The sequence below is a fragment of the Brachybacterium sp. EE-P12 genome (genome assembly GCF_003711805.1).
Classification (GTDB): Bacteria; Actinomycetota; Actinomycetes; order Actinomycetales; family Dermabacteraceae; genus Brachybacterium.
The window spans coordinates 1-57,671 of record NZ_QXCP01000012.1; the positions used below are offsets into that span (position 1 = coordinate 1).

A 57,671-nucleotide genomic window follows, 5' to 3' on the forward strand; every position below is an offset into this window, starting at 1 on the left:
TTCGGTTAGGGCAGGCGGTGCATGTTGCCCCGCGCAGTGACTCCCGACCAGCTTGGCGACGAACGGAATCGCACATTCCCGCCAAGCGGCGGCGCGCTGGCGGCGTCCGCGCCGGGCTCAGCCGGCGGCGATCGCCCGGTCCAGGCGCGAGGAGATGTCGGCAAGGACCTCGTCGACGGGCTGCTCGGCGAGGCTCTTCATGAAGGGCTCGACCTTCACCGGGCCGGTGTGCCCGGCGGCGCGGATCGCACCCATGAAGCCGTCGAGGTCGATCACGCCGGTCGAGTAGGGCAGGCGGCGGTCGAGATCCATCTGCTCGTCGCGCTCGCGGTCGGCGCGAGCGTCGTTGACGTCGACGGAGACGATGTCCTCGGCGGTCAGCCCCGCGAGGTCGGCGGGGGTCTCCCCGGCGGTGTACCAGTGGTAGCTGTCGAGGATCAGGCCGATGTTGCGCGCACCGGTCTCGGCGATCAGGGAGCGCGCCTCCTCGAGCGTGTGCACGAAGGGGTGCTCCTCAGTGGACCAGAAGGTCTTCGGCGCGATGTACTCCAGGCCCAGGCGCAGGCGATGGTCGGCGAGGACCTCGGCGACGAGCGAGAGGCGGTCCACGTGCAGACGTCGGTTCGCGGCGGCATCGAGGGTCGCGTGCATGGGTCGGATCCAGGTGCCCACAGCGGTGACGCCGGCGGCGGTGAGCAGCTCGAGGGCGTCGGGCAGGGCGCCGAGAGCGTCGCGGAACTCCTCGGCCGGGGAGTCGACGCCGATCGGGAGGCCGGCCATCCCCCACTGCAGGCCCTTCTCCTTCACCGAGTCGCCGTGCGCGGTCACGGCGTCGAGCCCGCCGTCGTCCATGAGTGCGCGGAAGTATCCGGGGTCGGGGTCCACTCCCCCGAAGCCGTGCGCGACGGCGAGGTCGATGGCTGCGGTGTGGTCCAGGCGGAGCCCCAGCGCTCCGGGTGACAGGCAGGAGAACATCCTCGAAGCCTACGGGCGATCCGGCCGACGGGAGTGATCCGGGCCACGTCGTCCACGGGGTGGGACGATGGCGGGATGCATCGCTCCCCGCTCCACGCCACGGCCACCGACGGCTCGGGCCCCGCCCGTGGCTCGAGTCCCGCCGGTGGCTCGCACGTGGGCCGCGTCGCGGACTGGCGCGCGGACCGCGTCGGCAGCGCTCTGACAGACCAGAACCCGACGGTGCTCGCCCGCCTGCCGTCCGCATTCGCGGTGATCGGGGACGTGCAGTTCCTGCCCGGCTACTGCGTGCTCCTGACCGACCATCCCGGGGCAGAGCGCCTGTCGGACCTTCCGCGCGCCGAGCGTCGTGCCTTCCTGGGGAGCATGGACCTGCTGGGCGAGGCGGTCGAGACGGTCTGCGGCGCGCGCGACCCGCAGTTCCGTCGCGTGAACCTCGAGATCCTCGGCAACACGGACGCCTTCCTCCACGCGCATGTGTGGCCGCGCTACGAGTGGGAGCCGCCGGAGCTCGTGACCCGGCCCGTCTGGCTGCATCCCGCCGAGCGCTGGTCCGATCCCGCGACGCGCCTCGGCCCGGAGCATGACGGCCTTCGCGCCGAGCTCACGGATTCCTTGGCGATGTTGTCGCACGGCTGACGCTCGAGACCGTTCGACGCCTCGCTCAGCTCTCCCGTCAGTGCCGCCGGTCGGCGGCGCGCAGGGCGAAGACGCTGTCGGCCGGCCACACGTACTCGTCGTCGCAGCGATAGCCGCGCAGCCAGGTGACGCCGTCGACGACCCGCAGGTAGAAGCCCTTGGGGTGCTCGTCATCCGTGCTGAGCGGCTCGGTGAGCACGTGGAGGGCGCCCGACGGGGCCCGCCCGGCGGAGAGCACCGAGTCCGGGGCCTGCTCCTGGTCCTCGAGCGCGAGGCGCAGGTACGGAGCTGCGTCAGGAGGCAGCGGGGCGAGATCGCTGCGCCGCACCGCAGAGAGGATCTCCGGGAGCGTCCCGCCTTCCGACAGCCCGAGCCCCGCGAGGCTGCAGCGCAGGACCTCCAGGCTCTCCGGTGCCCGGAGCTCGAAGCACGGGTGCGCCAGCAGCGTCCGCGCGCTCTCGTTCAGCTGGATCCCGCGCTCCTCCAGCCGTGCGAGCAGCTTCGCGCGGTTCATCCCGCCGACCACGCAGCACCTGCAATCGGTCTCCGTCACCTCGTCGGCTCCTGTCTGCTCGTCGGCCGGCCCTCGCCGCTCCGTGCTCGTGACGTTACCGGTGGGGGCACCACCGCGAGCCGCGCCGCGCGCGAGGCGAAGGAGCAGGGCCCCGTCGGAGGTCCGAGACCCCGCGAGGCGCAGATGCAGACGCCCCGACGTCGGCCCGAGGCGGCGAGAATCCGGGTGACTGCCCGGTATCCAGTGTCAGCTGTCGGAATGAGCGGCGATTCCGGCAGCTCACACTGGATACCGAGGGGTCACCGGGATCGAGAGACGGGCGGCGCTCCCCCTGTGGGGAGCGCCGCCCGCGACGATCGATGCGACCCGGCACGAGGGCCGGGCCCGCCCGTTCAGGAGTCGATGACCACGGCCATCACCGCGGGCTCGCGGCGGTAGGTGCGGCGCAGGTGGCCCGAGACCGTGTCGACGACGATCTGCTCGATCTCGGCGATGTCGTCGATCTTGTCGGTCTTCGACTGGGCGAGCGCCTTCTCCACCTGAGCGGAGGCGCCCTCGAAGGTCTTCTTGTCGTGGACGAAACCCTTGGTGAGGAATTCGACCGGCTCGACGGGCTTGTGGGTCTTGGGGTCGATCAGCGCGACCACCGTGACCACGCCGCCGCCGGAGAGCATGCGGCGCTCGGCGAGGGTGTCCTCGGTGGCGGTGCCGATGGTCTGGCCGTCGACGTAGACCAGGCCCGCATCGACCTTGCCGGCGACCCTCGCCTTGCCGTCGACGAGGTCCACGACCACGCCGTCGAAGCCGATCACCACGCGGTCCTCGGGCACGCCGGTCCTCCGGGCGAGCTCGGCGTTGGCGTGCAGGTGCTTGGACTCGCCGTGCACCGGCATGACGTTCTTCGGCCCCACGATGTTGTAGCAGTACACGAGCTCGCCGGCGCTGGCGTGGCCGGAGACGTGCACCTTCGCGTTGCCCTTGTGGACGATGTTCGCGCCGAGGTCGGTGAGCTTGTTGATGATCCCGTAGATCGCGTTCTCGTTGCCGGGGATCAGCGAGGAGGCCATCAGCACGGTGTCGCCCTCGCCCACCTGGATCTGGTGGTCGCCGTTGGCCATGCGCGCCAGCGCCGCCATAGGCTCGCCCTGGGAGCCGGTGCAGATCAGGGTGATCTTGTGGTCGGGCATCGACTGGATCTTGCGGAAGTCGACGACGAGCCCCTTGGGGATGTCGAGATAGCCGAGCTCGCGCGCGATCTTCATGTTGCGCACCATCGAGCGGCCGACGAAGGCGACCTTGCGGCCATTGGCGTGCGCGGCGTCCAGCACCTGCTGGATGCGGTGGACATGGCTGGCGAAGCTCGAGACGATCACGCGCCGCGGCGAGGTCATGAAGACCTGGTCGATCGCGGGAGTGAGGTCCCGCTCGCTCATGGTGAAGCCGGGGACCTCGGCGTTGGTCGAGTCGGTGAGGAACAGGTCCACGCCCTCCTCGCCCAGGCGGGCGAAGGCGCGCAGATCGGTGATCCGGCCGTCGAGCGGGAACTGGTCCATCTTGAAGTCGCCGGTGTGCAGCACGGAGCCGGCAGAGGTGCGGAGGAAGACCGCCAGCGAGTCCGGGATGGAGTGGTTCACGGCCACGAACTCGAGGTCGAAGGGCCCGGCCTTCTGCCGATCACCGGCCTTGACCTGCATGGTCTTCGGGGTGATCCGGTGCTCCTTGAGCTTCGCGGTGATGAAGGCCAGCGTCAGCTCCGAGCCGTACAGCGGGATGTCGGCCCGCTCCTTGAGGAGGTAGGGGACGCCGCCGATGTGGTCCTCGTGGCCGTGGGTGAGCACGATGCCGACCACGTCGTCGAGACGGTCGCGGATCGAGGTGAAGTCCGGCAGGATCACGTCGATGCCGGGCTGGTGGTCCTCGGGGAAGAGCACGCCGCAGTCGACGATGAGGAGCTTGCCGTGGTGCTCGAACACGGTCATGTTGCGGCCGACCTCGCCGAGGCCGCCGAGCGGGGTGATGCGCAGGGCGTTCTTGGCCAGGCGAGGAGGGTTGGACAGCTTGTTGCGGGCAGCTACCTGCATAAGGGGATTCACAATCGTCGGAGGGACAGGGACTGAGGTCTGCGGTGCCGCGCGCGTCCCCTCGCGGGGTGCAGCCGCCAACACACGGTTCACCGTACGACAGGAGGGGACGTTCCCCCCACCCTTGGGCGCGAACCCGCGATCTTGTCACTCGGACGACGCAGCGTCTCCGACCAGATGCTCGCGCAGCGCCTCGAGGGAGCGCTCGGCCCGGAAGGCGTGACCGCCGGGGGTGACCACGAGCTCCGGCGGGTGCGCGGCCAGCGCCTCCCACACCGGGCCCAGCTGCGCGAACGCCTCCCGGGTCGCGGCGATCGGGAAGATGTGGTCGCGCTCCCCCGCCTCGATGATCAGCGGGCGCGGGGCGATCAGCGCGGCGATGTCCGCCATCTCGAGCCCCGGCAGCGCCCCCGGGACGATGTTGCAGGGGCAGTGCCGGATCGAGAAGAAGCTCGCGTCGAAGGTGCAGAAGTAGGCCGCGACCAGGGCTGCGGAGATCGTGGGATCGGAGGCCGCGAGCAGCAGGGACACGGCTCCGCCGCCGGAGCCGCCCGCGATCCCGACCCGCTGCGGGTCCACGCCGGGCAGGCTCCGCAGCGCCTGCACGGCGGCGCGGGCGTCGGCGACACGGCGGCCCATGACCGGTCGGCCGTGCATCAGGTGACGGGCCGCATCGATCTCGCAGGTCTTCTCCCCCGGCGCCAAGGGGGCGACGCCGGGCGCGGGCGGGACCCGGCGGCGGCCGAAGCTGATCATCTCCGGGCACAGCACTGTCAGTCCGGCGCGGGCGAGCTTGTGGGCGAGGCCGTCGTGGAACTCATCGGCCGGATCGGTGGCGACCAGGGCGTCGATGCCACGGCCGTGCCCGGCCACGAGCACCACGCCGGCGCCGGTGTCCACGGCCGGATCGGGACGCAGCAGGAAGGCGGGGATCACGTCGCGGGCGAGGCCCGGCTCCGCCCCGGGTTCCCCGCTCGGGGCGAGCAGCTGCACCTCGACCGGGCCGCCGCCCGGCGGGTCCAGAGGTGCGGCGGCGAGGCGGCCCTCCTGCGCGGCGAGGTCGAGGTCGAGCAGGGTGCGGAGCCGGCTGCGCTCCTTCTCCGCCTCGAAGGGCAGGGGGCGGGGAGTGTGCGCGGTCGGACGCTGGGGAGTCATCGAACATCCTTGATCTGTGAAGGGTGAGCACCGTGCAGGAGAGGGCCCGGGGCCGGCCGTTCCGCCGGACGGGAGGAACGGCCGGCCCCGGGAGCGACGGAGATCAGGTCCGAGGATCCGAGATCTCGTGACCACCGCCCCGGAACTGCACATTCTCGAGGAGGATGGTGTCGTCCGCGGAGCGCAGCGCATGAGCGGGACGATCCGCCCCGTCGGCGTCCTCGTAGAGATTCTCGAGGGTCAGGTCGGCGAGGGTGACGCCCGGTGCGAGAACCGTGAGCGTCGCCCAGTCGGAGGCGGGCTTGTCGTAGGTGATGATGACGTCCTCCGGGTCCCCGGTCGCTCCTCGGAGGACCAGGTCTCGGGCTCCAGGCCAGATCGAGACCGTCTCGCGATATGTGCCTGGATGGACGATCACCTCCACCGGGTGCGGCGATCGGGCGGCGGCGCCCACCGCCGCGTGCACGGAGAGCATATCGCCGCTCCCGTCCTGTGCGACGTGAAGGCGTCGGGGAGCCTTCTCACCCACGCCTTGCGGGCCCGCATACCGTCGCAGCAGGGTGCGCACCTCGTCGACGGGATCGAGCGCGTAGCGGTAATGCTCCGCAGGGTCGTCGTCGATGCCCGTGTCCTCCCAGCTGCCCCAGGAGCCGTCCCGGAGGTTCCCGTTCTGTGCGACGCGGGACAGCGGATCGCTCGCACCGATCGGATTGCGCACGGCATCGAACACACTGTGCTCGATGAGGACCTGCGATGCCCCGCGGGACGCCATGCCGTAGGAGCTCGATCCTCCGAGCCAGCAGTTGTACACATGGCACAGGGCGACGTTGTCGATGCTGCCATTGCGCTGATGGGTGTTGGAGAAGCGGACGTGATGGATCGTCAGCGTGGTGAGGACGTTGTCCGTCCAGCCGACGCCGAGGGTCTTGTTGTGGTCCCGGAGGTGGCACCAGGAGACCGTCACGTGCGTGGAGTCCTTGCGGATGTCGATCTGTCCGTCGCCTAGCCGCGCGAACTCGCAGTGGTCGATCCAGACGTGGTCCGAGGCGTCGACGCGGATGCCGTCGTTGTCGTTGTCGTCGTTCTTCCCATCCCAGTCCCCGGCGACGTAGGAGTCGCGGAAGGTGAGGTTGCGGATCACGACGTCGGCGACCTGGTCGAGATGGAAACCGCCTCCCACGATCTCGGCCCCCGTCCCGACCCCGAGCACGCTGGTGCGGGAGGGGATGTCGGTCATCGACCCGAAGGGCAGGGTGATCGTGCCCTTGACGAGGATGATCCGTGGGGCCTCGGCGGCGAGCGCCATGGTGAGCTCCTCGGCCGTGCGGACGACATGCACCGTCCCGCCGAGTCCTCCGCGGGCGCCGTGTGGCTGCGACGGTGTGGGGACCGAGGCGAATCCGGTCGGCTCCGCGGACCAGACGGCTCCCCCGGCGACCGCCGGCCCCCGCGGGACACGCATCCGGCGGAGGAGGCCGACCGGGTCATCGATCCGCGACGTCGTGGAGCCTCTCGGGGCGGCGACGGCGGCTGGCGCAGTGGCGAGGGCGGTTCCCGCCGCAGTCCCGATCGCTACACCGAGGGCTGGTAGGCGGCGCCTGCTGATGGTTCTGTGCGAAGCATCCCTGTGCTGTCTCATCATGTCTCCTCTCAAGTCCACGGGGCCCAGTCGTCGGTGCCGCGCAGATACGTGTCGCGGGTGTGCAGAGCCGCCTCCCGTGCGGTCAGTTGCGGGCGACCAGCGGAGTCGCTGCCCGCCGGGAGCGCGCCGGGCCCGGTGTTGCCGTGCTCGCGGAGGAAGTCCTCCTGCCAGGGCCAGCCACCCATGTCGGACCATGCGGGGGTTCGGATGTGCACCCCCAGGTGCGAGTCCCGGACGACCACCGAGGGCTCGACGTCGGGGTCGCTGCTGGGGTGCCAGGGGCGCCCCAGGTACACCGATGATTCAGCCGCGCTCGAGGTGAAGGTGCATCCGGTGAACAAGAACCCGTAGGTGCCGGCGGCGGTGCTCGGAGCGCAGACATAGCCGTTGTTGTCGGGCTGCCCGCGGTCGTACGAACGGATCTCGCAGTTCTCGAGCACGGCGGTGGCACGTCCGTAGAGGAAGTCGACGTCTCCTTCGACGAAGGAGTCGTGCAGGTACACCCGGGCGGTCTGCCCCTTGGCCGGGGTCTCGGCCAGGAAGGTGTCCTGATTGCCAAGCAGCCGCACCCCGCTCAGCTCGAGCCTGTCCCCGGTGGTGCGCAGCGCCTGCGCCTGGCTACCTCCCTGAGCGGCCTCGTCATAGCCGTTCTCGACGGTGATGTCTCGGATCGTCACATCGTCCGCCAGGATCGCGAGGGTGGCGGCGCCGGTGCCGCCGAACTCCCCGCCGTAGAACTTCTCGGTGCCTGCGGCGAGGTCATAGGTGAGCAGCACGTCCGTGGCCTCTCCCGATTCGCCGCGGATCAGGAGGCCGGCCGGCATTCCGGGCCAGATCCGCACGATCTCCCGATAGGTCCCGGGGGCGACGGAGATCTCCAACGGGTGCGGTGAGCGCCATGCGGCGCCGACCGCAGCACCGATCGAGGCGAAGTCACCCGTTCCGTCCAGGGCGACCCGCACCCGCCTGCCGACGTGCTCCTTCCGGGCGTGCGGTCCGGCATGCCGCTCGAGCACCGTCGCGAGCCTGTCGAGCGGCTCGACGGCGTAGTCGTAGTGATCCGACGGCTCGAACGTGGGGCCCGTGTGGTCCTTCCGCCCGCGGATGTCCGTAAAGCGGTTCCCGCGGGAGTCGACACGGGATGCCTCGTCCTTGACCACGATCGCGTCCTCGCCGTGCTCGTAGATACACGACTCGATCACCAGCTGCGACGCACCGCGCGACATCGTGCCGTAATGGGCCTGCCCCTGGAACAGGCAGCTGTAGACGTGGCCTGCAGCGACGTTGTCGATGCTCGCGTTGCGCTGGTAGGTGTTCGAGGACCAGTTGTGATGCAGGGTGATCGTGGTGACGACGTTGTCCGTCCAGCCCACGCCGACCGTCTTGTTGTGATCGCGGAACACGCACCAGGAGACGGTGACTGCGGTGGAGTCCTTCCTCACGTCGACCAGGCCGTCGCCGAGCCGCGCGAACTCGCAGTGGTCGATCCAGACGTGGTCCGAGGTGTCGACGCGGATGCCGTCGTTGTCGTTGTCGTCGTTCTTCCCATCCCAGTCCCCGGCGACGTAGGAGTCGCGGAAGGTGAGGTTGCGGATCACGACGTCGGCGACCTGGTCGAGATGGAAACCGCCTCCGACGATCTCTGCGCCGCGCCCCACCCCGAGGATGCTGGTGTGGGAGGACACCGCGAGGTTCGCCCCGAAGGGCTCCACGACGAGAGTGCCCTCGACGAGCACCGTCGCAGGGCCCTCGATCTGGATCGCACGGGCGAGCTGCTCGGAATCGCGCACCACATGCACGGAGCCTCCGTACCCGCCGACGGTCCCGTGAGGCAGCTCAGGAGTGGGGAGCCCTGCGAAGCCCGTGGCGGTGGCTGACCAGATCGGCCCATCGGCCGTTCGCAGGCCGCGAGGCACCCGCATGCTTCTCAGCGGGTCGAGTTCACCCCCTCCGGGCTCGGCGGCGGCGGGGAGCGTGGTGGCCGACGCCGCGAGAGCGGCGACCGAGATTCCTCCGAAGGCGGCGGTGAACTGTCGGCGGGAGATGGTCGGCATGATCTTCCTCGATCTCTGCTTCGGTGAGCACTGCAGGTTCGGACTGAATGGTGCGGGACAGCAGGCGGCGCAAGCAGTCCGTGGACTCACGTCGCCGGTCTCAGGGGGCAGGGAATGGAAGGAGGGAGGCTCCCCGTCTCGAGAGTCCCTGTGCGCAGGGAGGACTCAGGCCGGATCACCCTGGATGTACAGGGGTTTCAGGCAGGGCGGAGACAGCACGGCCAGCGTCATCCCTTGACGGAGCCGATCATGGCGCCCTTGACGAAGTAGCGCTGCACGAAGGGATACACCGCGAGCATCGGCAGCGTGGCCACGGCGATCACCGCCATCTTCACGGACTGCGCCGGGGGCACCACGTCGACGACGGTCGCATCGGCATTCATGCCGCTGGAGACGATCACGATTTGGCGCAGCAGCACCTGGATCGGCCACAGCGAGGAATCGTTGATGTAGAGCACGGCGTGCATGTAGGTGTTCCAGTAGGTCACCGCGTAGAAGAGTCCGATGGTCGCGATCGACGCCATCGACAGCGGCAGCACCACTCGCAGGAACACGCCGATCTCGGAGCATCCGTCGATGCGTGCAGCCTCCTCGAGGGAGTCGGGGATGCCCTGGAAGAAGTTCCGCATGATCACCAGGTTGAAGGCGTTAACCGTCACCGGCAGGATCAGCGACCACAGCGAGTCCAGCAGCCCCAGCTTCGAGACCACGATGAAGGTGGGGATCATCCCGCCGCTGAACAGCATGGTGAAGATGACCAGGAAGTTGATCGTGCGGCGACCCAGCAGGTACGGCTTCGCCAGCGCGTAGGCCATCATCGCCGTCACCACGAGGCTGAGGAACGTGCCCGCCACGGTCACGAAGACCGATACGCCCATCGCCCGGAAGATCGTGGGGGTGGAGAGGATGTACTGCCACGCAGCGACCGTCCACTCCTTCGGGATGAGCACGAAGTTGCTGGTCGCGAGCTCACCGGGGGTCGCGAAGGAGCTGCCGATCACGTGCACGAAGGGGATCAGGCACATGAGCGCGAATCCGGTCAGCACCACGATGTTGACCACGTTGAAGATCTTCTCGCCGGGGGTGCGGCGGCGCAGCCTCGGCTTTCGAACCACGAGCTTCGCCTGTTCGACCTGGTCCGGCGTCGCGGACGGGCTCGGGATGGGGGTGGGGGTGACGGTCATCGGGGGCTCCCCTCGGGCAGGGGCCGCAGCACGAACAGCGCTGCGGCGGCGAAGAACAGGAAGGCGACGGGGTAGAGGATCAGCTGGCTGCCCAGCAGGCACACGGCACCGGCGGCGAGGAACCAGCAGCCGGGGGCGCGGCGGGAGGGGCGAGCGCGGGTGTGGGCGATGCCGGCCACGGCCAGCAGCAGCAGGACCACGAGGGACATCCCCAGCCAGGCGGCCAGGGTGTCGCCGAGCAGCCGCGCCTCGGTGCCGCTGAGCCCCGAGTCCTCGCCCACGAGGAACGGCATCACGACCTCCTCGAAGGTGGGCTGGTCGAGGCCGTTCATGACCAGGGTGAACCCGCCCTGGGTGATGAGGGCGGTGATCATGCCGAGGCCCACCAGGGTCAGCTCGACCGGGCGGCGCATGCGCGGCGCCGGTCCGGCAGACGGTTCCGGCTTCGTCCCGGCCGACGGGGACCGCCGGGCGCCGCAGCGTCGGTTCTCGATCATCGTCATCGCTCCGTCACCTCGCCCACGACGCCCTCGCAGTCCTCGAGGCGGAGCAGCGGCCCGTCGGCCCCGCGCACCCGCACCCGGGAGAGCAGGGCGCCGCGCACCCCACCCAAGCGCAGGCCCTCGCGGGTGACGGGCACGAGCCCGTCCGCCATCTCCGGCACGCCGGGGCGGGGATCCTCGGCGAAGGAGACCGAGAGGTCCTCGATCGAGAGGTCCTCGAGCGGCGACTCCGGCAGCCCGAAGAGGTGGCCTGCGCTGGCGTGCACCCGGGTGGCGGTCAGGTGCGCGAGGTGCAGTCCCCGGATCACAGGGGTGTCGGGGCCGACGGGTCGGGCCGAGCGGTCGCCGACCAGCTCCGTCTTCCCCTCGGGGCCGCAGTGGTAGAAGGAGTTGACGGTGATCGGGCTGATCACGTCGTCCATGACGATGCCGGTCACGCGCAGGTTCTCGATCAGCCCTCCCCGACCGCGCCGGGTCTTCACCCGGATCCCGCGGTCGGTGCCCTGGAACACGCAGGCGGAGATGACGACGTTGCGCACTCCTCCCGCCATCTCGCTGCCGATCACCACGCCGCCGTGACCGTGCACCATGGTGCAGCCGGTGACCGTGATGTTCTCGCAGGGCACTCGGGCGGCGGTCGCCTCGGTGCCGGCCTTGATCGCGATGCAGTCATCGCCCACGTCGATGTGGCAGCCGCTGATGTGCACGTCGCGGCAGGATTCGGGGTTGATGCCGTCGGTGTTCGGGGAGTCGGCGGGGTTAAGGATCCGCAGCCCCGAGATGGTGACCTGCTCGCAGAGGGCGGGGTGCACTGTCCATGCCGGGGAGTTGCGCAGGGTCACGTCGCGGAGGGTCACCCGGCGGCATTCGTGCAGGCCGATCAGGGTGGGGCGGGGATGCTCGAGGGTGCCCTCGCGCTGGCGGTCCCACCAGGGCCCGCCCTCGCCCTCGATCGTGCCCAGGCCCGTGATCGCCACGTCCTCCTCGCCGTGCGCGTACAGGCACGGGGAGTGGACGGGGCCGGTCGCCCCCTCCCAGCGGGCCTGGACCACCGGGTACAGCGCGGGATCGGGCACGAAGCGGAGCACGGCACCGGCCTCGAGGTGCAGCTCGACCCGGGAGCGCAGGCGCAGCGCCCCGGTGCGGTGGACTCCGGCGGGCACCACCACTCGGCCACCGCCGCGGGCGGCGGCATCGTCGATCTCCCGCTGCAGGCCGGCGGTGGCGGGGGCGAGGGCGCCCGGGTCGTCGAGCTCCCGGGGAGGGCTGAGGGTCACAGGTCGTGCCTTTCCAGTGGGCGGGGGTGGAGTGCGGGCGATGCCCGCCCGGGGTGCGCGGCCGACGGGGGACGCGCACCCCGGGAGCGGGGATCGGTCAGTTCACGGCCTCGTAGGCCTCGGTGTACTCGGCGATGATGTCGTCCAGGCCCTGCGAACGGACCGCCTCGATCGCGGCCTCGTAGTCCTCCATCGTGGTCTGGCCGACCATGAAGGTGTTGTAGCTGTCGTTCAGCGCCTTCTCGATCGTGGCCCACTGGGTGTCGTAGGTCGCCGAGGTGAGGGACTGCGCCGGGTTGGTGACCACGTACTCGTCGTTCTCGGCCATCTTCTCGTTGGCCTCGTTGACGTACGGGTTCGTGGACTTGTAGATCTCGACCAGGTCCGAGGGCCGGGAGCTGTTGTAGGGCTGGACCTGCTGCTCCCACAGCGGCTGGTCGATGATCTCGATCGCCCCATCGGCGTCCTTCTCGAAGTGGGTGCCCTCCACGCCGTTGGTCATCAGCTGGAAGGCCGGCTCGTCGAGCAGCTTGTCGATGAGGGTCAGCGCCCGCTTGAGGTCGTCCTCGCTCTTGAGCGACTGGGAGTTGAAGGTCATCAGCCCGCCCATGCCTCCGGCGGTGTCCGAGACGATGCGGCGCGGCACGTCTGCGTAGGTCATGTCGTTGATCAGCGCCCACTCCACCTCGGTGTCGGCGTTGATCGACTCGGCCAGCGCCATGTAGTCCTTCGCCTCGAACAGACCGGTGACCACGATGCCGCCCTTGTCCTGGGCGATGGCCTGCCGCTGGTTCTGCTTCTGGACGGTGACGAACTCCTGGTTGACGAGCCCCCGCTCGAAGGCGCCGCGGTACCACTCCATCGCCTCCTTCCACGGCTCGGTGGTGCAGGCGGGCACGATCTTCCCGGAGTCGTCGAGCTGGAACTTGTCCCCGGCCCCGAAGTACCCGGCCAGCGAGCGGAAGCCCACGGCGAAGCTCTCCTGGCGGTCGATGAACCCGGTGACCTGCGCGCCGGTGCCGGTCGGGTCGCCGTCCACGAAGGCCTGGGCGACCTCGAGGAGGTCCTCGAGGGTGTGGGGCACCTCGAGGCCCAGGCGGTCCAGCCAGTCCTGGCGCACGAGCACCCCGTAACGGGCCAGCGGCTTCTGGAAGGGCACGCCGTAGAGGACGCCGTCCAGTCGCGCGGACTCGATGATGGTGGGGTTGATCGAGGCGAGGTTCGGGAATTCGGAGAGGAACGGCTCGACGTCCCAGAACATCCCGGACTTCAGCGGCTCGCGCACCGCGGCCATGCCCTGGTTCAGGGTGTTGATGTCCGCGAGCGACCCGGAGGCGAGGGCGGCATTGATCTTCTCCTCCTTGGACGCATCCGGCACCCACTGGAACTCGAAGTCGACGCCGCTGTGCTCCTTCAGAGCGGTCATGATCGGGCCGGAGGCCTCGGGGGTGGTGGGGGTGTGCAGCATCGACATCCAGGTGAGCGTGCCGCCTTCGCCGGCGGAGCCGCCGCCACCGCCGGAGCTGCCGCAGGAGGCGAGGGCTCCGGCGCCGGCCATGCCGGCTGCGGCGAGGGGCAGGGACTTCAGAAGGGTTCTGCGCTGGATCATGAGGGGTCCTTTCGTCGTTGAAAAGCAGGGTGGGGCAGGGGTTCAGGTCGGGGTCGGGGCGGGGGTCGGCGTCAGAGAGTGGACTCGTAGGAGGCGGTGAACTCGGCGATCACGTCGTCCATGCCGGCGCTGCGCTGCTGGTCGACGACGTCCTCGAAGCCGGCCATGTCGATCTGTCCGACCATGTACTGGTTGTAGGCGTCGTTCACGGCCTGGTGGATCGTTCCCCACGAGGTGTCGTAGGCGACGGAGGTCAGCGGCTGGGAGACGTCGATGACGGCGTACTCGTCGTTCTCGGAGATCAGCTCGTTGGCAAGGTTCACCATCTCGTCGGTGGAGCGGTACAGCGGGGTGTCGTCGTTGGTCGGGATCGATCCCGCATAGGGCTGGATCTGCTGCTCCCAGAGCGTCTGATCGATGATCTCGATCGCCCCGTTGGCATCCTTCTCGAAGTGGGTGCCCTCCACGCCGTTGCTCATCAGCAGGTGGCAGTCCGGCTCCATGAGCGCGTCGATCAGGGAGAGTGCCCGGTGCAGGTCGTCCTCGGTGGAGAGGCTCTGGGTGGAGAAGGACATGAGCCCGCCCATCCCGCCGCCGGTGTCGGAGACGATCCGACGGGGCACGTCGGCATAGGTCATGTCGTTGATCAGCGCCCACTCGACCTCGGTCTCGGGGTCGATGCTCTCGGCGAGAGTGGTGTAGCCACGACCACTGAAGAGGCCGGTCACGACGATGCCGCCCTTGTCCTGGGCGATCGCCTGCTCCTGGTTCTGCTTCTGCATGGTCACGAACTCCTGATTCACCCACCCGTTCGCGTAGGCGTTCCGGTACCACTCCATCGCCTCCTTGAAGGCGTCCGTGGTGAAGGTGGGGACGACCTTCCCGGAGGGGTCGAGCTCGAACTTGCAGCCGGCCCCGAAGTACCCGGCCAGCGAGCGGAAGCCCACGGCGAAGCTCTCGGCCCGGTCGATGAAGCCGGTGGTCGCGGCGCCGGTGCCGGTGGGGTCGCCCTCGGTGAAGGCCTGGGCGACCTCGCCGAGCGCCTCGACGGTATGCGGCACCTCGAGCCCGAGCCGGTCCAGCCAGTCCTTGCGGACCAGCACCCCGTAGCGGGCCAGCGGCTGCTGGAAAGGCACCCCGTACAGAGCGCCGTCGACCTTCGCCCCGGCGATCACGGCCTCGTTGATCCGGGCGAGGTTCGGGAACTCGGCGAGGTGCTCCTCGACGTCCCAGAACAGCCCGGAGGTCAGTGCCGAGCGGATCGACGGCATCACCAGCTGGTTCAAGGTGGTGATATCCGCGACCGAGCTCGATGCGAGCGCGGCGTTGACCTTCTCCTCCTTGGAGGCGTCGGGCACCCACTGGTAGGAGAAGGAGGCGCCGGTCATCTCCTTCAGCCCGGTCTCCACGGGCCCGGAGGCCTCGGGGGTGGTGGGGGTGTGGACCACAGACATCCAGGTGAGCTCGCCGTTGGAGCCACCCTCTCCACCGGAGCCGGAGGACCCGCAGGAGGTGAGGGCGCCGGCACCGGCGAGGCCGGCCGCGGCGAGGGGCAGGGACTTCAGAAGGGTTCTGCGTTGCATCATGCGAGGTGGCCTTCCGTGAGGGCTCGGGGGTCGGACGGGGTGTCGGCCGGGGTCTCGGTCTCGGCCGTGACGGCCTGGTCGAGGTCGGTGAGGACGGGGCGCAGGATCAGCGCGACCGCGAGGAACGGGAGGACGGCGCCGAGCAGCGGGAACAGGGCCACGGCGAAGCGGAGCATGAACGCCTCGGCGATCGCCACGGCGAGCGCGCCGATGATCGTCCAGTGCAGGGAGCCGATGCCGAGCAGGAGCGCTCCGCCGATCTGGCGGTGCAGGCCCCGCACCTCGGTCGCGGCCATCACGAAGAACACGTACGCCCCGATGATCAGCAGCACGATCAGGGCCATGTGGTTGGCGGCCCGCAGGTACCAGTCGCTGAGGCTGAGGAGGTTCACGCCGATGACCACGCCGGCCGCGGAGAGCACCAGGCCCATCGCGACAGCGGCGCCGAGCCGCTCGCGGGCATCGCGCAGGAAGGTGCGGATCGTGGGCGGGGTGCGGCCGTGGCGGAACCAGCCGTCGAGGTACGTGGCCAGCGCGTAGCTCGCGGGGCCGATGCCGAACAGGCCGAGCCCGAGGAGCGTCATCGCGGTCCACAGCAGGTTCAGCAGGATCAGGCGCCAGAACCCGCCGAGCCAGCGGTTCAGGGTCGCGAACGCTTCGAAGGAGAAGAGCATGGGGTCACCTCCTGACGGCGGGGCCGTCAGTACACGCCTTCCTCGCCGAGCCGCTTGGCCAGGGAGTTCGCGCCGACCACGAGGATCAGGCCCACCAGGCCCTTGAACAGGCCCACGGCGGTGGCGAAGCTGAGCTGGCCGTTCTGGATGCCGGCGGTGTACACGAAGGTGTCGAAGATTTCGCCGACCTCGCGGTTCATCGAGTTCAGCAGCAGGAACATGTGCTCGAAACCGAGCTCGAGGAAGTCACCGATGGAGAGGATGAACAGGACGATGATGGTGGCGCGGATGGCGGGCAGGGTGATGTGCCAGGTCTGCTTCCACCGGTTCGCCCCGTCGATCTCCGCGGCCTCGTAGAGGCTCATGTCCACGGCGGTGAGTGCCGCGAGGTAGACGATCGTGCCCCAGCCGGCGGTGCGCCACACGTGCTGGAAGACGTACATCGGCCGCAGCCAGTCCGGGTCGGTGAGGAAGCCGATCGGCTCCCCGCCGAGGGCGACGATGAGGTTGTTGATCGCGCCGCTGTCGGTGGTGAGCATGACGTAGAAGATCGACACCACGATCACCCAGGACATGAAGTGCGGGATGTAGATGATCGTCTGCACGCTGCGCTGGAAGATCTTGCTGCGCAGCTCGTTGAGCAGCAGTGCGAGCACGATCGGCACCGGGAACGAGATCAGCATCAGCAGCAGCGAGAGCACTAGGGTGTTCCGCAGGAGCATGAAGAACGTGTCCTCGGTGAACAGCCGCACGAAGTGCTCGAAGCCCACCCACGGGCTGCCCAGGATGCCGAGGAACGGCCGGTACTCCTGGAACGAGATGATCAGCCCGCCCATCGGCAGGTACTTGAACACCAGGAAGTACACGATGCCGGGCAGGGCCATCAGGTACAGCGTGCGATAGCGCCACATCCGCCGCGCCAGCGACGTGCGGCGCCGCTGCACGGGGGGACGCTGGGCCGCGGCCGCGTCATGGGCCCCGACGGTGGCGTCGGGGCGGGTGTCGATCTCGGGGTCAGCCACCATGGATGATCCTCTGCTCCTCATTGAGAGTCGGGCGGGGAACCGCTTCCTCGGAAACCGGTTCCTCGCGTTCGCCACAGTCTGGACGCGCACCCGATCCCTGTCAACGCCTCGAGGCGATTCTCTTCCGAGCAGTGCGCGATCCTCCTCAGTGAACGCACTATCGGTGCAGGCTGCAGGCATGTCACGACCAGGTCTCGGCGCCGCAGCCCACGAGCGACGACATTCCGCAGCCCTCCGCTTCCCCTTCCGCGAGGCCGCTGGTACGGTGTGCAACCAAGCCCGCAGAAACCGGTTCACCGTTTCTCGCGTTCCCGGCGCCGCCCCCAGCTCAGGAGTCCCTGTGGAGCACCGTTCGAACCCCGTCCTCGACGCGGACTGGCCCGATCCCGACGCGATCCGCGTGGGCGAGGAGTTCTGGATGATCGCCTCGAGCTTCAACCGGGCGCCGGGGCTGCCGGTGCTGCGCTCGCGCAATCTCGTGGACTGGGAGCACGTGACCAACGCGCTGCCGGCCCTGGTGCCGCAGAGGCACTATGCCCTGCCCCGTCGCGGCAGCGGCGTGTGGGCGCCGTCGCTGCGCGAGCACGCGGACACCTTCTACATCGTCTATCCCGATCCGGATCATGGCATCTTCGTGCTCACCGCCCCGCATCCGGCCGGGCCGTGGAGCGCGCCGCATCTGCTGCTGGCCGGCCACGGTCTCATCGACCCCTGCCCGCTGTGGGACGAGGACGGCCGCGCCCATCTCGTGCACGGCTGGGCGAAGTCCCGCGCCCGGGTGAAGAACCAGCTCAGCGTGCTCGAGGTGACCTCCGATCTGACCGCCGCCCTCTCCCCCACCCGCACCGTAATCGACGGGGACGCGATTCCCGGCATGGTCACCCTCGAGGGGCCGAAGGCCTACCGCCGGGACGGCTGGTACTGGATCTACGCCCCCGCCGGCGGGGTCGCCGACGGCTACCAGGTGGTCTTCCGCGCCCGCGACATCCACGGCCCCTATGAGCACCGGATCGTGCTCGAACAGGACTCCTCCCCCGTCAACGGCCCGCACCAGGGCGCTCTCGTCGACGACGCCGAGGGGAACCTGTGGTTCCTCCACTTCCAGGACCGCGGCGTGTTCGGTCGGGTCACCCACGCCCAGCCCGTCACCGTGGACGAGGAGGGCTGGCCGCACATGGGCGAGCCGATCGATGCGGTGCGCGGCCGGCCGGTCAGCGTGCTCCCCGCCCTCGGTGCGACGACCGCGGACCCCGACGCCGACAGCGACGCCGGCGACGACTCGCCCTCCGGCACCGGTGCCGGCTCCGACCCTGACGGCGACGCCCAGCGCCCCTGGTCGGAGCCGCAGCGCTCTGATGACTTCACCGCTGCCGAGCTCGCCCCGCGCTGGCACTGGCAGGCGAACCCGCGGCCCGGCCAGCACCGCACCGGCCAGGGGCGCCTCGATCTCGCCCTCGCCCCGAGCCCGCGCGGGGACCTGCGGGACCTCGGCGCGATCCTCGGCCAGCAGCTGCCGGGGCAGCCGTCCACCTGGTCGACCCGGCTCACCCTTCCCGCGCCCGCGTCCTCGTCGGCTCCGCAGTCCCCCGAGCGGGCCGGTCTGGTGGTGCTCGGTCACGCCTACGCCTGGGCCGGGCTGCTGCGCGACGCCGACGGCGTGGCCCTCGCCTCCGGCACCATGGCCGCCGACGCCGCCGCCGAGGAAGTGCAGGTCCACCGCCTGCTCACCGCCGATCCCGCCGCGGAGGTCACCCTCGGCCTCCAGCTCGACACCACCGCCGGCGGCCGGGTGACCCTCACCGCGCTCCTGGACGGCGAGCGCCTGCCGCTGCTGGTGGACTGGCAGGCCGAGAAGGGGCACTGGATCGGAGCGGAGGTGGGCCTGTTCGCGACAGCCCTCGGCATGGTGCACCATCGGCTCGAGGACCGCCGCGCATCCTTCGCGCCGGTGGTCGTCCATCGCGGCGAACAGGAGATCTGATGGCGAGAGGACGTGGCGGCCCCACGATCACTCAGGTGGCCGAGGCGGCCGGGGTCTCCCGTGCGACGGTCTCCCGGGTGCTCAACCAGCATCCGTCGGTCGATCCCGGGATCGGGGCCCGGGTGCGGGAGGCCGCGCAGCGCCTGCAGTACCGGCCCAACGTCACCGCCCGCAACCTCTCCACCGGGCGCACGCGCACGATCGCGCTGATCATCCCCGACCTGGGAAATCCGATGTTCCAGTCGCTGCTGCGCGGCATCTCCCGGGCCGCCGAGGCCGATGGCTACAGCGTGCTGGTCGCCGAGGCCGGCTCCCCCGACACCGAGGCCGGGCTGGCCCGGGATGCCCGGCGCCAGTGCGACGCGATCATGCTGGTCTCCCCGCGGATGGACGATCTCAGCCTCGAGGAGGTCCTCGACCAGGCCGGCCCCGTGGTGGTCCTGAACCGTCGGCCGCTGAACCCGCGCACCGGGGTGGTCGCGATCGACTACGCCAGCGGCATGCACCAGTTGGTGGAGCATCTGCGCGAGCTCGGCCATCGCGACCTGGTCTACGTCGCAGGGCCGCCCCGCAGCGCCGCCCACCGCGAGCGGCTCGCGGCCCTGCACTCCCTCACCGGCGCCGACCCCTCGCTGACCCTGCAGGTGCTGCCCGGCGGGGCGACGATGTCCGCCGGCTACGAGGCGGCGGAGGCGGTGCTCGCCTCGCAGGCGACCGCGGCCCTCGCCTTCAACGACCTGGTCGCCTTCGGGCTGCAGTCACGACTGAACGAGTTCGGGGTCAACGTGCCCGGGGACATCTCGGTGGCCGGCTTCGACGGGATCGAGCTGTCCCGCTTCGCGGTGCCGCGCCTGACCAGCGTGGGCCAGGAGCAGCTCGACGCGGGCTCGGTCGCCTGGTCGCTGCTGCACCAGCGGCTGGACGACGCCGAGGGGAAGGCCGGCAGCGGGGTCACCGTGCTCGAACCGCTGCTGCAGGTCGGCGACAGCACCGGCCGGGTGCCGCCCTCCCGCGTGCCCACGGCGCCGGGCCGCGACGGCTCGGAGGACCCGCGCGCGGAGGACCTCGCCACCCTCCCCTTCGGCTGGGTGAGGGAGGGCCGCGACTGGACCCTGCTCGCCGGGGGGACGCTGCTGGCCGCCGCCGCCTCGGGCAGCTCGATGCCGCCCGTGCACAGTCCCCGCCCGCACCTGCATCCCGTGCGCTCCCTCGGCGGGCGGGCGATGACGGTCACGAACCCCAGCGACCACCGCCACCACTTCGGGCTCTCGCTCACGGTCCCCGACGTCAACGGCACCACCTACTGGGGCGGGCGCACCTACGTCGAGGGCCGCGGCTCGACCCTGCTGGCCAACCACGGCGTGCAGGAGTCGCTCGAGGAGACCCCGGACCGCTCCGGCCACGGGCTGGCCTCGCGCGTGCAATGGCGCTCCCACGACGGCTCCGACCTGCTGCACGAGGAGCGCCGCCTAGGCACCTACCTGCTGCCCGGTCCGCACGGCTGGGGGCTGCGCTGGCGCAGCCGGCTGCGCCCCAGCGCGGATCCGGTCACCTTCACCAGCCCCGCAAACCGGGGCCGGCTCGGCGCCGGCTACGGCGGGCTGTTCTGGCGGCTCCCCGGCGCTGACGAGGTGCGGGTGCTCGTCGAGGGCGGCCGCGGGGAGGCCGTGGCCCACGGCTCCCGCAGCCCCTTCGTGATCGTGCAGCGCCGCCACGGCAACGCCTGGAGCAGCCTGCTGATGGTGCAGGACGAGGAGGCGCAGGGACGCATCGACCCCTGGTTCGTGCGTGCCTCCGACTATCTCGGGGTGGGCACCAGCCTCGCCTGGGACGCCCCGCGCCGCCTCGAACGGGGTGAGCATCTGGACGTGGTGGTGCGCACCGCCGTGTTCGACCATCCGGTGATCAGCGACGAGGTGCCCGATCTGCTCGCAGCGATCACCGCCGCGGAGGGCCCGGCCGCCCCGCTGCCCTGATCCCCGTCCCCCCCGGGCGCCCGCCGTGCGCCACCCCTGCAGTCTCGCGTCATCTCGCGTCAGCTCGTGCGAAGGAGCACCATGACCGTCGATTCCACCCCGCCCGCCTCTGCGGCTGATGCCGTCGGTGCGGTCCGCGTCGGCCGACGGGCCGGGACGCTGCCCTCGCTGTCGCTGGCGCTCGCGGATCCGGCGGTGCGCGAGGTCGTGATCGAGCCCGGCGAGTACGTGGAGCAGGTCGTGATCGCGCCGCGGGCGGCGCCGCTGCTGATCCGCTCCGCGACCGGCCGTGCCGAGGACGTGCGGATCGTGTTCGGCCTCCACCAGGGGGCGCGGGACCGCACAGGCATGCCGTACGTGCAGGACTGCGCGACGCTCACCGTCGACGCCGACCAGGTCACCCTGCGCGATCTGACCGTCGCGAACTCCTTCGACAAGCGGCTCCACCCCGACTGGCCCGACACCCAGGCGATCGCGCTGCGCACCCGTGGCGACCGCATCCTCGTGGAGCGCTGCCACCTGCTGGGCCAGCAGGACACGGTGCTGCTGGATGCTCCCGGCTGGGCCTCGGTGCGGCGCGTCCACCTGCGCGACTGCCTCATCGTGGGAGACGTGGACTTCCTCTACGGCCGCGCGACCGCCCTGATCGAGGGCGGGGAGATCCGCAGCGTCGGCCCCGGGTACCTGCTCGCCCCTTCGACGGCCCGCGAGAACCCGCGCGGGATCCTCGTGCACGGGGCACAGCTGACGGCGACGGACGATGTCCCGGCGGGCAGCGTGCGCCTGGGCCGGCCCTGGCATCCGGGCGGGAAGCCCGATGCGATCGGCCAGGGGATCGTGAGCGCCTGCACCATCGGCCCGCATGTCGCGGCCGAGCCGTGGAGCGCCATGGGCGGCTTCGCCTGGGAGGACGCCCGCCTGGCCGAGCACGGCAACGACTGGAGCGGCCGCTCCAGCAGCGGCCCGCAGCTGCCCGCCGCTCCCGATCCCGCGACCTGGCTCGACATCCCCTCCCCCGCCCCGGGCGGGACGCCGCGAGCGATCGTGCTCTCCGACTCGACGGCGAGCGAGTACCCGCCCGAGCACGCCCCGCGGGAGGGGTGGGGGATGCGGCTCGACGCGGCCAGCGGCCTCGAGGTGCTGAACCGGGCCGTCTCGGGCCGCAGCTCGGTGAGCTTCCTGGCCGAGGGGCACCTGGACCGCGCGCTCGAGGAGCTGCGGCCGGGAGACCTCGTGCTCATCGCCTTCGGGCACAACGATCCCAAGGACGACGAGCGCTTCGCGGACGTGCATCTCGCCTATCCGGCGGCGCTGCGGCGGATGCTCGTGGGGGCGCGGGCCCGCGGCGGGATCCCCGTGCTGCTCACCTCGATCGAGCGCCGCCGCTTCGAGGACGGTCATGCGGTCCCCACCCACGGCGGCTACCCGCAGGCGGTCCGCGCCCTCGCCGCGGAGGAGGACGTACCGCTGATCGACCTCTCGCCCCTCACGCTCGAGCTGTGGGAGGCGGACGGGGAGGAGCGTTCGAAGGAGACCTTCCTCTGGCTCGAGCCCGGCCAGTGGCCCGGCTACCCGGACGGTGAGCGCGACGACACCCACCTCAGCACCGCCGGGGCCACCCGCGTGGCGGAGCTCGTCGCCACCGGGCTGCGGGAGCTGGGCCTGCTCCCGTGAGCACGCCGCCCCTGGTCACGGTCCCGTTCACGACGGGCGGCGCCCAGCTGCGCGGCCTCCGCCTGCCGGGCCGCGGGCCGAGGAGCGAGCAGGGGCATGAGGTGCTGCACCTGCATGGCCTCGGCTGCCACGGCGCGGCGAGCTGGGCGCCCTTCGCGGCGCTCCGCGGCCGGGCCGCGCTGATCCCGGACCTGCCCGGGCACGGCCGCAGCGACGCCCCGCCGGGATTCGGGTACACGCTGCCGGAGATGGCCGCGGCGATCGCCGCCCTGCTGCAGGCCGAGGGCGGCGGGCCACGGGAGGTGCTCGGGCACAGCCTCGGCGGCACGATCGCCGTGCACCTCGCGGCCCGCCACCCCGAGCTCGTGCAGCGGCTCGTGCTCGTCGAACCGGCGCTCGACGTGCCCATCCCCGGGCCGGAGGACATCGCCCTGGTGGCTGAGGAGGAGCTGGAACGCGGCGGCTTCGAGCAGATCCTCGCCCGGGAGGCCGAGTGGCGCCGGGCCGAAGTGCGGCTCACCGCCCCGCACGCCCTGGTGCGCAGCGCCCGCTCCCTGCTGGACGAGCACGCCGCCGCCACGAATGACCTGCTCGAACACCTGCCGCAGCCGGTGCTGCTGGTCACAGGACAGCAGCGCACCTATGCCCGGCAGGACCGCTTCGACGCCGCCGGGATCCGCTCGGTGCGGGTGCCCGGCGCCGCCCACTTCGTCATGCACGACGCCCCCGACGCCCTGTTCACCGCTCTGGAGGACCCTTCGCCATGAAGATGCTGCTGCACGACCCCGCCGCCCGCTGGACCGAGGCCCTGCCGCTGGGGAACGGGCGCCTCGGCGCGATGGTCTTCGGCGACCCGGCCGCCTCCCGCTTCCAGCTCAACGAGGACTCCTGCTGGACCGGCAGCCCCGCGACCGCCGTCGGGAACCGGCACGACGACCGTCCCGTCGGCGGCTCCGAGGTGCTCGCACCGCTGCGCGCCGCCCTCGCCCGCGGTGACCGCCGCGAGGCGACCCGGCTCGAGCAGATGCTGCAGCGCGGGTACACCCAGGCCTACCAGCCGCTCGCCGACCTGGTGATCGAGCAGGCGGCCGCGGGCCCGTCGGCCGTCAGCACCCGTCGGATCCTCGACCTCGCCGCCGCCACGGCGAGCACCCGCTGGACCGCGCCCACCGGAGAGCCGGCCGAGGATCGCGGACCCCTGGCGACTCTCGAGACCACGGAGACCTCCTGGATCAGCGCCGCCGACCAGGTGCTCGTCATCGAGCGGCGCGCCGACCACGGGGACCTCGGGCCGCTGCGCCTCCGCCTGACCTCCCCGCAGCAGGACTCTGCGACGAGCGTGGTCGACGGGGCGCTGCAGCTCACGGCTCGGATGGCGGCGGACGTGCGCCGGGAGGGCAAGCAGGAGCGGCTCGTGCCCGACCCTGCTCCGGGCGCGGCGGTCACCGCGCTGGTCCTCGCCCGACTCGAGCACGACGGCACGGCCGAGCCCGGCCCGGACGGGACGCTGCGGGTGGACGGTGCGACACGGCTGCGGATCGTGCTGACCGCCGTGACCGACTCCCGCGGCGCCCAGGAGGTGCCGCACGGGGACCGCGACCGCCTTGCCGCGCAGGCGGGGATCGTGCTCGATGCCGCCCTTGCCCGGCCCGCCGCGGAGCTGGCCGCCCGCCACGTCGCCGCGCACCGTGAGCTGTGGGACCGGACCGCGGTGCGGCTCGTGCCCTCGCACGCGGAGGAGATCGAGGTCGTCCCGCTGCTGGCCCGCACCGCTGCCGACGGCGACTCGCGCCTGCTCGCCCAGCTCGCCGCTGCCTACGGCCGCTACCTGCTGATCTCCTCCTCCCGCCCCGGCACCCTGCCCGCGAACCTGCAGGGGGTCTGGAACCAGGAGCTGCTGCCGCCCTGGCACGGCGACTACACCACCAACATCAACGTCGAGATGAACTACTGGCCGGCCGAGCCCGCCGGGCTGCCCGAGTGCCATGAGCCGCTGCTGGACTGGCTCGAGGACCTCGCCCGCTCCGGGCAGCGCACCGCCCGCGCGCTCTACGGCCTGCCCGGCTGGACCGCGCACCACAATGCGGACCGCTGGGCGTTCACCGCCCCCGTGGGCGATGGCGCCTTCGATCCGGTGTGGTCGATGTGGCCGCTCGCCGGGGCGTGGCTGTGCCGGCACGTGCGCGAGCACTGGGACTTCTCCCGTGACCCGGCGGTGCTGGAGCGGTTCTGGCCGGTGCTGCGCGGCGCCGCCGAGTTCCTCGAGGCGTGGCTGGTGGAGATCGAACCCGGGGTGCTCGGCACCTCCCCGTCGACCTCCCCGGAGAACCGCTTCCGCACCGCCGACGGGTTCGAGACGGGGCTGGACGTCTCCACCACGGCGGATCTCGCGATGCTCCGCGATCACTTCCGCACCACCCTGGAGGCGGCCGCGGAACTCGGGATCGAGGACCCGCTGCTGCCCCGGCTGCGCACTGCGCTCGAGCAGCTGCCTGCGGAGCGGATCGATGCACACGGCAGGATCGCCGAGTGGTGGCAGGACCATGAGGAGGCCGATCCGCTCCACCGCCACCAGACCCACCTGTACTCGGTGCTGCCCGGGGACGCGGTCACCGTGGCGGATCGCGAGCTCGCCGCCGCCGCGACCGCGTCCCTGGATGCCCGCGGCCCCGACTCGACCGGCTGGTCCCTCGCCTGGCGGGTGGGGCTGCGGGCACGCCTGCACGACGCCGAGGCCGCGCACCGCTCCCTGCTCGCCTTCCTCGCCCCCGTCGAGGATCCCGACGCCCCGGGCCCGCACGGCCGGGCCGGCCTGTACGGCAACCTGTTCTGCGCCCACCCGCCGTTCCAGATCGATGGCAACCTCGGCATCACCGCCGCGATCCTGGAGATGATCGTCCAGTCCCACGCCGGAGCGATCGACCTGCTGCCGGCCCTGCCCGAGGGATGGGCCGAGGGGTCGGTGCGCGGGGTGCGGCTGCGCGGAGCGGCGAGCCTGGACCTGGACTGGTCCGGCGGCGCCCTGACCCGGGTCGTGCTGCGGGCCGCCAGCCCCGCCGGCCGGAGCACGCCCGACAGTCAGCGCACTCTTGTGCTGCGCCACCGCGGGCGTGAGCTGGCCGTGGAGCTGCCGGGCGGCGCCCCCGTCGAGGTGGATCCGGCCGCGCTGGCCCGCTGAACGGACTTCGCCCGCTCACTCCCCCAGTCGCAGCTCCACCGTCGCGAAGGAGTGCGGCGGCAACGTCACCTCGAGCCCCAGCTCGTGCTCCCGCAGCTCCGTGAGCGGCACCGGGGCGACAGCATCCGGCTGCTCGGGAGTGTTGTGAGCGGCTGTGCTCGCGCCGGTCAGCACGGTCGCCTCGTGCCCGGTCACCGTGCGGCCGCGCAGGTCCAGGACCAGGGTGCGGGGCTCGTCGGCCGAGAGGTTCGAGAGCGAGACGAGCGCGGTCCCCTCCTCGGCGCGCACCGAGGCGGAGGCGGAGAGCAGCGGCAGCGCGCGGCCGTTCACCTCGGCCACCTCCTCGGGCAGCAGCACGTGGGCGTCGAGCGCGCGGGCGTCCTGGTGCCCGGCGTTCATCGCGAACACGTGGTAGGTGGGGGTGAGCACGAGAGCGCCGGAGTCCGGGTCGGTGAGGATCATCGCCTGCAGCACGTTCACCGTCTGGGCGATGTTCGCCATGATGAGCCGGTCCGCGTGGCGGTGGAAGCCGTCGAAGTGGAGGCTCGCCACGAGCGCGTCCCGCACCGTGTTCTGCTGGTACAGGAAGCCGGGGTTCGTGCCGGGCTCGACGTCCCACCAGGTGCCCCACTCGTCCAGCACCAGGCCGACCTTCTTCTGGGGGTCGTAGCGGTCCATGATCGTGGAGTGGCGGGCGATGAGCTCCTCGGTGCGGGCGGCGTTGGCGAGGGTGCTGTACCACTCCTCGTCGCTGAACCCGCGGGCGGAGCCCTTCTCCTCCCAGCTGTGGGCGAAGGTGTAGTTGTGCAGGGAGATCGCCTGGTACGGCAGATGGGGGCCGGCGTCCTTCATGAGGGCCTCGGTCCATCCGTAGTCGTCGACGTTCGCTCCGCCGGCGATGCGAGTGACCTGGTTGCCGGCATGCTCGCGCACGAAGGTGGAGTACTGGCGGGCCAGGGCCGTGTAGTCCTCGGCGCGCATGTTCCCGCCGCAGCCCCAGGACTCGTTGCCGATGCCGAAGAAGGGCACCTTCCACGGCTCGTCCCGACCGTTGGCGCGGCGCAGCGCGGCCATCGGGGAGTCGTCGGCGCGGGTGAGGTACTCGATCCACTCGCTCATCTCCTGGACGGTGCCGGAGCCGACGTTGCCGTTGACGTACGCCTCGGTGCCCAGCAGCTCCACCAGGTCCATGAACTCGTGGGTGCCGAAGGAGTTGTCCTCGACCACATCGCCCCAGTGCGAGTTGACCACGCGCGGGCGGTCCTCGCGCGGCCCGATGCCGTCCTTCCAGTGGTACTCGTCGGCGAAGCAGCCGCCGGGCCAGCGGAGGTTGGGGATGCGCAGGGCGCGCAGCGCCTCGACGACGTCGTCACGGATGCCCCGGGTGTTGGGGATCTCGGAGTCCTCGCCCACGAAGAACCCGCCGTAGATGCAGCGGCCCAGGTGCTCGGCGAAGTGGCCGTAGAGATGGCGGGAGATGGTGGTGCCGGGCAGGTCCAGGTCGATCACCACGCGGGCGGGCCCGTCGGTCCGGCCGGTGCGCGGGGCGAGCGGACGGGTGCCGGTGGAGGTCGGGCCGAGGGCGCCGACGAGGCCGGTGGTCAGGGTGCGGGCGGTCATGGGGGCTCCTCGAGCAGGTGCGGGCTGGCAGGGGCGGCGGGACGGGGGCGTCTGCACGAAGGGGCTCTGAGCGGCACGCCGCGGCGCTCAGCGGCTCGGCGTGCCGCTCAGAGCCCACATCTGCAGACGCGGGCCGCGGTAGGCGGGCTGTGACGGACGGGTGGGCGGCGGCCCGGCCGGGGACCGGCCGGACCGTATCTGGGGTCAGGCCGTGGGGCGGGTGAGGCGCACCAGCGACCAGGAGATCGCCGGCAGGGTTCCGACGAGACAGCCACCCTCGAGCCGCACGGTGTCGTTGGCCTGCGGCGCGACCGTGTCGGGGGCGTCCTTCGTGTTGGCGGCGTAGGGGTCCTCGTGGTGGAGGGTCACGGCCTCGACGAGCTCGAGGTCGCCGAAGGAGGCGAGGTCCGCGTCCAGTGCGAGCTCGTCGGTGTTGCCGCGGTTGACGACGAAGACGCTCAGCGCGCCGTCCTGCTCGTCCCAGGTGGCGACGGCGTCGGCCGCGGAGCTCTCGCCGAAGCGGGCGTTGGCGAAGGTGGGGGCGTCCAGGCGCACGTCGAGCACCTCGCCGCGGGCATGCTGCGAGGTCAGCGCGAAGGGGTGGAAGGTGGTCTGCCGCCAGGCCTCCCCGCCGGGCTCGGTCATGATCGGGGCGATCACGTTGACCAGCTGGGCGAGGGAGGCGGAGGCGACGCGGTCGCTGTGGCGCAGCAGGGAGATCAGCAGGTTGCCGAAGACCACGGCGTCCTGCGCGCTGTAGATGTCCTCGAGCAGCACGGGCGCGACGGGCCAGTCATCGCCCTGGGGCGGGCGGGACTCGGCGCGATGCTGGTACCAGACGTTCCACTCGTCGAAGCTGATCATGATGCGCTTGTCGCGCTTGAGCTTCGCGCGCACGTGATCGGCGGTGGCCACCACGGAGTCGATGAAGTGGTCCATGTCGTCCGCGGAGGCGAGGAAGGAGGCCTGGTCGCCGTCGCGCTCCGCGTAGTAGGCGTGGGCGGAGATCATGTCCACGAAGTCGTAGGAGTCGGTGAGCACCGTGTTCTCCCAGGCGCCGAAGGTCTCCATCTGCGAGCTCGAGGAGCCGCAGGCGATGAGCTCGAGGTCCGGGTCCTCCTGGCGCATGGCGCGGGCGGTCTCCGTGGCCAGCCGCGCGTACTCCTCGGCGGTCTTGTGGCCCGTCTGCCAGGGGCCGTCCATCTCGTTGCCCAGGCACCACATGCGGATGCCGTAGGGCTCGGGGCTGCCGTTCGCGGCGCGCTGGTCCGAGAGCGCGATGCCCTGCGGGGCGTTGGCGTACTGGAGCACGTCGAGCGCCTCCTCGATGCCGCGGGTGCCGAGGTTGACGGCGTACATCGGCTCGACCTCGGCCTTCTTCGCCCAGGCCATGAACTCGTCCAGGCCGACCGTGTTCGGCTCGGTGGAGTGCCAGGCGAGGTCGTGGCGGGCGGGTCGGTCCTCGACCGGACCGATGCCGTCCTCCCAGCGGTAGCCGGAGACGAAGTTCCCGCCGGGATAGCGCACGGAGCTCACCCCGAGCTCGCGGGTCAGGGCGAGGACATCGCTGCGGAAGCCGTCCTCGTCGGCCGTGGGGTGCTCGGGCTCGTAGATGCCGGTGTAGACGCAGCGACCGAGGTGCTCGACGAAGGCGCCGAAGGTGCGACGCCGCACGGGGGCGACGCGGAAGGCGGGGTCGAGGGAGAGTGTGACGGGGCGAGACATCAGGGCAGTGGCCTTTCAACGGCATCGGTGAGGGACTGTCGCCCGGGTCGGCTGACCGGCCGGGTTCCAACGTTGTACTCAACCCAATCATGACCGCTGGGCACCGTCAAGCACCCGCCGCGCTCCGACGCGAGCCGATGCAGATCCTCCGCGATGAGAGAATCCCGCCATGACCACCGAGCCGTCTCGTCGCCGTCGCCCTCCTCGCCTGCGGGACGTCGCCGATCTCGCCGGCGTCTCGATGAAGACGGTCTCCAACGTCGTCCACGGCCATCCGCACGTGCGCCCCGAGACCCGCCGCCGCGTCCAGGCGGCGATCGACGAGACCGGCTACCGCCCGCAGCTGGCGGCCCAGCACCTCCGCACCGGATCGAGCGGCATCGTAACCCTCGCCGTACCCTCGCTGACCTTCGGCTACTTCTCCGACATCGCGCAGCATTTCATCGATCGCGCCCGCGAGCTGGACCGCACCGTGCTGCTGCACACCACCTCCGACGGCCGGGAGCAGGAGCTCGAGGTGTTCACGGGCTTCAAGCGCCGCCTCGGCGACGGGGTCATCTTCAACCCCCTGCTGATCGAGGAGGAGATCTTCAGCCGCTATGAGGAGTTCCCGCAGCCGACGGTCCTGATCGGCGAGCACGTGCCGGATGGCGCACTGCCGCGCAATGCGGACTACGTGCGCATCGACAACGTCCGCGCCAGCGCCGACGCCACCTCCCACCTGCTCGCCACGGGCAGGCGCCGCCTCGCCTTCGTCGGCGCCCTGCCGCCCGGACCCGCTCCCCACCCCCACGGCTCCGCGGCGCTGCGCATGACCGGTTTCGGCCAGGCCCTCGACCGGCACGGGATCGATCCGGGCACCGCCCCGGCCCCCGAGGTCGCGAACTGGCACCGGACCGACGGCCGACGCGCCGCCCACCTCCTGTGCGCGGAGCATCCCGAGGTGGACGGCATCGTGTGCGGCAACGACGAGCTCGCCCTGGGAGTGCTCGCCGGGCTCCGGGACCGCGGCCGCCGCGTGCCGCAGGAGGTCGCGGTGGTCGGCTACGACGACTCCCCCGACGCCCCGTTCGCCTACCCCTCGCTCTCCTCGATCAGCCCGGACAAGACCTTCATCGCGCGGCTCGCGCTGGACATGCTCGCCGAGCGGATCGGCGGCTACGAGGGCCCGCCGCGCATGGTGACAGCTCCGCACCAGCTCATCGTCCGCGACAGCACCGCGGCCGCCGACTGAATCCCCCGCCATCCTCGGGCGCCGGATCCCGCGCCGGGGCGACACGACCACGGAGCCCCTCTTGCGCTCGGTCTTTTCAACGCTGTAAAGTCGCGGCCGATCCCTTTCGCGGCACCACGCACCGCGATCACGTGCAGGCCTTCTGCCCGTAGGACGGACTCTCATGCAAAGACGCAGTTTCCTCGCCGGCACGGCTGCGGCCGCCGGCCTCGCCACCGCCGGATGCGGCAATCTCGCCACCTCCGACCCGAACACGCTCACCTTCATGTTCCGCGGCGGGCTCGACGAGCGCGCCGCGTACACCGAGGCCATCGCCGAGTTCGAACGCCAGAACGACGTGACGGTCAACGTCGTGGTCACCGACGGCGACCAGTACGACACGAAGCTCCAGGCCGCGATCCTGGGGCAGAAGACCCCCGATGTCTTCTACTTCGACTCGGGCAAGCTCAAGGCATACGCCATCAACGACGTGCTCCAGGACATGTCCCCGTACCTGGAGAGCGCCGGCACGGCCGTCGACGAGCTCTGGCCGCTCGCCGTGGACCTCTACCGCTTCGACGGCGAGGTCCAGGGCCAGGGCAGCGCCATCTACGGCCTGCCCAAGGACATCGGGCCCTTCTCCTTCGGCTACAACCGCACGATGTTCGAGGAGGCGGGGCTGGCCCTGCCGGACCCGGAGCTGCCCTACAGCTGGGACGAGTTCACGGAGATCTGCCAGGAGCTGACCCAGGATCGCGACGGCGACGGCGCGCTGGACCAGTGGGGCACGGGCCTGAACGTCACCTGGAACCTGCAGGCCCTGGTGTGGTCCAACGGCGGGGACTGGAGCGACGAGTCGGTCACCACCGTCACCGTGGACACCCCGGAGTTCGCCGAGGCGCTGCAGTTCTTCGCCGATCTGCAGAACGTCCACCAGGTGACGCCCTCGATCGCCGAGTCGCAGACCATGGACACCTACCAGAGGTGGATGCGCGGGCAGATCGGCTTCTTCCCGGTCGCCCCGTGGGACCTGTCCACCTATCGTGACCTCGACTTCGAGTGGGATCTGATCCCCTACCCCGCCGGCAGCACCGGATCCCCCGCCACCTGGATCGGCTCGCTGGGGATCGGGGTCTCCTCCGCCTCGCGCAACCCCGAGATGGCCACGCGCCTGGCCGCATTCCTCTCCGCCGATCCGGGCACCCAGGAGCTGCTGGTCGACGCCGGGATCCAGATCCCGAACATCCGCTCCACGGCCCTGGAGTGGGCCGCCGACGACTCCTTCATGCCGGAGAACAAGGCCGAGATGATCCGCATCGTCGAGGACTACGGCAGACCGCTGCCCGGCTACAACACCTACAACGCCGAGTGGTACACGGAGTTCTTCACCAACATCCAGCCGGTGCTCGACGGCGACCAGACCGCCGCCGAGTACTGCGCCTGGGTCCAGCCCCGCATGCAGACCAGGCTCGATGCCGCGAATCGGCAGGAGCAGATCGACCGAGGAGAGTTCCGATGAGCGCCGTCGACGCCCCGCCGGCCGGCCGACGGTTCGGCGCCGGCCCCGCGCGCCCTGTGAGCGGTCGGGGTCCCGCCCCCGCACGCCGCACCGGCACCACGAGCGACCTGCACCGTCGCGAGCGGCGCTGGGCCGCGGCCTTCATCGCACCCGTCGTGCTCGGCTTCGTGCTCTTCGCGGTGCTGCCCTTCTGCTTCTCGCTCTACGCCGCGTTCACCAACTGGAACGGGCTCAGCGCCCCCACCTTCACCGGGCTGGAGAACTTCCGGCTGATGATGGCGGACGACTATTTCTGGCAGGCGCTGTGGAACACGCTGTTCCTGATGATCGGCATCCCCATCGGACTGTCGATCTCGCTGGTGCTGGCGATGGCCATGAACCGCCGGATGCCGGGCCGCTCCGTCTTCCGGGTCATCTACTACCTGCCGGTGGTGACCTCGCTCGCGGCGATCTCGATCCTGTGGCAGTGGGCGTTCAACGGCGATTTCGGCCTGATCAACCAGGGGCTCGCGCTGATCGGCATCGACGGGCCGAACTGGCTCCAGGAGGCGTCGACGTCGAAGCCCGCCCTGGTGCTGATGATGGTGTGGAAGGGCCTGGGCTTCTCCATGCTGCTGTACCTGGCGGCGCTGCAGTCCGTGCCGCGCTCCCTCTACGAGGCGGCCGAGCTCGACGGCGCCGGCGCCTGGGGCACGTTCCGCCACATCACCTTCCCGATGCTGCGACCGGTGACGTTCTTCCTCGTGGTCACCAACATCATCGGCGGTTCGCAGGTGTTCACCGAGGTCAACATCATGACCCCGAACGGCGGACCGGAGTTCTCCACAGCGACCATCGTCTGGTACATCTGGCAGAAGGGCTTCCAGAACCTCCAGCTGGGGTACGCGACCGCGATGAGCCTGGTGCTCGGGCTCCTCGTCTTCGTCATCACGCTCATCCAGTTCCGGCTCAATGCCCGCAACTCGTTCTCGGTGGAGTGAAGCCATGTCCCGCCACAGCTCGTACCGCCTGACCAACATCCTCGTCGCGATCCTGCTGGGCCTCGGCTCGGTGCTCATGCTGGCCCCGCTGGTGTGGATGATCTCGACCTCGCTGAAGACCATGGAGGGGGTGTTCGAGCTCCCGCCGCAGTGGATCCCGGACCCCTTCGTGTGGTCGAACTACGCACGCATCTGGGAGGCCGGGCCGCTGCTGTCCGGCATCCGCAACAGCGTGATCGTCTCCCTCACCGTGACGATCGTGGGCACCGTCACCTCCTCGCTCGCGGCCTTCGCGTTCTCGAAGCTGCGCCTGCCGGGCAAGAACGGGATCTTCCTCGCGATCCTGGGCGGGATGATGATCCCGTTCCCGGCGCTGATGATCCCCACGTTCATCCTGTTCGCGCACATCGGCTGGGTCGACACGCTGCTGCCCCTGATCGTGCCGGGACTGCTCGGCAACATCATGATGGTGTTCTTCCTGCGCCAGTACCTGCACAACGTGCCGGACTCGCTCGTGGAGGCCGCGCTGCTGGACGGCGCCTCCTATCCGCAGATCTTCTGGCGGCTCATCTTCCCGTTGATCCGTCCGGCGATCGCCGCCCAGTTCATCCTGTGGTTCATGGCGGTGTGGAACGACTATCTGGGACCGATCATCTACCTGAACTCGGAGAACGTGCAGACCCTCCAGCTGGTGATCGCGAACTTCAACGCCACCTACGCGATCCAGACGGACTACCCGTTGATCATGGCCGCCTCGCTCGTCGCGCTGCTGCCCGTGCTGGCGGTGTTCCTGATCTTCCAGCGCCAGATCATCGAGTCGATCGCCCTGACCGGCTCGAAGGGCTGAGCCGTGTCCGAGACCCTCATGGTCTGGCTGCGCATCGCCACGCGCCTGGTGCTGGTGCAGCTGACGATGGTCTCGCTGTCGCTGCTGGGGCTGGGCCTGCTCGGCATCGCCCCGGCCGCGACGGCGGCCGCCCGGGTCGTCGGCCCGGTCCGTCGGGACGAGGCGCTGCCCGTCGTGCGCACGATGTGGGAGACCTGGCGTACGTCGCTGCTTCGCTCGAACCTCGCGGCGGCGCCGGCCGGCCTGCTCGCCGCCGCGGCGGCGGGCAATCTGCTCCTGCTCGGCGCCGGAGCGCTGGACGGGGCCGGAGCGCTGGGCGGGATGGTCACCACGGCTTCCGGGCTCGTCCTGGTCCTCGCCTGCCTGACCTGGATGATCACGGTGACGCTGGCGGCCGATCCCGATCTCTCCGCTGCGGAGGCGCTGCGTGCCGGGGTGCTGTTCCCGCTCGTCTTCCCGGGGACGGGCCTGTCCCTGCTGGTCACGCTCGGCGGCGTGGCGCTGGTGGGTGCGCTGGTCACGGCCGTGGCCGTCCTCGTCGGCGGCGCCGCAGCGATGCTGTGCGCCGAGGCGCTGGTCTCCGCCCGCCGCCGCCTGCTCTCCGAGCGCCTCGCACCGGTCTGACCGCAGCAGCGAGGTGCACCACCGCGCGGTGCCCGCCGCCCCCTTCGCCCGGATGGGAAGATGTCCTCATGCCTCCACGCGCCCTCTCCGCCCGGCGGCGTCCGCCGTCGCTGCGCGACGTCGCAGACCTCGCGGGCGTCTCGATCAAGACGGTCTCGAACGTGGTCAACGACCACCCGCACGTGCGCGGCTCGACCCGCGACAGGGTGCGCGCCGCGATCCTGGAGATCGGCTACCGGCCTCAGGTCGCCGCCCGCCAGCTGCGCACGGGAGCGAGCGGGATCATCACCCTGGCCGTCCCCTCCCTCACCTTCAGCTACTTCTCCGACCTCTCCCAGCAGTTCATCGACGAGGCCCAGCGGCGCGGCCAGACGGTGGTGCTGCACTCCACCTCCGCCGGCCCCGAGGCCGAACGCACCGTGCTCGAGGGCTTCCAGCGCATCTTCGGCGACGGCGTGATCTTCAACCCCCTGTTCCTCGCGGAGGAGCAGCTGGCACGGATGCAGCGGACCACCCAGCCCACCGTCTTCATCGGCGAGCACCTGCCCGAGACGCTCCCCCAGGGCTCGGACTACGCCCGGATCGACAACCGCTCGGCCGCCTACGACGCGACCCGCCACCTCCTCGCCACCGGCCGCCGTCGCCTGGCCTTCCTCGGCGTGATCGTCTCCCGTCGCGGGCAGCAGCCGCACAGCTCCGGCACCCTGCGCCGCGACGGGTTCCTCGCCGCGCTGGCCGAGCAGGGGCTGCCCGGCGGCGAGGACGTGATCCAGGCGGTGGAGGACTGGCACCGCCCGCACGGCTTCACGGGCGCCGAGGCCCTGCTGGACCGCTGCCCGGGCCTGGACGGCATCGTCTGCGCCAACGACGACCTGGCCGTCGGCGCGCTCGCCGCGCTGCGCCGCCGCGGCCTGCGGGTTCCGGAGGACGTCGCCGTGATCGGGTACGACGACACCTCCGACGCCCCCTACGCCTCCCCGCCGCTGACCACGATCTCCCCGGACAAGGCGGCGCTCGCCCGCACCGCACTGGACCTGCTCACCGAGCGGATCCAGGGCCACGACGGGCCACCGCGCGTGATAGACACCCCCTACACGCTGGTGGTGCGAGAATCCACCGCCGCCCCGACCGAGGCCACCACCCAGGAGCGATGAGCAGATGACGATCCCCACCCCGTACGAGGACCTGCTGCGCGAGGTGCTCGAGTCCGGGCACGCCAAGGGCGACCGCACCGGCACCGGCACCCGCAGCCTGTTCGGCAAGCAGATCCGCTACGACCTCGCCCAGGGCTTCCCGCTGATCACCACCAAGCGGGTGCACACCCGCTCGATCATCCTCGAGCTGCTGTGGTTCCTGCGCGGGGACACCAATGTGCGCTGGCTGCAGGAGCGCGGCGTGAGCATCTGGGACGAATGGGCGGACGAGAACGGGGATCTCGGCCCCGTCTACGGCGCGCAGTGGCGCTCCTGGCCGACCCCCGACGGCGGTGTGATCGACCAGATCACCGACGTCGTGGAGCAGATCCGCACGAACCCCGACTCGCGCCGGCTGATCGTCTCCGCCTGGAACCCCGCCGACATCCCGCGGATGGCGCTCGCCCCCTGTCATGCCCTGTTCCAGTTCGAGGTGCATGACGGGAAGCTCTCCTGCCAGCTGTACCAGCGCAGCGCCGACCTCTTCCTCGGCGTCCCCTTCAACATCGCCAGCTACGCGCTGCTGACCCACATGGTGGCCCAGCAGACGGATCTCGCCGTCGGCGACTTCGTGTGGACCGGCGGGGACTGCCACATCTACGACAACCACGTCGAGCAGGTGCAGCGACAGCTGTCCCGGGAGCCGTTCCCCTATCCCGCGCTGCGCCTGAACCGCCGCCCCGCCTCGATCCTCGACTACGACCTCGAGGACATCGAGATCCTCGGCTACCAGCACCACAAGGGCATCAAGGCCCCGGTGGCGGTGTGAGCGCGCCGGCCGACGACGCCCCCGCCGACGGGACGGGGGCCGAGCGCAGGCCCCGGATCGGCATGATCTGGGCCCAGGCCCGTGGCGGCGTGATCGGATCGGGCGGCACCATGCCCTGGCACCTGCCGGAGGACCTGAGGCACTTCTCCCGCACCACCACGGGATCCCCCGTCGTGATGGGCCGGCGCACCTGGGAGTCCTTCCCGCCGAAGTACCGGCCCCTGCCGGGACGCACCAACATCGTCATCACCCGCGACGACTCCTTCGCCGAGCCCGGGGCCGTGCGCGCCCGCAGCCTCGACGAGGCGCTCAGCGCCGCGCAGCGCACGCTCCGGGACGACGCCGACGCCGCCGCCCCGGCGAGCACCGCTCCGGAGGGCGCCGCCGACGCCGCACGGATCTGGGTGATCGGCGGCGGTCGGGTCTACCGCGAGGCGATGGACCGCGCCGACCTGCTCGTGATCACCGAGATCGATGTCGACGCCGACGGCGACACCACCGCCCCGTCGATCCCCGAGGACTTCCGCCTCACCTGCACCGACCCCGCGCCCGGGGCCGACGGGGCCCGCTGGCGCACCTCCCGCACGGGGCTGCGCTACCGGTTCCTGACCCGCCGCCGCTGAGCCCCGCGCCCCGGGACGGCGCGGGCACGGCCCCGGCGCACGGGCCTTGTCCCCCGCTTTTCAACGCTGTAACGTCGGTGGTGCCGGTGACGTGGACGTCACCGCGCGGTGCTCGCGCCGATCCTCGCGCGACGCCGCACGCAGGCCTCGGGACCGCTCCCGACGCCCACCCGGTGGCACACCCCGGGAACCCCACCTCCAGGAGCAGATATGAGCACCCTGTCCCGCCGCACGCTCGTCACCTCGGCCGCCGCGCTCTCGGCGGCGGGAGCGGGCGTCCTGGCCGCACCGCGCGGCCAGGCGGCCCCGCCCCGCTTCCCCTGGCGACCGGCCCCGTCCTTCCAGGAGGTCTCCGTGCACGACCCCTCGGTCGTCGTCGCGGACGGCCGCTTCTACGTCTTCGGCTCGCACCTCGCCGCCGCCCGCAGCCGTGACCTGCAGCGGTGGACGAGCGTGGCGGACCTGGTCACCCCCGAGAACCCGCTGTTCGAGAACGTCACCGAGGAGCTCTCCGAGGCCTTCGAGTGGGCCCGGACCACCACGCTGTGGGCGCCGGACGTCCACGCCACCGAGGACGGCCGCTATCGGATGTACTACTGCGCGTGCGAAGGCTCCTCGCCCCGCTCCGCGATGGGCACCGCGATCGCCGACGACGTCGAGGGCCCCTACCGCGACGAGGGGATCTTCCTGCGCTCGGGGATGTGGGACGAGCCCGGGGAGGACGGCGAGATCTACGACGCCACCGTGCACCCCAACGTCATCGATCCGCAGGCCTTCGTCGATGCGGAGGGCGCCCTGCGCCTGGTCTACGGCTCCTACTCGGGCGGCATCTTCCTGCTGGAGCTGGATCCCGCCACCGGCCGCCCGCTGCCGGACCAGGGGTACGGCGTGCACCTCACCGGCGGCGGCCACGCCCGGATCGAGGCGCCGTACATCCTGCACTCGGAGGAGTCCGGCTACTACTACCTGCTGCTCACCTTCGGCGGCCTGGACGCGGACGGCGGGTACAACGTCCGGGTGGGCCGGTCACGCGACGTGGAGGGCCCCTATCTCGACCCGATGGGGCAGGACCTGCGCGAGGCGCAGGCCGATCCGGACCAGCCGATGTTCGACGACGCCTCGATCGAGCCCTACGCCGCCAAGCTGATGGGCAACCATCGCTTCATGCAGTCCGACGGCCGCGCCGGCCAGGCCTACGTCTCCCCGGGCCACGTCTCCGCCTGGACCCACCCCAGCACCCGGGAGTCGTTCCTGCTGTTCCACACCCGGTTCCCCGGCGACGAGGAGCTCCATGAGGTGCGCGTGCACCGCCTGCACCTGACCCGCACGGGCTGGCTCGTCGTCGCCCCGCACCGCTACGGCGGCGACGCCCTCGCCGGTAGGCCGGGACCGCTGCAGCGCTCCGAGCTGGTGGGCGACTGGCAGCTGATCGATCACGGACGGGCCATCAGCGCGGACATCGTCGACTCGGTCGCGCTGCGCCTGGAGGACGACGGGACCCTCGGCGGCGGGGCCGAGGGGCGCTGGTACCTGGAGGGGACCGAGCGGGCGGTGCTCGAGATCGACGGCGCGCGCCGCGAGGGCGTGTTCACGCTCGGGTGGCACGAGGAGCTCGGCGAGTGGACCCCGACGTTCACCGTCCTCGGCGAGGACGGCCGCGCACTGTGGGGGACGAAGGAGGTCTGAGCCCCGCGGACGGCAGCTCCTCGACCACGGAGCCGTCAACCAGGGCCTCGGCGCCGGGGATCCGCGCATCCCGGGATGCGGTGATCTCCCAGGCCTCGTCCAGCAGCTCGGCGAGCTCCCGCTGGAACCGAGCGGCGAGCCCGTCGGCTGCGCCGGGGCCCTCGCCCACCATCTCCCGCAGCAGGGAGGCGCCGACGGCGGCCATGGTCATGCCCTGGCCGTACAGCGGAGTGAACGTCGCGGCGGCGTCGCCGAGGTGGACCAGCCCCTCGGGCCCGTCGGGCACCTCCTCCCAGAGCTGCCGGTGCGCGCCCGCCGCCTTCGCCATGGACGGCTCCCCCACCGGCTCCGCGCCGTCGAGGGCGGTGTCGAGAGCGTCGGCGAGCTCCCGTTCGGGCAGCAGCGCGACGAGGTCCAGGAGGCCCTCGAGGTCGGTGGGCGGCTCGCTCCGCGCGGTGCCGGCGACGGAGAGCATGTGCTCACCGAGGCCGCACGGCTCGAGGTCGATCGTGAAGGGGCTGCGTCCGCGCGGCGGGACGGCGAGCGCCTCGACGCCCGCGGGCAGGGCGCCCTCGCGCAGGCGCAGCCGCTGACAGGTGTAGGCGACGTGGACGCGGGTGCCCAGCGTCCGCGGTCGGACGCCGGCGAGACCCTCGACCCAGGTCGCGGCGCGGCTGCTGCGACCGGTCGCGTCGACGACGAGATCGCCGTGCAGCTCCTCGGTCGCGCCGCCGCGCAGGCGCACGCCGGTCACGCTCCGACCGTCGGCCGTGGCGAGGAGACCGCCGACGGCGCCCTGACGCGCCTCGACGCCGGGCAGTGCGAGCACGCGCCGGCGCAGCACGCCCTCGAGCAGCGGCCTGGTCAGCCACAGGGTGCCGGGCTCGTCGATGCCCGGGCGGAGCGGGGAGGAGCCGTCGGCGTCGGGGACGGCCTCGTCCGGGGCTTCCGGCTCGTGCTCGGCGCGCAGGGCCGCACCGGCGGCCAGGAGTTCCTCGCGCAGCCCGGGCAGGAGCTGCCCCATCCGCGCTTCGCCGAGAGCCAGCAGCCGGTGGACGGTCCCGCCCTGGGGGACGCCGCGGCGCGCTGCGAACGCCGCGGGGCCGTCGGTCGGGAGCTGATCCCGGTCGACGATCGTGACCCGCCCGCAGTGCGGAGCCAGGCCCGCCGCCGCGAGCAGCCCCGCCACGGATCCGCCCATCACGATCGCGTGGTCAAGCATTCTCTCCAGCCTCCTGCATGCCGACGGGCCGCCGCCGACCGGCGACCGTCCGTCCATCCCACGCGACCGGGCCGAGGTGAGGCAAACCTCTGTGACCTTTGCGGCCTCGCCCCGGCCCGCTCACGACCTGCGCGCCCTGCTCAGGTCCCGGCGATGCCGGTGGTGGAGATGCCCTTGATGATCTGGCGCTGGAAGAACAGGAAGACCACGATCAGCGGCAGCGCCGCGAGGACCGCCTGGGCCATGTTCTGCGCGTACTGGATGCCGTAGGCGCTGATGACGGTCTGCAGCCCCACCGGCAGGGTCATCAGGTTCGCGTCGTTGATGACGATGAACGGCCACAGGAAGTTGTTCCAGGCCCCGATGAACACGAAGATCGCCACCGCACCGAGGATCGGCCGGGACAGGGGCACGATGATGCTCCACAGGATGCGCAGGCGGCTGGCGCCGTCCATGAGCGCCGCCTCCTCGAGCTCCTTCGGGATCTGGTCGAAGAACTTCATGAGGATGAAGACCATCGGGGCCGCCACCACCTGCGGCAGGATGATGCCCCAGTAGGTGTCCACGAGGTTCAGGGAGAGCATCAGGCGGAACAGCGGCACGATGAGGATCTGGCCGGGGATCATGATCGAGGCGACGGTCAGCGTGACGATGAGCCGCCGTCCGGTGAACTGCATCCGGGAGAGCGCATAGCCGGCGAGCGCGGAGATCACCACCGTGATGGCGGTGACCAGCGTCGAGGTGAACAGGCTGTTCCATGCCCAGCGCGGCACCTTGCCCTCGCTGAGGGTCTCGGCATAGGCGGAGAGGGTGAAGCCGTTGTCCGGGATGAGCGTCACCGGCATCGCGGCGGCCTCGGCCTCCGTCTTCACGGAGGTGAGGATCGCCCATCCCACCGGGACCAGCCAGGCCAGGGCGAGGGCCGCGAGGATCACGAAGGCGAGGATCCGGAACGGATCCGCCTTCCTGCGGCGCCGCCCCTGCGGACCCGCGGTCCGTGCCGTGGGCACCGCCCCGTCAGGGCGGGCCGAAGTGATCGGATCAGCTGCTGCCGTCATGACTTCACGCTCCGTCGGGACGAGATCACCATGTAGCCGATGGACACGATGATGATCAGGAAGAAGAAGATGTAGGAGATGGCCGAGGCGTAGCCCAGCCGGTACCCGGTGAAGCCGACCTCGTACACGTACAGCAGGATCGGTCGGGTATCACCGCCAGGGCCGCCGGCGGTCATCTGGTAGATCTGGTCGAAGACCTTCAGCGAGGCGAGCATCTGCAGCACCAGCACCAGCACGGTGGTGGGGGCGAGCTGGGGCAGCGTGATGGAGATCAGCCGCCGCCAGCGCCCGGCGCCGTCGAGCGAGGCCGCCTCGTAGAGGTGGTCGGGGATGTTCTGCAGGGCGGTGAGGTACAGCAGGAAGTTGAATCCGACGGTCCACCACACGGTCATCACGACCACGGAGATCATCGCGAGGTTCGGATCCTGCAGCCAGGCCGGACCGGTGATGCCGAACCAGCCCAGCACCGTGTTGATCAGTCCTAGCTGGGGGTTGTACATCCACACCCAGAACTGGGAGGCGACCGTGGAGGCCAGCAGGAACGGCATGAAGAAGGACAGCCGCCAGAACCACTGCCCGGGCAGGCCGATGTTGACCAGCACCGCCAGGACGAGTGCGACGATCACCAGCGGCACCGCGGAGAGCACCGTGAACCACACCGTGTTCAGCAGGCTGCTCCACACGTACGGATCGGAGAACGCCTCGGCGTAGTTCTCCAGGCCCACGAAGCCGGTCTTGGTGCCGGCGAGGCTCGTGCCGGTCAGGCTCATCCAGAACCCGTAGATCGTGGGCCAGATGAGGAACAGCACGAAGGCTGCGAGGAACGGGAGGCAGTACAGCCAGCCGCGCAGGTTGTCGGCGCGGCGGCGGCGCCGCCGCAGCTCGGAGCTCACGCCGGCGGCGGGCCGGGCGGTGCCGCTCGGCGTGGCGAGACCGTCAGTGGTGGTCATCGATCGTCTCCTTCGGCGGGCGGGGGATCACATCGGGCTCGGCTTGGCGAGCAGGTCATCGATTCGGCCGACGAAGGCGTTCCAGCCCTCGAGCGGGTCGGTGCGGCGTGCCCACACGTTCTGCATGGTGTTGCCGAAGTAGGTGCTGAAGTCGCTGCCCGATCCGGTGAACCACGCCGGCGGGTCGTAGACCAGGTGGTCGATCGCGTCGGCATAGTGGGACTGGGGCTCGAGCTCCTGGTAGGCCGGGTCCTCGACCACCGGGGTGTAGGCCGGGATGTGCCCGGCGTCCGCCCAGGCGAGCGAGTGCTTCAGCACGTGCGCGACCAGGGCGTGGACCGCGCGGCGCCGCTCGGGGTCCGGGGAGCTCTGGAACGGGAGCACGAAGGAGTGCGAGTCGGCGTAGGCCGTGGGCGGGCCGAACACCCCGGGCACCATCGTCATGTCGAAGGGCACGCCCTCGTCGCGGTAGCTGCCGATCTCCCAGACCCCTCCGAAGAAGGCGCCGCTGCCGCCCGTGGCGAACTCCGAGATCGCAGTGCCGCCGTCGTGGCTGGGATTGCCCGCCTCCCCGTCGATCAGGGAGAGGATCCACTCGATCGCGTCGATCGCGATCTCCTCCTGGTACTGCATGGTCCCGCCCTCGGGCAGCTCCATCGTGCCGCCCATCTGGGTGTAGTACGTGTAGAACATCCGCCACTGGTTCATGCCGTCGCCGAGCCAGCCGAAGGACAGCCCATAGCCGCTCGGCGCCGCCCCCGAGAGCTCGAGGGCGAGGTCGCGGAAGTCCTCCGGGGTCTCGGTGGGCAGGAGCAGCCCGTCGCTGTCCAGCACCCCGGCCTCGTCGGCGATGTCGGTGTTGTAGTAGAGGACGAAGGGGTGGGAGTCGAGCGCGATGTTCAGCAGCTCGCCCTCCACCTCCATCTTGTCCCAGATGAGCTCGGGGAAGTCCTCCTGGCGGATGCCGAACTCCCCGAGCAGGTCGAGGTCCCAGGCATCCAGCAGACCGCCCGGGGCGTAGCCGGGCACGCGCGCCGAGTGCATGACCGCGATGTCCGGGGCCCGCCCTCCGGCGGAGGCCATCGCGAGCTTCGTGTAATAGGGCGCGCCCCACCCCAGGACGGTCTGGGTGACGTCCGCGGCGCCGTCCGTGGCCATGTACTCGTCCAGCAGTCCGCTCATCGTCACGCCGTCCGGACCGGACAGCAGGTGCCAGAACGAGATCTCCTCGGCCGACGCGGAGGAGAGGCTCCCGCAGCCGGCGAGGGCGGCGATCCCCCCGGCCGCGCCGACGCCGCCGACCCCGCGCAGGAGCGCACGTCGGTCCAGACGCCGATGCATCGCCGTCGAGAAGATGCTGCTGTGCTTCATGTGTCCACCCCTTCGTGGTGGAACCGTGGGTCGCGCCGACAGTCGCCGGCGCCCCGCGTTCCCGTGGGCTGCTGTGCTGGACAGCAATTTACAGCGTTGTAAACCCTGGGGTCAAACCTCCGCCGCGCCTCGGCGCGCATGGCGCCGGTCACATCGACGGGTCACGGAGAGGCGACGGTTCGCGGCAGCGCTCGAGGAATGCTCCGTTCTGAGCCACTTCCGCCGTAGAAGTGGCTCAGAACGGAGCATCCCCCGACACGACGGGACGGCTCAGGCGCCGCCCTGCGAGCGCTTCTTGTTCCAGACGTCGAAGGCGACCGCGATCAGCAGCACCACGCCGCGGACCACCGACTGGGTGGACTGGTCGATGCCCATGATCTGCATGCCGTTGGACATGACCGCCATGATCAGACCGCCGATGATCGCGCCGTGCACCTTGCCCACGCCGCCGGTGACCGCCGCGCCGCCGATGAAGGCGGCGGCGATCGCGTCGAGCTCGAACATGTTGCCGGCCCCCGGCTGGGCGCTGTTGGAGCGGGCCGAGTAGACGATGCCGGCGATCGCCGAGAGCAGTCCCATGTGCACGAACAGCCACATGTTCACGCGGCGGGTCTTCACGCCGGAGAGCTTCGCGGCCTGGAGGTTGCCGCCCATGGCGTAGATGTGTCGGCCGAAGATCGTGCGCTGGCTGATGAAGCCGTAGATGAGCACGAGCGCGGCGAGCAGGATCAGCACCACGGGCAGGCCGCGCGAGTGCGCGAGCTGCCACGCGAAGGCCATGACCACCAGCGCGACCGCGGCGATCTTGACCCAGAACAGCGGGAACGCCTCGACCTGCTGCTTGTACTTCAGCTTCGCGAGCCGGCCGCGGTACTCCTGGATCCCGAAGACGACCACCAGCGCGGCGGCGAGGAACAGCGTGAAGGCGTCGTACCCGTCCCCGCCGAGGAGCCCGTTGAGGAAGCCGCCGGAGATGTACTGGTACTCCCGCGGGAACGGCGAGAGCGACACGTTGCCGAGCACCTGCATCGTCAGGCCGCGGAAGATGAGCATGCCGGCGAGGGTCACGATGAACGCGGGGATCCCGACGTACGCGACCCAGAAGCCCTGCCACAGCCCCACCAGCACGCCGGTGCCGAGCGCGGCGAGCACGCCCATCCACCACGGCATGCCGTTGCCGATGACGACCACCGCCGCGACCGCGCCGGTCAGCGCGACCACCGACCCGACGGAGAGGTCGATGTGCCCGGCGACGATGATCAGCACCATGCCGATCGCGAGGATCAGGATGTAGGAGTACTGCAGCACCAGGTTGGTGAGGTTGCCGGGGCTGAGCAGCTGACCGCCGGTGAGGATCGTGAACAGCACGATGATGAACACGAACGCGATGTAGATGCCGCTGGTGCGCAGGTTGCGCGTGAGCAGCTCCTTGATGTCAGAGGTTCCGGCCATGAGGCGCCCTCACTCCCTCTCCATGGTCATGAGCTCCATGAGGTGCTCCTGGGTGGCGTCCTGGGCGGCGACCTCGCCGGTGATCCGGCCCGCGGACAGCGTGTAGATGCGATCGGCCAGACCCATCACCTCGGGAAGCTCCGAGGAGATGACGATGATGGCCTTGCCCGCCTCGGCGAGCTCGTTGATGATCGTGTAGATCTCGAACTTGGCGCCGACGTCGACGCCGCGGGTGGGCTCGTCGAGGATCAGCAGGTCCGGTTCGGTGTACAGCCACTTGCTGAGCACGACCTTCTGCTGGTTGCCGCCCGAGAGCTTGCCGACGGTCGCCATGACCGTCGGCGTCTTGATGTTCAGCGAGGAGCGGTAGCGCTCGGCGACCGCGATCTCCTCGTTGCCGTTGAGCCAGAACCCGTTGAGGATCTTCTTCAGCCCCGAGGCGGTCACGTTGGTGCGGATGTCCTGGATGAGGTTCAGCCCGTACTGCTTGCGGTCCTCGGAGACGTAGGCGATGCCGGCGTCGATCGCGTCGGCGACGGTGCGCAGCTGCACCTCCTTGCCGTGCACGTGGGCGCGGCCGGAGATGTCCCGGCCGTAGGAGCGGCCGAACACGCTCATCGCGAGCTCGGTGCGTCCGGCGCCCATCAGCCCGGCGATCCCGACGACCTCCCCCGCGCGCACGCTCAGGGACGCGCCGTCCACGACGGTGCGGCCGGCCTGGGTGGGATGGCCGACGTGCCAGTCCTCGATCCGCAGGATCTCCTCCCCGATCTCGGCGCTGCGCTCGGGGTAGAGGCTGTCGATGTCGCGCCCGACCATTCCGCGGATGATGCGGGGGACGAGGGTGTGCCGCTCCTCGGCCGGGACGCGCATGTCGATCGTCTCGATGGTCGAGCCGTCGCGGATCACGGTCGTGGCGTCGGCGACCGCGGCGATCTCCCCGAGCTTGTGGGAGATGATGATGCTGGTCACGCCGCTCTCGTCGCGCAGGGTGCGGATGAGACCGAGCAGATGCTCGGAGTCGTCGTCGTTCAGCGCCGCAGTGGGCTCGTCGAGGATCAGCAGGGTCACGTTCTTCGAGAGCGCCTTGGCGATCTCGACCAGCTGCTGCTTGCCCACGCCCAGCTGGCCGACAGGGGTGACGGGCTTCTCATGCAGCCCCACGCGGGCCATCAGCTCGGCGGCACGGGCGTTGGTCTCGTGCCAGCTGATCACGCCGCCGCGGGCCTGCTCGTTGCCGAGGAAGATGTTCTCGGCGATCGAGAGGTGCGGGACCAGCGCGAGCTCCTGGTGGATGATCACGATCCCCTCGGCCTCGGAGTCGTTGATGTCCGCGAAGCTGACCGGGCGGCCGCGGAAGTGGATCTCGCCCTCGTAGGACCCGGCCGGCTCGACGCCGGAGAGGACCTTCATGAGAGTGGACTTGCCGGCGCCGTTCTCGCCGCAGATCGCGTGGATCTCGCCCTCGTCGACGCTCAGCGAGACGTCCTTGAGGGCGACGACGCCGGGGAAGCGTTTGGTGATGGACCGCATCTCGAGGATGTTCTCGGTCACGGGGACCTCCTTCGGGCAGGGGGTCCCGGCGCGGCGGCGCGCCGGGACCCCGCCGGTGCTTCGGTGCAGTGGGTGGTCAGAGCTGCCCGGACTCGACCTGCTCCTCCGTGTAGTAGCCGGAGTCGACCATGATCTCCTCGTAGTTGTCCTCCAGCACCATCTGCACCTCGAGCAGGTAGGAGGGGACGACGACCACGCCGTTGTCGTAGGTCTCGGTGTCGTTGGCCTCGGGGTCCTCGCCGTTCAGGATCGACTCCGCGGCGACGATCGCCTGCTCGGCGAGGTTGCGGGTGTCCTTGAAGATGGTCGAGGACTGGACGCCGTCGGCGATGAGCTTGATCGAGGCGATCTCGGCGTCCTGCCCGGTGACGATCGGCAGGCCCTCCTCGATCGTCGGGCCGAGGCCCGCGTTCTGCAGGGCGTTGATGATGCCGCGCGAGAGCGGATCGGCCGGTGCGAGCACCCCGGCGAGCTCCTCGCCGCTGTTGTAGTGCGTGGTCAGGAGGTTCTCCATGCGCTTCTGGGCGGTCTCCTGCTCCCAGCGCTGGGTGGCGGCCTGGTCGATGTCCATCTGGCCCGAGAGCACCGTCAGGGTGCCGTCGTCGAAGTAGGGCTGCAGGGTGTCGATCGCTCCCTGCCAGAACAGGTGGGCGTTGTTGTCGTCGAGCGAGCCGGCGAACAGCTCGATGTTCAGCGGCCCCTCGGGCGCGTCGTCGGCCTTCTCGAAGTCCTCGTCCAGCAGGCCCAGGCCGTACATCAGGGCGTTGGCCTGGTTCACGCCCACCTTGTAGTTGTCGAAGGTGACGTAGAAGTCGACGTTCTCGTTGTCGGTGAGCAGGCGGTCGTAGGCGATCACGGGGATCCCGGCGGCCTCGGCCGCATCGAGCTGGGAGGAGAGCGAGGCGCCGTCGATCGAGGCGATCAGCAGCACGCTCACGCCGGAGTTGATCATCTGGTCGATCTGCTGCTGCTGGGTGGGGATGTCGTCGTCGGCGTACTGCATGTCGACGGTGAAGCCCTTGCCCTCCAGGCCCTCCTTGATGTTGTTGCCGTCGGCGACCCAGCGCTCGTAGGTCTGGGTCGGCATCGCGACGCCGACGGTCTGGTCCTCGGGCGCGGCGTCGGGATCGGGGCCGCCGGAGCCGGCGCCCTCGCCGCCGCAGGCGGCCAGGCCGAGCGCGGCCATGGCGGCGGTGCCGCCCAGGATGAAGCTTCTGCGGTCGTGCATGGATCTCTCCTCGTCGAAGTCACCACCCGCTCCCCTCGTCGGGGCGGGACACCGCGTGCGGCGGATCGGGCTCTGCGGGCTTCTGCGCCGTGCAGGGGCCGGCCGTTCGTCGGCGTGGACAGCGGCGCCGGCGATGGCCCGCTGTCCGAGATGCCCGACGCCTCCGTGGCGTCGATCACTCGGATGATAACGTTCACATCGAGGCGGATGTCAACTGCCGCGACACCGCTCCGCGTCACGACTTCGCAACGACGCCGGACTCGAGGTCCGAGGCCGTTGCGCGGCACCCTGCACGCAGGGGATCAGCGCAGGTCAGCGCCCGGCGACGTGACGCCCCATCGACCATCCGCGAGGAGGAAGCCATGAGCCCACCGTCGCGTCGTCCGTCGATGGCCGACGTCGCCGCCCGCGCCGGGGTCTCGTACCAGACGGTCTCGCGCGTGCTCAACCAGCCCGGCATCGTCCGGCCCGAGACGCGCGACCGGGTGCTCGCGGCGATCGCCGAGACCGGATACACCCCGAACCGCGCGGCGCGGGCGCTGAAGACCACCCGCTCCTCGCAGATCGGCCTGCTCACCGACGGCTCCTCGCTCTTCGGCCCCTCGGAGACGGTCACCGCGATCGAGACCGCGGCCCGCGAGGCGGGCTACTCCGTGCTGCTGACGACCGTCGGCTCCGGCGTCGCGGACCCCGCTGCGGAGCCGAGCCCGGGCAGCAGCCTGATCGGCTCGGGCGTGGACGGGATCCTCGTCGTCGCCGCGCACGAGGGGATGCAGCCGGTGGTCGCCGCTGCGGCCTCGACGATCCCCGTCCTCGCCGTCTCCGCGCAGTCCCCGGCGAGCTCCGACGCCGCCGTCGTGGGCGTGGACCAGCGCCTCGGGGCCCGGTCGGTGGTCGAGCACCTCGCACGCACCGGCGTGCGCTCGATCGCGCACCTGGCCGGCCCGTCGGACTGGTTCGACGCGCGCGCCCGGCTGGACGGCTTCGTCGAGGGGCTCGAGGGCCAGGGCCTGGACGGCGTCGCGACCGCACCCGGCGACTGGACGCCGCGCTCGGGCTACGAGCTCACGCGCGAGCTGCTCGCCTCGGGGCCGCCCCAGGCGCTCTTCGCCGCGAACGACATGATGGCGATCGGCGCACTGCACGCGCTGCACGAGCAGGGGCTGCGGGTGCCGGAGGACATCGCGGTGGTGGGCTTCGACGACACCGACTGCGCCGCCTACCTGACCCCCTCGCTGACCACGGTCTCCCAGCCCTTCGCGGAGCTGGGGCGGCTCGCGCTGCACCGGCTGCTGCAGCTGCTGGAGCATCCGGAGGAGCCGGGGCCGCCGCCCGCAGCGCTCGCGCCTCGCCTCGTGGCACGCGGCTCGACGCGGCCGGAGCACGGGACGGCCTGACGGGCGTGCGACGAGACCCTCCGCGGGGCCAAGGAGAGCCTGCGGGACGTGCAGGATGTGAACGTTGACATCGGCCGTGCGGCCTGGTTCAGTGAACCCATGACGCACGCCGACGTGTCCCACACGCATTCGCCCTCCTCCGCCGCCGACGGCGGCGACCACGCCGCCCTGATCGCCGCCGGCAGGGCGCACCTCGGGATCGAGCTGGGCTCGACCCGCATCAAGGCCGCCCTCGTCGACGAGACCGGGGCCGTCCTCGCCACGGGCTCCCACGCCTGGGAGAACGAGCTGGTGGGAGAGACCTGGACCTATTCGCTCGAGGCCGTCTGGGCGGGCGTGCGCGACTGCTACGCCGAGCTCGCCCGCGAGGTGCGCGAACGCCACGGGGCCGAGCTCTCCCGCCTCGGCAGCCTGGGCGTCTCCGCGATGATGCACGGCTATCTCGCCTTCGACGCCGACGGCGAGCAGCTCGCCGAGTTCCGCACCTGGCGCAACACCTTCACCACCGAGGCCGCCGCGCAGCTCAGCGAGATCCTCGAGCAGAACATCCCGCTGCGCTGGAGCGTCTCCCACCTCCTGCACGCCGTGCAGCAGGGCGAGGAGCACGTGGACAGCCTGGACCACCTCACCACCCTCGCCGGCTACGTGCACTGGCAGCTCACCGGCCGGAAGGTGCTCGGCGTGGGCGATGCGAGCGGGATGTTCCCGATCGCAGCCTCCGGCGACGCCTTCGACGCGGAGCTGCTGAAGCGCTTCGCCCGGATCGAGGACATCGACGCGCAGCCGTGGTCGCTCCCGGACCTCCTGCCCGAGGTGCTCGTCGCCGGGCAGGACGCGGGCCGCCTCACCGCCGAGGGCGCCGCGCTGCTGGATCCCACCGGCACGCTCCAGCCCGGCGCGATCACCGCCCCGCCGGAGGGCGACGCCGGCACCGGCATGGTCGCGACCCAGGCCGTCGAGCCCCGCACCGGCAACGTCTCGGCCGGGACGAGCGCCTTCGCGATGGTGGTCCTCGAGGGGCCGCTGTCCGGGCCGCGCGAGGAGATCGACCTGGTCACGACCCCGTCGGGCGATCCGGTGGCGATGATCCACACGAACAACTGCACCACCGACCTCGACGCCTGGCTGGGGCTGTTCTCCCGCTTCGCCGAGCTCGTGGGCGCCCCGCAGTCGCCCGAGGAGCTCTACGGGACGCTCTTCTCCGCGGGGGCCGACGGCGACGCCGACGCCGGCGGGGTGCTCAGCTACAACTACGTCTCCGGGGAGCACCAGACCGGTGTCGCCTCCGGCCGCCCGCTCCTGGTGCGCGAGCAGTCCGCCCGCTTCACCCTCGAGAACTTCATGCGCGCCCAGCTCTACGGTGCCTTCGGGGCGCTCGCGGTGGGCATGGAGGCGCTGCTGAAGGACGAGGGCGTGCGGCTGGACGTCATGTACGCCCACGGCGGCATCTTCCGCACCCGGGGCGTGGCGCAGCAGGTGCTCGCCGATGCGCTCGGCGTGCCCGTCGCGCTCGGCGAGTCCGCGGGCGAGGGCGGCGCCTGGGGCATGGCCCTGCTCGCCGCACACACCGCCCGCACCGCCGCGGCCGACGCCGACAGCGGCACGCCCACCGCAGCGCAGTCCCTCAGCGCCTATCTCGACGAGGTCGTCTTCGCCGGTCAGGACCTCACCACCCTGTCGCCCGACGCCGACGGCACCGCCGGGCACGGGGCCTGGCTGGACGCCTATCGCGCCGGACTGCCCCTCGCTCGGCAGGCCGGGGACGTGCTCGGCTGAGGACCCGGCCGACGGGGCGGCCGGGCGTCCCGTCAGCCGCAGGCGCGCGTGCCGCCTGGTCCGCGGTCCCCACCGCTTCCCGCTCCGACGACCCGGCCGGCGCCACGCCGGCCCCACGGACACCGCCCTCTGCTCACATCCTTCGTGTGAACGTTGACATCACCTGATCCCCGCACCGGAAGGAAGACCCATGACCCTGGTCCTGACCGACCTGTCCGACGACGCCCAGCGCGCCGTCGCCGCGACGCGCGAGCGCGTCGCCGCCCTGCACGCCGAGCTGCCCCGCAACCAGCTGGTGGTGTGGACCGCCGGCAACGTCTCCGAGCGGGTCCCGGACCTGCCGGAAGAGGTGCCCGGCCTGTTCGTCATCAAGCCCTCCGGCGTCTCCTACGACGAGCTCACCCCCGAGACGATGGTGGTGTGCACCCTGGACGGCGCCAAGATCGTCGACGGCACGCCCGATGCGCTCTCGCCCTCCTCGGACACCGCCGCCCACGCCTACGTCTACGCGCACATGGACGAGGTGGGCGGCGTGGTGCACACCCACTCCACCTACGCGACCGCCTGGGCGGCGCGCGGCGAGGAGATCCCCTGCGTGCTGACGATGATGGCCGACGAGTTCGGCGGCCCCGTGCCCGTCGGCCCCTTCGCGATCATCGGCGACGACTCGATCGGCCACGGCATCGTCGAGACGCTGCGGGGCCATCGCAGCCCTGCCGTGCTGATGCAGAACCACGGCCCGTTCACCATCGGCAAGGACGCCCGCGCCGCGGTGAAGGCCGCCGTGATGGTCGAGGAGGTCGCCCGCACGGTGCACGTCTCCCGCCAGCTCGGCGAGCCGCTGCCCATCGCGCAGCAGCACGTCGACTCCCTGTACGACCGCTACCAGAACGTCTACGGACAGCCGTCCGCCCCCGACTCCGATCCTACCGCCGGCCAGCAGACCCAGGAGGCCTGACCACCATGCAGAACCCCTTCGAGACCCGCGAGATCTGGTTCCTCACCGGCAGCCAGGGGCTGTACGGCCCCGAGACCCTCGAGCAGGTCGCCGCACAGTCCCGCACGATCGCCGAGACCCTCGACGCCGCCTCCGACATCCCGGTGAAGATCGTCTGGAAGCCCGTGCTCACCGACCGCGACGCGATCCGCGAGACCGCCCTGGCCGCGAACGCGGATCCCGCCTGCGTGGGCGTGATCGCCTGGATGCACACCTTCTCGCCGGCGAAGATGTGGATCCAGGGGCTGGACGCCCTGGCCACGCCGCTGCTGCACCTGCACACGCAGGCGAACGTCGAGCTGCCCTGGTCCACGATCGACATGGACTTCATGAACCTCAACCAGGCCGCGCACGGCGACCGCGAGTTCGGGTACATCGCCACGCGCCTGGGCGTGGACCGCAAGACCGTCGTCGGCCATGCGAGCGACGAGGCCGTGCAGGGGCGGATCGGCCGCTGGGCCCGTGCCGCGACCGGCTGGGCCGAGATGCGCTCCCTGAAGCTCGCCCGCTTCGGCGACAACATGCGCAACGTCGCCGTCACCGAGGGCGACAAGACCGAGGCCGAGCTGCGGCTCGGCGTCTCCGTCAACACCTGGGGCGTCAACGACCTGGTCACAGTGATTGATGCGGTGGACGACCGAGTTGTCGACGAGCTGGTCGCCGAGTACGAGGAGCTGTACGACGTGGTCCCCGAGCTCCGGCGCGGCGGGGAGCGCCACGAGTCCCTGCGCTACGGCGCCCGTCAGGAGCTGGGCCTGCGCCGCTTCCTCGAGGAGGGCGGCTTCGGCGCCTTCACCACGAACTTCGAGGATCTCGGCGGGCTGCGCCAGCTGCCCGGCCTCGCGGTGCAGCGCCTCATGGCCGACGGCTACGGCTTCGGCGCCGAGGGCGACTGGAAGACCGCGATCCTGGTGCGGGTCGCCGCGGTGATGGGCTACGGCCTGTCCGGCGGCGCCTCCCTCATGGAGGACTACACCTACGAGATGACGCCCGGGAAGGAGAAGATCCTCGGCGCGCACATGCTCGAGGTCTCCCCCTCCCTCACCACCGGCACGCCGACCCTCGAGATCCACCCGCTGGGGATCGGCGACCGCGAGGACCCGGTGCGGCTGAAGTTCACGGCCGACGCGGGCCCCGCCGTCGTGGTGGCGCTGTCCGACATGCGCGAGCGGTTCCGCCTGGTCGCGAACGTGGTGAAGGTGGTCGAGCCCGACGAGGAGCTGCCGAACCTGCCGGTGGCCTGCGCCGTGTGGGAGCCCGCGCCGGACTTCGCGACCTCCGCCGAGTGCTGGCTGACCGCCGGCGCCGCCCACCACACGGTGATGAGCACCGCGGTGGGCCTGGAGGTGTGGGAGGACCTCGCCACGATCGCGGACATCGAGCTCGCGGTCATCGACGAGTCCACGACGGTGCGCTCCTTCGCCCAGGACCTGCGCACCAACCAGGTCTACCACCGCCTCGCCCAGGGCTTCTGAGCTCCGGGCTCGCGTCGGGCCGGGCCGTTCCCTGGCCGGGCACGGCGTCGGGCCAGGCCGTTCCCTGGCCGGCTGCGGACCTGCCCGGGCCGATCCCGGGCCTGTCTCCCGCCCGTCCCCGGCCGTCCCCGGCACCCCCGGCCTTCCCCGCCAGTCCCCGGCGCCGCGCGTAGCAAAGTTGGTCCTCTGGCACCGCCATTCGCCCCACTTTGCTACGCGAGCGTCGCGGGGACGGTCCGAGCGTCGCGCGGCCGGTCCGAGCGTCGCGCGGCCGGTCCGAGCGTCGCGGGGACGGTCCGTCGCGGCCCGCCTTCTGATCACCCCCGGACTCGTGCGAGGCTCCGGACGAGTCCTGGGGTGACACTTCCTCCCAGAGCACCCACCCTCGTCCCACCGGAGCGATGATGCCCACCACGAGCACCCCTGGCCACGCCCCCGAGCGTCCCGGCCCCGCCCCCGAGCGTCCCGGCCCCCACGAGCGTCCCGGCCTGAGCTGGTCCGGGACCGTGGACTACGGGCCCGGACCGCTGCACGCCCCGACCTCCCTCGACCAGCTGCAGGAGCTCGTGGCCGCCAGCGACCGGGTGCGTGCGCTGGGGACCCGTCACTCCTTCTCCGAGGTCGCCGCGAGCGACGCGGACCTCGTCACTCTCACCGGGATGCCGCCGGAGATCGACATCGACACCGAGGCCGGCACGGTGCGGGTCGCGGCCGGGGTCCGCTACGGCGAGCTCGCCGTCGCCGCGCATGCCGCGGGCCTCGCCCTGCCGACCATGGGCTCCCTGCCGCACATCTCGGTGGGCGGGGCGAGCGCGACCGGCACCCACGGCTCCGGGAACGCCTCGCGCTCGCTGTCGTCCTCGGTGCGGGCGGTCGAGCTGGTCACCGCCGGCGGCGATCTGCTGCACCTGTCCCGCGAGGAGAATCCGGAGCTCTTCCCGGGTGCCGTGCTCTCCCTCGGCGCGCTCGGGGTCTTCACCCATCTGACGCTCGACCTGGTCCCCGCCGCGCCCATGCGCCAGACCGTCCACCTCGACTTCCCCGCCGAGCGGATGGACGAGGGGAGCCTCGCGCAGATGCTCGGCGCCGGCGCGAGCGTGAGCCTGTTCCATCACTGGGACGGCCACATCGCCCAGGCCTGGGTGAAGCAGCGCATGGGCTCGGACGCCACGTCACCCGACACCGCGCTCCCGGAGAGCTGGCTCGGGGGCCGACGGGCTCCCGGTCCCGTGCACCCGCTGCCCGGCATGTCGGCGGACTCCTGCACCGACCAGACCGGGCAGCCGGGCCCCGCGCACGAGCGCCTGCCGCACTTCCGGCTCGAGTTCACCCCGTCCAGCGGGGAGGAGATCCAGTCGGAGTACTTCGTGCCGCGCGAGCGGATCGGCGAGGCGCTCGCGGCGGTGATGCCGCTCGGCGAGCGGATCCGTCCGCTGCTGCACGCCTCCGAGGTGCGCACCGTCGCCGCCGACGAGCTGTGGCTCTCCCCCGCCCAGCACCGCGACAGCGCCTGCGTGCACTTCACCTGGCAGCGGCGCCCCGCCGAGGTCGCGGCGCTGCTGCCGGAGATCGAGGAGCGCCTGGCGCCCTTCGCGCCGCGCCCCCACTGGGGCAAGGTGTTCGCCCTCGACCCCGAGGTCGTGCGCGCCCGGTACCCGGACCTGGCACGCTTCCGGGCGCTCCGCGACCGTCTGGACCCCGGCCGCACCTTCCGCAACGACTACGTGGACCGGCTGCTCGGCGACTGAGCACGCCCCGATCGGGCACGGAGGATTCGTGACGGTCTCGTGAGGATCCGCCGGAACGTATCGCTCCGGGCACGTTCAGGCCCCATGCTGGTCATGCGCAGATACTCTGTGCCTCATCGACCATGCGCGAGGCGCCCCAGGAGACAGGTTCTAGAACTTCCGTGACCGCGCATCCCTGCACCCCTGCTCCGGCCCCTGCCACCCTCGGCACGGGGCTCGCACACGCGAAGGCGATCCTGGTGGGAGAGCACTCGGTGGTCCACGGCACCCCCGCGATCGCGGTGCCGGTCAGCACCCTCACGTCGTCGGCGGTCCTGCGACCGGCGAGCGGGACCCGCCTCAGCAGCGCCCTCTACACGGGGCCCGTGGCCGACGCCCCCGCACATCTCGCCCCGGCACGGGCCGCCTGGCGGGCCGCCTCCGCGCATGTCGGCCTCGGCGCGGAGGGGCTCGAGCTGGCCATCGAGTCGGAGGTGCCGATCGGGCGAGGGCTCGGATCCAGCGCCGTGAGCGCCGCCGCGATCGTGCGCGCGGTCGCCGATGCCGCGGGGGTCGTGCTCGAGACCACGGAGGAGTACGAGCTCATCCAGGTGGCCGAGCGGGTCGCCCACGGCACGCCCAGCGGGATCGATGCGCGCACGGTGGTGGCCGACGCCCCGATCCACTTCGAGCAGGGAGCCTTCCGGACCCTGCCGATGGCGGCGCCCCTCGCTCTCGTCATCGCGGACACGGGGCGTCCCGGAGCGACCTCCGAGGCCGTCGCCGCAGTGCGTGCGCTGCGCGACCGGGAGCCCGCCGCGACCGACTCCGCGATCGCCCGTCTCGGGGAGCTGACTGAGGGATGCGTCATGGACCTCGCCACCGGGAACCACTCCGAGCTGGGCTTTCGTCTGCGCTCCGCGCATGAGCTGCTCGTCGGCCTCGGCGTGAGCAGCCCGGAACTGGATACCCTCGTGCAGGCGGCGCATGCCGCCGGCTCCCCCGGCGCCAAGCTCACCGGCGGCGGCCTGGGCGGGTGCATCCTCGCCCTCGCCCCCTCCGTGGCCGAGGCCGGGGCCCTCGCGCACGCCCTCGAGGCGGCCGGCGCGGCACAGGTTCACATCACGGTGGTCGGAGGTACGGCATGACCAGGGCGACAGCGCGCGCACACCCCAACATCGCGCTCGTGAAGTACTGGGGCAAGCGCGACGAGGAGCTCATGCTCCCCGCGGCCGGCAGCCTCTCCCTCACCCTCGACGCCTTCGCGACCACCACCACGGTCGCGCTCGAGGGGACCGACGACGAGGCCGCCGCCGACAGCTTCACCCTGAACGGCGCCGCGGCCACCCCCGCGCAGGCCACGCGCGTGACCCGCTTCCTCGACCTGGTCCGCGAGCGGGCGGGCTCCACCGCCCGCGCCGTCGTGACCTCGCACAACGAGGCCCCGACCGGTGCCGGGCTGGCGTCCTCCGCCTCGGGCTTCGCCGCGCTCGCGGTCGCCTCCGCCGCCGCCTACGGCCTCGACCTCGACCGGACGGAGCTCAGCCGTCTGGCGCGTCGCGGCTCGGGCTCCGCCACCCGGTCCCTCGTGGACGGCCTGGCCCTGTGGCACGCCGGGCACGACGACGCCTCCTCCTTCGCGGAGCCGATCGAGGGGCCCGCGATCTCCATGACCATCGTGACCGTCGACGCGGCGGAGAAGGCCGTCTCCAGCCGCGAGGCGATGCGCCGCACCGCGGCCACCTCCCCGTACTACGCGGGATGGGTCGAGTCCACCACCCGCAGCCTGCAGGAGATGAGCTCGGCCTGCCGCGCGGGCGACTTCACCCGCATCGGGGAGATCACCGAGTCCAACGCCCTGCGCATGCACGCCGCGATCGAGGCGTGCGAGCCGCCCGTCCGCTACCTGCGCGCCGGCTCGATCGCCGTGTTCGACGCTGTCGAGCAGCTGCGCGCCGACGGCGTCGAGTCCTATGCGACCGCCGACGCCGGCCCCAACGTCGTCGTCATCTCCCGCCCCGAGGACGCCCCCGCCGTCGCAGAGCACCTGGACCATCTCGGCCAGGTGCGCGTGGTCGGCGCCGGCCCCGGGGCCCGTCTCATCCCCGCGGAGGATCCCGCATGATCGTCACCCGCGCACCGGGCAAGCTCTTCATCGCCGGCGAGTACGCCGTCGTCGACCCCGGGCAGCCCGCGGTCCTCGTGGCCGTCGACCGCTTCCTCACCGTCCGTCTCACGCCCAGCGACGACGTCGGCCGCGTGCACTCGCGCGAGTACGGGAAGGCGCCAGTGGAGTGGACCCGCACCGACCACACCGGGCAGCCGGTGAGCATCGTCGTCGAGCACCAGCCCTACGACTACGTGGTCAGCGCGATCACGCTCATGGAGCGGCTGCGCGACGAGCGGGGCCTGCCCGCCCACTACTTCGACCTGCACATCGAGTCGGATCTCGACGACGCCTCGGGGCGCAAGTTCGGCCTCGGCTCCTCGGCGGCGGTGACGGTCGCGGTGGTCGCCGCGCTCGACGAGTTCTACGCGCTCGGGCTCACCGTCGACGAGCGCTTCCGCATGGCCCTGCTGTCCACGATCATGGTCTCCCCCGATGCCTCCGGCGGGGACGTCGCCGCATCCACCTACGGCGGCTGGATCCGGTACACCTCCCCCGACCGGGGCGCGCTGCGCGAGAGCCTCGGCCGCGACGGGGTCACGGCGACGCTCACCTGCGCCGGCTGGGAGCTGCACCGCGTGGATCCCCTGCCCGCTCCCTCCTCGCTGCGCCTGCTGGTGGGCTGGACCGGCTCCCCCGCCTCGACCGAGCGCCTGGTGGGCGGGGTCCGACCGCCCCGGGCGCGCACCACCGGCCGCTACGGGAGCTTCATGACCGAGAGCCGGGACTGCGTGGACACGCTCGTGGAGAGCCTGCGGGCCGACGACGGCT

Annotated in this window: 45 protein-coding genes (1 of these 45 running past the window's edge); 23 read left to right on the forward strand and 22 right to left on the reverse strand. The window is 71.3% G+C overall.

The annotated features are described in order from the left end of the window. Window positions 1-117 precede the first annotated feature (117 nt). Window positions 118-975: a sugar phosphate isomerase/epimerase gene (locus D1648_RS16000; protein ID WP_122943608.1), complete on the reverse strand. Its 858-nt coding sequence runs from the start codon at window positions 973-975 to the stop codon at window positions 118-120. Between the two features lie 75 nt (window positions 976-1,050). Here D1648_RS16000 and D1648_RS16005 point away from each other — a divergent pair, with 75 nt between their 5' ends. Continuing rightward, entirely contained in the window at window positions 1,051-1,614 is a 564-nt protein-coding gene (locus D1648_RS16005) for a diadenosine tetraphosphate hydrolase (RefSeq protein ID WP_241155551.1), read from the forward strand. Between the two features lie 37 nt (window positions 1,615-1,651). On the opposite strand, the gene D1648_RS16010 is transcribed toward D1648_RS16005, so the two are convergent. The 12 genes from D1648_RS16010 to D1648_RS16065 form a co-directional block, all read right to left on the reverse strand. Continuing rightward, window positions 1,652-2,128 (reverse strand): hypothetical protein, encoded by a 477-nt coding sequence (locus tag D1648_RS16010; RefSeq protein WP_122943892.1) that lies wholly within the window; start codon window positions 2,126-2,128, stop codon window positions 1,652-1,654. A 392-nt stretch (window positions 2,129-2,520) separates the two neighbouring features. Then, window positions 2,521-4,209: a ribonuclease J gene (locus tag D1648_RS16015; RefSeq protein ID WP_122943609.1), complete on the reverse strand. Its 1,689-nt coding sequence runs from the start codon at window positions 4,207-4,209 to the stop codon at window positions 2,521-2,523. Window positions 4,210-4,356: 147 nt separating this feature from the next. Then, window positions 4,357-5,364 (reverse strand): dienelactone hydrolase family protein, encoded by a 1,008-nt coding sequence (locus tag D1648_RS16020; RefSeq protein ID WP_122943610.1) that lies wholly within the window; start codon window positions 5,362-5,364, stop codon window positions 4,357-4,359. Window positions 5,365-5,467: 103 nt separating this feature from the next. Further along, window positions 5,468-6,703, reverse strand: a complete 1,236-nt coding sequence (locus D1648_RS16025; RefSeq protein ID WP_164518777.1) for a pectinesterase family protein — start codon at window positions 6,701-6,703, stop codon at window positions 5,468-5,470. Between the two features lie 311 nt (window positions 6,704-7,014). After that, complete coding sequence (locus tag D1648_RS16030) at window positions 7,015-9,060, reverse strand: pectinesterase family protein (RefSeq protein ID WP_122943612.1); 2,046 nt, start codon at window positions 9,058-9,060, stop codon at window positions 7,015-7,017. Between the two features lie 227 nt (window positions 9,061-9,287). After that, the gene (locus D1648_RS16035; RefSeq protein ID WP_122943613.1) at window positions 9,288-10,244 is read right to left on the reverse strand and encodes a carbohydrate ABC transporter permease; all 957 of its coding nucleotides are present in this window, start codon (window positions 10,242-10,244) and stop codon (window positions 9,288-9,290) included. After that, window positions 10,241-10,747: a hypothetical protein gene (locus tag D1648_RS16040; protein ID WP_164518778.1), complete on the reverse strand. Its 507-nt coding sequence runs from the start codon at window positions 10,745-10,747 to the stop codon at window positions 10,241-10,243. The genes D1648_RS16035 and D1648_RS16040 overlap by 4 nt, the downstream gene beginning before the upstream one ends. Further along, window positions 10,744-12,024, reverse strand: a complete 1,281-nt coding sequence (locus D1648_RS16045) for a glycoside hydrolase family 28 protein (protein ID WP_122943614.1) — start codon at window positions 12,022-12,024, stop codon at window positions 10,744-10,746. Before D1648_RS16045 ends, D1648_RS16040 begins: the two co-directional genes overlap by 4 nt. Before the next feature lie 97 nt (window positions 12,025-12,121). Then, a complete protein-coding gene (locus D1648_RS16050) occupies window positions 12,122-13,633 on the reverse strand; it encodes an extracellular solute-binding protein (RefSeq protein ID WP_122943615.1) in 1,512 nt (503 codons plus the stop codon). A 71-nt stretch (window positions 13,634-13,704) separates the two neighbouring features. Next, window positions 13,705-15,219, reverse strand: coding sequence for an extracellular solute-binding protein (locus D1648_RS16055; RefSeq protein WP_122943616.1), 1,515 nt, complete (start codon window positions 15,217-15,219; stop codon window positions 13,705-13,707). After that, window positions 15,216-15,893 (reverse strand): DUF624 domain-containing protein, encoded by a 678-nt coding sequence (locus D1648_RS16060; RefSeq protein WP_122943617.1) that lies wholly within the window; start codon window positions 15,891-15,893, stop codon window positions 15,216-15,218. The genes D1648_RS16055 and D1648_RS16060 overlap by 4 nt, the downstream gene beginning before the upstream one ends. A gap of 26 nt (window positions 15,894-15,919) precedes the next feature. After that, window positions 15,920-16,918, reverse strand: a complete 999-nt coding sequence (locus tag D1648_RS16065; protein ID WP_122943618.1) for a sugar ABC transporter permease — start codon at window positions 16,916-16,918, stop codon at window positions 15,920-15,922. 340 nt (window positions 16,919-17,258) lie between these two features. On the opposite strand from D1648_RS16065, the gene D1648_RS16070 reads away from it, so the two are divergent. The 5 genes from D1648_RS16070 to D1648_RS16090 all read left to right on the forward strand — a co-directional run bounded on the left by D1648_RS16070 (window position 17,259) and on the right by D1648_RS16090 (window position 25,727). Then, window positions 17,259-18,899 (forward strand): glycoside hydrolase 43 family protein, encoded by a 1,641-nt coding sequence (locus D1648_RS16070; protein WP_122943619.1) that lies wholly within the window; start codon window positions 17,259-17,261, stop codon window positions 18,897-18,899. Beyond that, complete coding sequence (locus tag D1648_RS16075; RefSeq protein WP_122943620.1) at window positions 18,899-20,875, forward strand: DUF6807 family protein; 1,977 nt, start codon at window positions 18,899-18,901, stop codon at window positions 20,873-20,875. Before D1648_RS16070 ends, D1648_RS16075 begins: the two co-directional genes overlap by 1 nt. A gap of 81 nt (window positions 20,876-20,956) precedes the next feature. After that, complete coding sequence (locus D1648_RS16080; protein ID WP_122943621.1) at window positions 20,957-22,549, forward strand: pectinesterase family protein; 1,593 nt, start codon at window positions 20,957-20,959, stop codon at window positions 22,547-22,549. Next, window positions 22,546-23,316: an alpha/beta fold hydrolase gene (locus D1648_RS16085; protein ID WP_122943622.1), complete on the forward strand. Its 771-nt coding sequence runs from the start codon at window positions 22,546-22,548 to the stop codon at window positions 23,314-23,316. Before D1648_RS16080 ends, D1648_RS16085 begins: the two co-directional genes overlap by 4 nt. Beyond that, window positions 23,313-25,727 (forward strand): glycoside hydrolase N-terminal domain-containing protein, encoded by a 2,415-nt coding sequence (locus D1648_RS16090; protein ID WP_122943623.1) that lies wholly within the window; start codon window positions 23,313-23,315, stop codon window positions 25,725-25,727. Before D1648_RS16085 ends, D1648_RS16090 begins: the two co-directional genes overlap by 4 nt. Before the next feature lie 15 nt (window positions 25,728-25,742). On the opposite strand, the gene D1648_RS16095 is transcribed toward D1648_RS16090, so the two are convergent. Together D1648_RS16095 and D1648_RS16100 are read right to left on the reverse strand one after the other, a co-directional pair. Then, entirely contained in the window at window positions 25,743-27,347 is a 1,605-nt protein-coding gene (locus D1648_RS16095) for an alpha-N-arabinofuranosidase (RefSeq protein WP_122943624.1), read from the reverse strand. 204 nt (window positions 27,348-27,551) lie between these two features. Further along, window positions 27,552-29,072: an alpha-N-arabinofuranosidase gene (locus D1648_RS16100; protein ID WP_122943625.1), complete on the reverse strand. Its 1,521-nt coding sequence runs from the start codon at window positions 29,070-29,072 to the stop codon at window positions 27,552-27,554. A gap of 169 nt (window positions 29,073-29,241) precedes the next feature. Between D1648_RS16100 and D1648_RS16105 the strand changes: the two genes are divergently transcribed. The 9 genes from D1648_RS16105 to D1648_RS16145 all read left to right on the forward strand — a co-directional run bounded on the left by D1648_RS16105 (window position 29,242) and on the right by D1648_RS16145 (window position 38,526). Continuing rightward, the gene (locus tag D1648_RS16105; protein WP_122943626.1) at window positions 29,242-30,306 is read left to right on the forward strand and encodes a LacI family DNA-binding transcriptional regulator; all 1,065 of its coding nucleotides are present in this window, start codon (window positions 29,242-29,244) and stop codon (window positions 30,304-30,306) included. Between the two features lie 163 nt (window positions 30,307-30,469). Next, entirely contained in the window at window positions 30,470-31,804 is a 1,335-nt protein-coding gene (locus tag D1648_RS16110) for a sugar ABC transporter substrate-binding protein (protein ID WP_122943627.1), read from the forward strand. After that, window positions 31,801-32,784 (forward strand): carbohydrate ABC transporter permease, encoded by a 984-nt coding sequence (locus D1648_RS16115; RefSeq protein WP_122943628.1) that lies wholly within the window; start codon window positions 31,801-31,803, stop codon window positions 32,782-32,784. Before D1648_RS16110 ends, D1648_RS16115 begins: the two co-directional genes overlap by 4 nt. Window positions 32,785-32,788: 4 nt before the next feature. Then, window positions 32,789-33,631: a carbohydrate ABC transporter permease gene (locus D1648_RS16120; RefSeq protein ID WP_122943629.1), complete on the forward strand. Its 843-nt coding sequence runs from the start codon at window positions 32,789-32,791 to the stop codon at window positions 33,629-33,631. A gap of 3 nt (window positions 33,632-33,634) precedes the next feature. Continuing rightward, window positions 33,635-34,255 carry a DUF624 domain-containing protein gene (locus D1648_RS16125; protein ID WP_122943630.1) on the forward strand — a complete coding sequence of 207 codons (621 nt, stop codon included), beginning with the start codon at window positions 33,635-33,637 and terminating at the stop codon, window positions 34,253-34,255. Window positions 34,256-34,323: 68 nt separating this feature from the next. Continuing rightward, window positions 34,324-35,409 carry a LacI family DNA-binding transcriptional regulator gene (locus tag D1648_RS16130; RefSeq protein ID WP_122943631.1) on the forward strand — a complete coding sequence of 362 codons (1,086 nt, stop codon included), beginning with the start codon at window positions 34,324-34,326 and terminating at the stop codon, window positions 35,407-35,409. Window positions 35,410-35,413: 4 nt separating this feature from the next. Further along, window positions 35,414-36,217: a thymidylate synthase gene (locus tag D1648_RS16135; protein WP_122943632.1), complete on the forward strand. Its 804-nt coding sequence runs from the start codon at window positions 35,414-35,416 to the stop codon at window positions 36,215-36,217. Further along, a complete protein-coding gene (locus tag D1648_RS16140) occupies window positions 36,214-36,840 on the forward strand; it encodes a dihydrofolate reductase (RefSeq protein ID WP_370239857.1) in 627 nt (208 codons plus the stop codon). The genes D1648_RS16135 and D1648_RS16140 overlap by 4 nt, the downstream gene beginning before the upstream one ends. Before the next feature lie 210 nt (window positions 36,841-37,050). Next, on the forward strand, window positions 37,051-38,526 hold the full coding sequence (locus tag D1648_RS16145) for a glycoside hydrolase family 43 protein (RefSeq protein ID WP_122943633.1): 1,476 nt from the start codon (window positions 37,051-37,053) through the stop codon (window positions 38,524-38,526). On the opposite strand, the gene D1648_RS16150 is transcribed toward D1648_RS16145, so the two are convergent. The 7 genes from D1648_RS16150 to chvE form a co-directional block, all read right to left on the reverse strand. Then, window positions 38,474-39,748, reverse strand: a complete 1,275-nt coding sequence (locus D1648_RS16150; protein WP_122943634.1) for an FAD-dependent monooxygenase — start codon at window positions 39,746-39,748, stop codon at window positions 38,474-38,476. The two genes, D1648_RS16145 and D1648_RS16150, sit on opposite strands and share 53 nt — an antisense overlap. Before the next feature lie 140 nt (window positions 39,749-39,888). Beyond that, the gene (locus D1648_RS16155) at window positions 39,889-40,806 is read right to left on the reverse strand and encodes a carbohydrate ABC transporter permease (RefSeq protein ID WP_122943635.1); all 918 of its coding nucleotides are present in this window, start codon (window positions 40,804-40,806) and stop codon (window positions 39,889-39,891) included. Next, window positions 40,803-41,756 carry a carbohydrate ABC transporter permease gene (locus D1648_RS16160; protein ID WP_122943636.1) on the reverse strand — a complete coding sequence of 318 codons (954 nt, stop codon included), beginning with the start codon at window positions 41,754-41,756 and terminating at the stop codon, window positions 40,803-40,805. Before D1648_RS16160 ends, D1648_RS16155 begins: the two co-directional genes overlap by 4 nt. A 27-nt stretch (window positions 41,757-41,783) precedes the next feature. Then, window positions 41,784-43,127, reverse strand: coding sequence for an extracellular solute-binding protein (locus D1648_RS16165; protein ID WP_122943637.1), 1,344 nt, complete (start codon window positions 43,125-43,127; stop codon window positions 41,784-41,786). Window positions 43,128-43,397: 270 nt separating this feature from the next. Next, entirely contained in the window at window positions 43,398-44,579 is a 1,182-nt protein-coding gene (mmsB, locus tag D1648_RS16170) for a multiple monosaccharide ABC transporter permease (RefSeq protein ID WP_122943638.1), read from the reverse strand. A 9-nt stretch (window positions 44,580-44,588) separates the two neighbouring features. Continuing rightward, the gene (gene mmsA / locus D1648_RS16175; RefSeq protein ID WP_122943639.1) at window positions 44,589-46,133 is read right to left on the reverse strand and encodes a multiple monosaccharide ABC transporter ATP-binding protein; all 1,545 of its coding nucleotides are present in this window, start codon (window positions 46,131-46,133) and stop codon (window positions 44,589-44,591) included. 76 nt (window positions 46,134-46,209) lie between these two features. After that, entirely contained in the window at window positions 46,210-47,361 is a 1,152-nt protein-coding gene (gene chvE, locus D1648_RS16180; RefSeq protein ID WP_122943640.1) for a multiple monosaccharide ABC transporter substrate-binding protein, read from the reverse strand. 362 nt (window positions 47,362-47,723) lie between these two features. On the opposite strand from chvE, the gene D1648_RS16185 reads away from it, so the two are divergent. The 8 genes from D1648_RS16185 to D1648_RS16220 all read left to right on the forward strand — a co-directional run. Then, entirely contained in the window at window positions 47,724-48,758 is a 1,035-nt protein-coding gene (locus D1648_RS16185; RefSeq protein WP_122943641.1) for a LacI family DNA-binding transcriptional regulator, read from the forward strand. Between the two features lie 99 nt (window positions 48,759-48,857). Then, window positions 48,858-50,534, forward strand: coding sequence for a xylulokinase (locus tag D1648_RS16190; RefSeq protein ID WP_122943642.1), 1,677 nt, complete (start codon window positions 48,858-48,860; stop codon window positions 50,532-50,534). 190 nt (window positions 50,535-50,724) lie between these two features. Further along, a complete protein-coding gene (locus D1648_RS16195; RefSeq protein WP_122943643.1) occupies window positions 50,725-51,492 on the forward strand; it encodes an L-ribulose-5-phosphate 4-epimerase in 768 nt (255 codons plus the stop codon). A 5-nt stretch (window positions 51,493-51,497) separates the two neighbouring features. After that, entirely contained in the window at window positions 51,498-53,006 is a 1,509-nt protein-coding gene (gene araA / locus D1648_RS16200) for an L-arabinose isomerase (protein ID WP_122943644.1), read from the forward strand. A 404-nt stretch (window positions 53,007-53,410) separates the two neighbouring features. Further along, a complete protein-coding gene (locus D1648_RS16205) occupies window positions 53,411-54,754 on the forward strand; it encodes a D-arabinono-1,4-lactone oxidase (RefSeq protein WP_122943894.1) in 1,344 nt (447 codons plus the stop codon). Between the two features lie 122 nt (window positions 54,755-54,876). Continuing rightward, entirely contained in the window at window positions 54,877-55,881 is a 1,005-nt protein-coding gene (gene mvk, locus D1648_RS16210) for a mevalonate kinase (protein WP_122943645.1), read from the forward strand. Beyond that, the gene (gene mvaD, locus D1648_RS16215; protein WP_122943646.1) at window positions 55,878-56,858 is read left to right on the forward strand and encodes a diphosphomevalonate decarboxylase; all 981 of its coding nucleotides are present in this window, start codon (window positions 55,878-55,880) and stop codon (window positions 56,856-56,858) included. The genes mvk and mvaD overlap by 4 nt, the downstream gene beginning before the upstream one ends. Then, a protein-coding gene (locus tag D1648_RS16220; protein ID WP_122943647.1) for a phosphomevalonate kinase crosses the window boundary here: on the forward strand, window positions 56,855-57,671 show its 5' portion. Its footprint extends 353 nt past the window's final position; 817 of the gene's 1,170 nt are visible here — the first part of the coding sequence; its start codon is at window positions 56,855-56,857; its stop codon lies beyond the right edge, outside the window. Before mvaD ends, D1648_RS16220 begins: the two co-directional genes overlap by 4 nt.

Bases quoted from the DNA above. Each gene is read 5' to 3' on its own strand.
- D1648_RS16000 (WP_122943608.1), bottom strand. From the start codon at position 975: ATGTTCTCCTGCCTGTCACCCGGAGCGCTGGGGCTCCGCCTGGACCAC.
- D1648_RS16005 (WP_241155551.1), top strand. From the start codon at position 1,051: ATGCATCGCTCCCCGCTCCACGCCACGGCCACCGACGGCTCGGGCCCC.
- D1648_RS16010 (WP_122943892.1), bottom strand. From the start codon at position 2,128: ATGAACCGCGCGAAGCTGCTCGCACGGCTGGAGGAGCGCGGGATCCAG.
- D1648_RS16015 (WP_122943609.1), bottom strand. From the start codon at position 4,209: ATGCAGGTAGCTGCCCGCAACAAGCTGTCCAACCCTCCTCGCCTGGCC.
- D1648_RS16020 (WP_122943610.1), bottom strand. From the start codon at position 5,364: ATGACTCCCCAGCGTCCGACCGCGCACACTCCCCGCCCCCTGCCCTTC.
- D1648_RS16030 (WP_122943612.1), bottom strand. From the start codon at position 9,060: ATGCCGACCATCTCCCGCCGACAGTTCACCGCCGCCTTCGGAGGAATC.
- D1648_RS16035 (WP_122943613.1), bottom strand. From the start codon at position 10,244: ATGACCGTCACCCCCACCCCCATCCCGAGCCCGTCCGCGACGCCGGAC.
- D1648_RS16040 (WP_164518778.1), bottom strand. From the start codon at position 10,747: ATGACGATGATCGAGAACCGACGCTGCGGCGCCCGGCGGTCCCCGTCG.
- D1648_RS16050 (WP_122943615.1), bottom strand. From the start codon at position 13,633: ATGATCCAGCGCAGAACCCTTCTGAAGTCCCTGCCCCTCGCCGCAGCC.
- D1648_RS16055 (WP_122943616.1), bottom strand. From the start codon at position 15,219: ATGATGCAACGCAGAACCCTTCTGAAGTCCCTGCCCCTCGCCGCGGCC.
- D1648_RS16060 (WP_122943617.1), bottom strand. From the start codon at position 15,893: ATGCTCTTCTCCTTCGAAGCGTTCGCGACCCTGAACCGCTGGCTCGGC.
- D1648_RS16065 (WP_122943618.1), bottom strand. From the start codon at position 16,918: ATGGTGGCTGACCCCGAGATCGACACCCGCCCCGACGCCACCGTCGGG.
- D1648_RS16075 (WP_122943620.1), top strand. From the start codon at position 18,899: ATGGCGAGAGGACGTGGCGGCCCCACGATCACTCAGGTGGCCGAGGCG.
- D1648_RS16080 (WP_122943621.1), top strand. From the start codon at position 20,957: ATGACCGTCGATTCCACCCCGCCCGCCTCTGCGGCTGATGCCGTCGGT.
- D1648_RS16090 (WP_122943623.1), top strand. From the start codon at position 23,313: ATGAAGATGCTGCTGCACGACCCCGCCGCCCGCTGGACCGAGGCCCTG.
- D1648_RS16095 (WP_122943624.1), bottom strand. From the start codon at position 27,347: ATGACCGCCCGCACCCTGACCACCGGCCTCGTCGGCGCCCTCGGCCCG.
- D1648_RS16100 (WP_122943625.1), bottom strand. From the start codon at position 29,072: ATGTCTCGCCCCGTCACACTCTCCCTCGACCCCGCCTTCCGCGTCGCC.
- D1648_RS16105 (WP_122943626.1), top strand. From the start codon at position 29,242: ATGACCACCGAGCCGTCTCGTCGCCGTCGCCCTCCTCGCCTGCGGGAC.
- D1648_RS16110 (WP_122943627.1), top strand. From the start codon at position 30,470: ATGCAAAGACGCAGTTTCCTCGCCGGCACGGCTGCGGCCGCCGGCCTC.
- D1648_RS16115 (WP_122943628.1), top strand. From the start codon at position 31,801: ATGAGCGCCGTCGACGCCCCGCCGGCCGGCCGACGGTTCGGCGCCGGC.
- D1648_RS16120 (WP_122943629.1), top strand. From the start codon at position 32,789: ATGTCCCGCCACAGCTCGTACCGCCTGACCAACATCCTCGTCGCGATC.
- D1648_RS16130 (WP_122943631.1), top strand. From the start codon at position 34,324: ATGCCTCCACGCGCCCTCTCCGCCCGGCGGCGTCCGCCGTCGCTGCGC.
- D1648_RS16135 (WP_122943632.1), top strand. From the start codon at position 35,414: ATGACGATCCCCACCCCGTACGAGGACCTGCTGCGCGAGGTGCTCGAG.
- D1648_RS16145 (WP_122943633.1), top strand. From the start codon at position 37,051: ATGAGCACCCTGTCCCGCCGCACGCTCGTCACCTCGGCCGCCGCGCTC.
- D1648_RS16150 (WP_122943634.1), bottom strand. From the start codon at position 39,748: ATGCTTGACCACGCGATCGTGATGGGCGGATCCGTGGCGGGGCTGCTC.
- D1648_RS16155 (WP_122943635.1), bottom strand. From the start codon at position 40,806: ATGACGGCAGCAGCTGATCCGATCACTTCGGCCCGCCCTGACGGGGCG.
- D1648_RS16160 (WP_122943636.1), bottom strand. From the start codon at position 41,756: ATGACCACCACTGACGGTCTCGCCACGCCGAGCGGCACCGCCCGGCCC.
- D1648_RS16165 (WP_122943637.1), bottom strand. From the start codon at position 43,127: ATGAAGCACAGCAGCATCTTCTCGACGGCGATGCATCGGCGTCTGGAC.
- mmsB (WP_122943638.1), bottom strand. From the start codon at position 44,579: ATGGCCGGAACCTCTGACATCAAGGAGCTGCTCACGCGCAACCTGCGC.
- chvE (WP_122943640.1), bottom strand. From the start codon at position 47,361: ATGCACGACCGCAGAAGCTTCATCCTGGGCGGCACCGCCGCCATGGCC.
- D1648_RS16185 (WP_122943641.1), top strand. From the start codon at position 47,724: ATGAGCCCACCGTCGCGTCGTCCGTCGATGGCCGACGTCGCCGCCCGC.
- D1648_RS16190 (WP_122943642.1), top strand. From the start codon at position 48,858: ATGACGCACGCCGACGTGTCCCACACGCATTCGCCCTCCTCCGCCGCC.
- D1648_RS16195 (WP_122943643.1), top strand. From the start codon at position 50,725: ATGACCCTGGTCCTGACCGACCTGTCCGACGACGCCCAGCGCGCCGTC.
- araA (WP_122943644.1), top strand. From the start codon at position 51,498: ATGCAGAACCCCTTCGAGACCCGCGAGATCTGGTTCCTCACCGGCAGC.
- D1648_RS16205 (WP_122943894.1), top strand. From the start codon at position 53,411: ATGCCCACCACGAGCACCCCTGGCCACGCCCCCGAGCGTCCCGGCCCC.
- mvk (WP_122943645.1), top strand. From the start codon at position 54,877: ATGCGCGAGGCGCCCCAGGAGACAGGTTCTAGAACTTCCGTGACCGCG.
- mvaD (WP_122943646.1), top strand. From the start codon at position 55,878: ATGACCAGGGCGACAGCGCGCGCACACCCCAACATCGCGCTCGTGAAG.